The sequence below is a fragment of the Kocuria rhizophila genome (assembly GCF_003667225.1).
In the GTDB taxonomy this organism is placed as follows: domain Bacteria; phylum Actinomycetota; class Actinomycetes; order Actinomycetales; family Micrococcaceae; genus Kocuria; species Kocuria rhizophila.
Map to the genome: position 1 here is coordinate 1 of NZ_RCOM01000001.1, position 57671 is coordinate 57671.

The following is a 57671-nucleotide window of genomic DNA, read 5'->3' on the forward strand; positions in this document are numbered from 1 at the left end:
GGTCCCGGGGGTGCGTCAAGCCGTTGCGCGTCACGTGGTGCGGCGGACTAGAAGGAGACGGCGTTCTGCACGGCCTTCTCGGCCTCCGTCAGCTTCTTCTTGGTGTCCTTGCTGACCTTGACGGCGTTCTTGCGGACGTCGTCCGCGAGGTGGCTCGCGCGCCACGCCAGGGACGGGTTGCCGGAGGTGTCCACGGCGGCGATCATCACGCCGCCCAGCAGGGACACGTTCTTCAGCAGGCCCGAGCGGCGGGCCTCCTTGCCCTCGGTGGTGCTCGCGTCCGCGGAGCGGTACTGGGCGTAGCCGTTGAGGGCGGTGGTGCCCAGCAGCACGGTGGAGGACAGTCGGGGCAGCTTGCTCACGGCCAGCAGGGACGCGGCGGCCACCTGGGCGGCGGCGAGACCCTGCGCCACCACGGCGCGGTTGGCGGTCACGGGGCGCAGCTGCGGTGCGGCGCTCTCCACGGCCTTCAGCACGGGGTCCAGCTGCCGGGCCGTGGTGGACGAGTTGCGGAACGCGTCCACACCTCCGGCGATGAAGCCGGTGGCGAGCAGCGGGCGGGCGAGACGACGAACAATGCTCATGGTTCTCCTCCTTAGGGTCCCGGCATCTCCGGGAAGGCACGAACGTCATCCTATCGGCCCGCGGCCGGGGCTCCCCCGGGAATACCCGCGCGAGCAGCGTGTGTTGTGCCGGATGAACGGAAGCACCACACGTGTGGTGAGGCAGAAGGCGTGCGGGAAGGCAGGTGACGGTCCAGAGATGACGGCCCCCGCCTTAGACTTGGGCGTGATGAACGATCAGCGAACTCACGAATCCCACGCCGTGGAGCACCCCGAAGAGGTGCCGGCCGGTGAGGAGTCCACCCAGCAGCGGCGCGAACGCTTCGAGCGCGACGCCATGCAGTACGTGGACCAGCTCTACGCGGCCGCGCTGCGGATGGCCCGCAACCCCTCCGACGCCGAGGACCTCGTGCAGGAGGCCTACACCAAGGCGTTCTCCGCGTTCCACCAGTACAAGCCCGGGACCAACCTCAAGGCCTGGCTGTACCGGATCCTCACCAACACGTACATCAACCTCTACCGCAAGCGGCAGCGTGAACCCCGCCAGGCGAACACGGACACCGTGGAGGACTGGCAGCTGCACCGGGCCGAGTCCCACACCTCCACGGGGCTGCGCTCCGCGGAGGTCGAGGCACTGGACCACCTCCCGGACTCGGACGTGAAGCGGGCGCTGCAGGAGCTGCCCGAGGAGTTCCGCCTGGCGGTCTACTTCTCGGACGTGGAGGGATTCGCGTACAAGGAGATCTCCGAGATCATGGACACGCCCATCGGCACCGTGATGTCCCGGCTGCACCGCGGCCGCAAGCTCCTGCGCGAGAAGCTGGGCGACTACGCCCAGGAACGAGGATTCGACACGTCCAAGGCCGGCAGGCCGGCCAAGGGCGGGGCACCGGCGAAGGATCGAGGCTGACACATGACGCAGAACCCCTGCAGCGGCGGCTGCACCGACGAACGCATCCAGCGCATCTACGAGTACCTGGACGGCGCGCTGACCACCGAGGACCTTGAGGAGATCCACGCCCACCTCACCGGGTGCTCCGAGTGCGAGCGCGAGTACAACCTGGAGTGCGTCATCCGCTCCGTGATGAAGCGCTCGTGCTGCGAGAGCGCCCCCGAGCAGCTCAAGCGCTCGATCCTGGAGCGCATCGACGCGCAGTGCGGCGAGCACCCCGCGGCCTGAGGACTCCGGACATGCAGAACGCCCGCAACCATGATGGTTGCGGGCGTTCCGTGGTTCGTGCGCAGAACTTCAGGAGTTGGGCCGCTTGCCGCGGTTTGCCGAGTTCTTGCGACGATCCTTGCGCTTACGTCCACGCTTGCTCATGATGTACCTCCTGTGGTGATTGGCTGGAACATCGTCCGTCAGTATCTCACATCTGCGGTGGTCCCAGAGCCACCAAGGTTCCCGGACCGTCCCTGCGGGGGAGCAGGGTGCCTGCCGGAACGGGAGGCCGGGACGAGTGCCGTTCTCGGAACCGGCGTCAGCGGGGCTCGGGCAACTGCAACCAGTTGTACCAGCCGCGGTGCAGCACGAGCCACGCGATGAGGCCGTAGCCCGCCTGGCCGGGGTTGCCGTGGTTGGCGGCCAGGTCCTTGCGCCACTGCTCGTGGTGCTGCAGCGGGTTGAAGGTGTCCACGTACACGTGGTTGCGGCGCGTGGTGACATCCCCGTACGCCGCGGAGAGGTCCGCGATCTTGCGGTTGCGCTGCGGGTCCAGCGTGGGCGGCGGGCCCACCACCAGCACCTTGACGTTGTTCTGGGTGGCCTGGTCCACGATGTTCGCCATGTTCAGCCGGGAACGCGCGGAGGTGATGCCCAGGTCGATGTCGAGGGCGGACGGCGCGATGACCAGACGGTTGTCGCACGCGGGATCGAAGCGGCGGACCGCCTCGTCGAACCAGCGCTCGTTGAGGGTCTCGCTGCCCTCTCCCGGCGCGGCGAGGTTGTAGGCGTCCACGGGGACCACGTCACGGGGGGTGCGGGCCAGGACGCGACCGAACCAGCCCAGGGCGCGGGGGTCGTCCACTCCGGCCAGCAGTTCGTCGCCCACGGCCACAATGCGGATCCTGCGTTGGTCCACTCTTCTCGACATCCTTCGGGTTGTTGCGTGGCCCGGGGGCCGTCAGGTGACGGCCCCCGGGCAGGTCGGGTCCGGCGTGCGGGGCCGGCGGGTGCGCTCACCGTGGGGGACGGTGGGACGCACCCGGTGCGGGATCACTCCCCGCGGTCGAACGCCTGCTGCACCAGGGTCTCCAACTCCGCGGCGTGGCGCTTGGCCGAGCCGTTGGCGGGGGAGGCGGAGGCCGGGCGCGACGCCAGGGTCACCGCTCGGTCCAGCTGCGGCACCAGGTTGACGGCCATGAACGGCCACGCACCCTGGTTGGCGGGCTCGTCCTGGGCCCAGATCACACGGGCCTGCGGGTAGCGCGCCAGCTGCTCCTTGATCTCGTCCGCGGGCAGCGGGTATAGCTGCTCCACGCGCACGATCGCGGTGGAGTGGTCGTCGGACTTCTTCCGCTGCGCCTCGAGGTCGTAGTACAGCCGACCGGACACCAGGATCACGTCCGTGACCTTGGAGTCGTCCAGGTTCGCGACGTCCGGGATCACCGGCTGGAACGTGCCCTGCGTGAAGTCCTCCACGGGGGAGGCCGCGGCCTTCAGGCGCAGCAGCTGCTTGGGCGTGGCAACGATCAGGGGCCGGCGCGGACGCGAGTACGCCTGGCGGCGCAGCATGTGGAAGTGGTTGGCCGGGGTGGAGGGCTGGGCCACGATCATGTTCTTCTCCGCGCACAGCGTCAGGAAACGCTCGATGCGTGCGGAGGAGTGGTCCGGGCCCTGGCCCTCGAAGCCGTGGGGGAGCAGCAGCACCAGGTTGGAGCGCTGACCCCACTTCTGCTCCGCGGAGGAGATGAACTCGTCCACGATGGTCTGTGCGCCGTTGGTGAAGTCACCGAACTGCGCCTCCCACACGGTCAGCGCCTCGGGACGCTCCACGGAGTAGCCGTACTCGAAGCCCAGCACGCCGTACTCGGAGAGCAGGGAGTTGTAGATCGAGAAGTGGGCCTGGTCCGCGGACAGGCTGTTCAGCGGCGTCCACTCCGCACCGTTCTCGGCGTCGAAGAACACCGCCTGGCGCTGGGTGAACGTGCCGCGGCGCACGTCCTGCCCGGACATCCGCACGGGCACACCGTCCATGAGGAGGGAGCCGAAGGCCATGAGCTCGCCCATGCCCCAGTCGATCCCGCCCTCGCGGGTCATGTCCCGGCGCTTCTCCGCGAGCTTCTTGAGCTTGCGGTGCATGGTGAAGCCCTCGGGCATCTCCACGTAGGAGTCGCCGATGCGCTGCGCGGTCTCCGGGGAGATCGCGGTGGTCTTTGGCACGGAGACGCCCGAGTCCGCCTGCTGCGCGGACGGGCGCTCGATGTTGGCGATGGCAGCGGCGTCCCCGGTGACCAGCGGGACCGTGGAGTTCTGGGCCTCGTGGGTCTCCGCGAACACGCGCTCCAGGCGCTCCTGGTAGTCCTTTAGTGCCCGGTCCGCCTCTTCCTGGGTGATGTCCCCGCGGCCCACGAGGTTCTCGGTGTAGACCTTGCGCGTGGAGCGCTTGCCGTCGATCAGGGAGTACATCAGCGGCTGGGTCATCGAGGGGTCGTCGCCCTCGTTGTGGCCGCGGCGGCGGTAGCAGACCAGGTCCACCACGACGTCGCGGTGGAAGCGCTGGCGGTACTCGAACGCGAGCTGCGCCACGCGGACCACGGCCTCGGGGTCGTCCGCGTTCACGTGGAAGATCGGGGCCTGCACCGTGCGGGCCACGTCCGTGGAGTACGTGGAGGTGCGTCCGGCGGAGGGAGCGGTGGTGAAGCCCACCTGGTTGTTGACCACCACGTGGATGGTCCCGCCCACGTTGTAGCCCTCCAGCCCGGACATCTGCATGACCTCGTACACGATGCCCTGACCGGCCATGGCGGCGTCGCCGTGGACCTGGATGGGCAGCACGGGGAACTCGCCGTTGCCCTCGGGGCCTGCGCCGAGCACGTCCGTCTTGGCGCGGGCGATGCCCTCGATGACGGGGTCCGCGGCCTCCAAGTGGGAGGGGTTTGCGGCCAGGTACACCTGGGTCTCGTTGCCGTTGTCGGAGGTGAACACGCCCTCGGTGCCCAGGTGGTACTTCACGTCGCCGGAGCCCTCGGAGGCGCGCGGGTCCTGGCTGCCCTCGAACTCGCGGAACACCTGGGCGTAGGACTTGCCCGCAATGTTGGTGAGCACGTTGAGACGGCCACGGTGGGCCATGGCGATGCCCACGCCGGCCAGCGAGGCGTCCGCGGCCTCGGACATGATCGCGTCCAGCAGCGGGATCAGGGACTCGCCGCCCTCCAGGGAGAAGCGCTTCTGTCCCACGTACTTGGTCTGCAGGAAGGTCTCGAAGGCCTCCGCCGCGTTCAGCCGCTCCAGGATGTGGAACTGCTCCTCGCGGGACGGCTTCTGGTAGTCGCGCTCCAGCTTGGACTGGAACCACTCGCGCTGCTCCGGATCCTGGATGTGCATGTACTCCACGCCCACGGTGCGGCAGTACGCGTCCCGCAGCCGTCCGAGGATCACGCGCAGGGTGAGCAGGCTCTGGCCACCGAAGCCGCCGGTGGGCCACTCCCGCTCGAGGTCCCACAGGGTCAGCCCGTAGGTGCGGATGTCCAGGTCCGGGTGCTTGCGCATCACGTACTCGAGCGGGTTGGTGTCCGCCATGAGGTGTCCGCGCACGCGGTAGGAGTGGATCAGCTGCTGGATCCGGGCGACCTTGTTGATCTGGATCTCGGGGTTGACCTGGTTGTCCACGGCCCAGCGCACGGGCTCGTAGGGGATCCGCAGCGCCTCGAAGATGTGGTCGTAGAAGTCGTCCCCGCCCAGCAGGTAGTGCTCCACGAGCTTCAGGAACTCGCCGGAGCCCGCACCCTGGATCACGCGGTGGTCGTAGGTGGACGTCAGGGTGATGACCTTGGAGACCGCGTTGTGAGCGATCGTGCGGGGAGAGGCGCCCTTGTACTCGGCGGGGTAGTCCAGGGCACCGACGCCGATGATGCAGGCCTGGCCCTTGGACAGCCGCGGCACGGAGTGCACGGTGCCGATCCCGCCCGGGTTGGTCAGGGAGACCGTAGTGCCGGAGTAGTCCTCCATGGTCAGGGCGCCGTTGCGGCCGCGCTTGACGATGTCCTCGTAGGAGGTCCAGAACTCCTGGAAGGACATGGTCTCGGCGGCCTTGATGCTGGGCACCACCAGGTTGCGCGAGCCGTCCTTGTTGGGGATGTCGATCGCGATGCCGAAGTTCACGTGGGCGGGGTGGATGGCCGCGGGCTTGCCGTCCGACTCGTCGTAGATGACGTTCATGGACGGGAAGTTGGCCAGCGCCCGGATGACGGCGTAGCCCACCAGGTGGGTGAAGGAGACCTTGCCACCCCGGTTGCGGGAGAGGTGGGAGTTGATGACCAGGCGGTTGTCGATCAGCAGCTTGGCCGGCACGGCGCGCACCGTGGTGGCCGTGGGGACGCTCAACGAGGCATCCATGTTGGCGGCCACGGCCTTGGCGGGACCGCGCAGCTTGACCACGGTGTCCTCCGCGGGCTTCTCCTTGGCCGGGCCGTCCTCCTTGCGGTCCTCAGGCTGCGCCCGGATGGGTCGCTTGGAGGCTGCTCCCTCGCTGCTGTCCGCTTCGGTGTCCACGCCCTCGGGCCGTCCTTTCGCCTTGGCGCCGGTCGCGGCGGGTGCCGGGGACTGCGCACGTTCTGTGGTCTGGGGAGTCTGCTTCCGGGCGGCCGGCTCCGAGGCGCGGGCCGGGGAGGCCTCGGGCTTCTTCGCGGCGGGAGCCGACGCGGCGGTGGTCGCGGAGGCCTTGCCGGCGGGAGCGGAGTTCGTGCCACCGGGGGCGGAGGCCTTGTCCTCGTCCGCCATCTGCTCGAAGATGGGCCACCACTTCTTGTCCACGGAGTTCTTGTCCGCCTGGTACTTCTCGAAGAGCTCGTCCACAAGCCATTCGTTGCCGGCAAATTCTTCGGGGATAAGGTGGTGCGGCTGGTCTGGCACGAGTGATACGCCTCTTCCATCTGTGCTGGGTGTCCCGGGTGGCGAGCTGGTCCTCGCGGCCCCTGTGCGGCTCCCACGGAGTTTACCGGCCGTGGGCGCCCTCGACGGGCTTCGCGCATGCAAAGCCGGATCCGGTTTTTCAGTCTAGTGAGGCGGCAGGACGCGTGCCACCCGTCGCACGGGCCCCTCGCCGTGCTCCGCGCACCGTGTTCCGGAGCCGACGCCGCCCGCGTGCGGGGCCACGACGACGCCGGCTGCGGGGAACGTCACCCAGGCGGACGCGGCCCAGGGCGACCGGGCGGCGTCGGGCCCGGAGCGTGACGGTGGACAGTAGACTGTGCGTCTGTGCGCTTCCTCACGAATCCCACCACGGACCTGACCTACAACGACGTCTTCCTGGTGCCCTCCATGTCCAGGGTCACGTCCCGCTTCGACGCGGACCTGTCCCCGCAGGACGGCACGGGCTCCACGATCCCGGTCGTGGCCGCGAACATGACGGCGGTGACCGGACGCCGGATGACTGAGACCATGGCCCGTCGGGGCGGGCTCGGCATCCTGCCGCAGGACATCCCGCTGGACGTGATCGCGGAGGTCACGTCCTGGGTCAAGGACCGTTCCCCGCGCTGGGACACCCCTGTGGTGCTGCGGCGCACGGACACGGTCCACGACGCGCTCGGGATCATCCACAAGCGCCCGCACGGACTGGTGGTCGTGGTGGACGAGCAGCGCCGGTACCTGGGCCTCGTGCTGGAATCCGACTGCCAGGACGTGGACCGCTTCACCCAGCTGGGCGATCTGGCCCGCAGCGACGGCCCGCAGTTCCAGGAGACCGAGTTCCCAGAGGACGCCGATCCCGCGGCGCTGCGTGCGCTCTACGAGAGCCTCGCCGACGCGCGGGTGAGCGCGGCTCCGGTGCTGCGGGGCACGGAGGTCGCCGGGATCATCACACGCCAGGGTCTCGTGCGCTCCACCATCTACACCCCCTCCGTGGACGCCCGGGGGCGGTTGCGCGTGGGTGCCGCCGTGGGCATCAACGGTGACGTGGGCGCCAAGGCCGCCCGGTTGCTCGAGGCCGGGGTGGACGTCCTCGTGGTGGACACCGCCCACGGCCACCAGCTCAAGGCCATGGAGGCCGTGGCCGCCGTGCGCGCCCTGGATCCCCAGGTGCCGGTGGTGGCCGGCAACGTGGTCACCGCCGACGGCGTGCGCGACCTCGTCTCGGCCGGCGCGGACATCGTCAAGGTCGGCGTGGGCCCGGGGGCCATGTGCACCACCCGCATGATGACGGCGGTGGGGCGTCCCCAGTTCTCAGCGGTTGTGGAGTGCGCGGAAGCCGCGCAGGACCTCGGTGCGCACATTTGGGCGGACGGCGGGGTCAAGCACCCGCGCGACGTCGCCCTCGCCCTGGCCGCGGGGGCGAGCCAGGTCATGGTGGGCTCGTGGTTCGCGGGCACCCACGAGGGGCCGGGGGAGATCACCGTGGACGCGGACGGCCGTGCCTACAAGGAGTCCTTCGGGATGGCCTCGGCCCGTGCCGTGAAGCACCGCACCCTGGGAGAGGACCGGTTCTCCCGGGCCCGCAAGGCGCTGTTCGAGGAGGGGATCTCCAACTCCACCATGTACCTGGACCCCCAGCGACCCGGGGTGGAGGACCTGCTGGACCACATCACCTCCGGGGTGCGCAGCTCCATGACCTACGCCGGGGCCACCACGCTGCGGCAGTTCGCGTCCCGCGCCGTGGTGGGCATCCAGTCCCAGTCGGGCTACGACGAGGGCAGGCCACGCTCCGAGTCCTGGTCCTGATCCGCCCGTTCTCATCACGCCGCTACATGAGAATGGTTCATGATATGCTCGCGCTCTGATTTGATGACATCCGTTCTCATCGGCACCCCAGGTGGTGCGGGGGGACGCCGAGCAGGGAGACGATGCGCGTGAGTGACCGCACCAACCGCCACGGAGCCAGGGCCGCAGCAGTCCTGGGGCTGCTGGGAGCGCTGGCCCTCACGGGCTGCTCGGGCGGATCGGCGCAGGAGGGCGGATCCGGATCGGAGGACTCCGGGAAGATCCGGGTGACCACCTCCACCAACGTCTACTCGGACCTCGCGGCCCAGGTGGGTGGCGACAAGGTGGAGGCCACGCCGGTGATCCACTCCTCAGCCCAGGACCCCCACTCCTACGAGGCCACGCCGCAGGACCGGCTGGCCGTGGAAAAAGCCGACCTCCTGGTGCGCAACGGCGGCGGGTACGACCAGTTCATGACCGATCTGGCGCCGGAGGGCGCGCGCGTGGTGGACGCCGTGGAGGTCTCGGGTCTGCAGTCCGAGCAGGACCGTGAGGCCGCCGAGGAGCACGACCACGACCACGGCTCGGGGGAGCACCACCACCACCACGGGGGATTCAACGAGCACGTGTGGTACGACCTGGAGACCATGACCGAGGTGGTCACGCAGATCGCCCGCCAGCTGGGGGAGGTGGATCCCTCCAGCGCGAGCTACTACACGGACAACGCCGCACGGGTGGGACAGGAGCTGACCGCCCTGGACGAGCGCCTCGGGGGTCTCGGGGCGAGCGGTGGCTACGTGGCCACGGAACCGGTCCCCGGCTACCTGCTGGAGGACGCGGGTCTGCACGACGACACCCCCGCGGAGTTCGCCGAGGCGATCGACGCCGAGACGGACGCGCCGCCGGCCGCCCTCAACGACACGCTGAAACTGGTCGCGGACGAGCACATTGCGCTGCTCGCGTTCAACCAGCAGACCTCCACGGGGCAGACGGAGCGTCTGCGCACCACCGCCCAGGAGGCGGGCACCCCCGTGGTGGAGTTCACCGAGACCGTGCCGGACGGCAGGACGTACCAGCAGTGGATGGCCGAGAACGTGGACCACGTGGCCGAAGCCGTGAAGAAGTAACCTGTGGCATCCGAGAGAACACGTGACGGCGCGGCAGGGCCCACCACGGCGGCGGGGCCCACCACGGCTGCGGGGCACAGCGTTCCCGGCTCCGCGGGCTCCACGGCGGGTGCTCCTGGCAACCAGTCGGAAAAACGGCACGACCCGGTGATCCGGCTGTGCGGCGCCGAGCTCTCCTTCGGGGAGCGCACCCTGTGGTCCGGTCTGGACCTGGACGTGCGCCCCGGGGAGTACCTGGCCGTGCTGGGTTCCAACGGCACGGGCAAGACGAGCCTGCTCAAGGTGCTCCTGGGGCTGCTGCCGCTCACGGCCGGGACGGTGAGCGTCAACGGTGTGCGTCCGCGGACGGCAGCCTCCCGCGTGGGATACGTCCCCCAGCAGCGCGGCTTCCCGGAGCGCACCCCGCTGCGGGCCCGCGACCTCGTGGCCCAGGGCGTGGACGGACACCGGTGGGGGATGCGTCTGCGTTCGCGGCGGGTGCACCGCAGGGTGGACGAGCTGCTCGAGCGGGTGGGCGCCACGGACTATGCGCAAGCCCCCGTGGGGCTGCTCTCCGGGGGCGAGCAGCAGCGGTTGCGGATCGCACAGGCGCTCGCGGCGGAGCCCACGGTCATGCTGTGCGACGAGGCGCTGCTCTCCCTGGACCTGCGCCACCAGCACGTGGTCAGCGAGCTGGTGCACGAGCAGCGTGAGCGCACCGGCTGCGCCGTGGTGTTCGTGACCCACGACGTGAACCCGATCATCGAGCACGTGGACCGGATCCTGTACCTGGCCAACGGCTCCTTCCGGATCGGCACGCCGGACGAGGTGCTGCGCTCGGACGTGCTCACCGAGCTCTACGGCAGCCCCATCGAGGTGCTGCGCGCCAACGGCCGGATCCTGGTGGCCGGCAGCCCGGACAGTGCCCACCACACCGACTCCCCGGAGGAGATCGTCCCGTGATCACGGAAGCCATCGACTGGAACTCCTTCCTGAGCTCCGTGTTCGTCTTCGAGGACTACGCCGAGCTGCTCTCTCTGCTGCGCAACTCGGTGTGGGCCGGGGCGGTGCTGGGGCTCGTGGGCGGGCTCGTGGGCACGTTCGTGATGATGCGGGACCTCGCGTTCGCCGTGCACGGCATCGCGGAGCTGTCCTTCGCCGGGGCCGCCGCCGCGCTGCTGATCGGAGCGGACGTGATCACGGGTTCGCTCGTGGGCTCGATCCTCGCCGCCCTGATCATGGGGTTCGCGGGGCTGCGCGCGCGGGAGGGCAACTCCTTCGTGGGGGTCCTGATGCCCTTCGGGCTGGGGCTGGGCATCCTGTTCCTGTCCCTCTACGAGGGCCGCTCGTCCAACAAGTTCTCGCTGCTGACCGGTCAGATCGTGTCGGTCTCCTCGGTGCAGCTGACCTCCATGGTGCTGCTCTCGGCGCTGGTGGTGATCACGCTCGTGGGTGTCTGGCGGCCCCTCACGTTCGCGAGCACGGACCCCCTGGTGGCCCAGGCCAAGGGCCTGCCGGTGCGGGGGCTCTCCATCGCGTTCATGGTGCTGCTGGGGATCACCGTGGCGCTGTCCGTGCAGATCGTGGGTTCGCTGCTGGTGCTCGCCCTGCTCATTACCCCGGCGGCCGCGGCCATGAACCTCACCGTGAGTCCCGTGCGCACGGTGGTGCTCTCGGTGCTCTTCGCGGAACTGGCCATGGTGGGCGGGATCCTGCTCGCGCTGGGCGGGAACATCCCCATCAGCCCGTACGTCACCACCATCTCGTTCGCCCTGTGGCTGGTCTCCCGCCTGGTGCGCGCCGTGCGCGAACGCTCGTCCTCCCACCGCCGGACGACGACGCCGCGCGGCCCGGTGGGCGCGGGGGCGCCGGTTTCCACGGCCACACCGGTCGCCGCGGACACGGCAGGCGCACTCGGGCAGGGCTCACCCGGAGCGGGCGCCGGCGCAGGGACGGGCCCGGCTCAGAACAGGATCTGAACGGCCGCGGGGAGTACCCGCAGGGTCACGGGCAGGGGGCCGAGCCGCTCGCCGTCGCCGAAAGCCATGTCCCCGCCCGGGGAATGCCCGGTGGCGTGCGCGCTCACGGCCACGCTCGCCGAGACCGCCGGTTCCACCGCCACCTCGGGCAGGGTCACGTGGCTGCCGAGCCACAACCGGGGCAGGGACACCACGAACTTCAGGGGCCCCACGTCCGAGACCATGAACAGCTCCGCGGTGCCGTCCCCGGCGTCTGCGGCGGGCACGATCGTGAGGCCCCCGCCGATCGAGGACGTGTTCGCGAGCGTGAGCAGCGTGAGGTCCCGGGCGGCGTTGTGCTCGCTGCCGTCCGGGGAGGTCCAGCTCAAGTGGTAGGGGCGGGCCCGCATGCTCACGAGGTCCACGGCAAGGGCGACGACGTACTTGGCAGATGCCCGCACGCGCGACCAGCGGTTGGCACGCGCGTTGACGCGGGCATCCAGGCCCAGGCACACGGCCGTGGCGCACACGTGACGGGTTCCGTCCGCACACTCCACCCGGAGCAGGTCCGTGCGGCGCGGCGCGGATTCCAGACCACGGAGCACGCGACCCGCGGCACGCTCCACGTCCTGGGAGGGCACACCGTGGTGGCGTGCGAGGTCGTTGCCGGAGCCCGCCGGCACCAGTCCGAAGGGCAGGTCCACGCCCTGCCGGTTCAGCGTGTCCAGGCACTGCAGCACCAGGTGGACCATCCCGTCCCCACCCACGGCCACGACGGCGGCAACAGCCTGGCTCTCCCGGCGCAGGGTGTCCGTGAGCAGCTCGGAGAGCCCTCTGGGCGTAGCCGATGCCAGAGGACGGGCTCGGTATCCGCCCGCCCGGAGGATGCCTGCGGCGCGCTCGCAGGCATCGCGGGACGCGCGGGAGGAGCCGTTGTGGACCAGCAGGATGTCGCGTGGGCCCGTGGTCACCGCGTGGGCCCCGAGGATCCTCGACCGGGGCGGGAGGTGCTCGGGGAGCTCGACGGGCGCTGCGCGGCCTCCGGGGAACCGCCACCGGGCAGCGTTGCGCCGCGGTCCTCGCTAACGGGGGTGTCCTCGGCCTCGAGCCGGGCGGTGCACTGCTCGCAGATTCCGGAGATCTCCACGGTGTGGTCCACGTCCGTGTAGCCGTGGCGCCGCGCCGTGTTCTCGGCCCAGGCCTCGATGTCCGGCGCCTCCAGCTCCACCGTGGCCCCGCACGAGCGGCACACCAGGTGGTGGTGGTGGTGCTGGGCCTCGCAGCGGCGGTAGATGGCCTCACCCTCCGCGGTGCGCAGCACGTCCACCTGGCCGAGCTCCGCCATGGACTGCAGGATCCGGTAGGTGGTGGCCAGGGACACGGACTCGCCCTGGTCCTGGAGCCGCCGGTGCAGATCCTGCGTGGAGATGAAGTCCTCCAGCCGGTGCAGTTCGGCGGTCACTGCCCGGCGCTGCTTGGTGTTGCGAACCTCCGCGGGTTCGGTGGTCTTGGTGCTCAACCCTGGCGTCCTTTCCGCGAGCGGTCGTCCGGGTCATCTTAACGCGCGGCACGGACATGCGCGGCGAGGCGGACCTCGGGCGGGTGGTCCCCGGTCCTCGACCACGGGCCCGGCTCGGGGAGCGGCCACCTGCACGGGTCAGGTGCGCCGGGGCCACCGTGGGCCGCGGAGACCCCCACGGAGCCGCGGCGGGCCGCTAGGCTGGCACCATGCTGCTGACCAAGTTCTCCCACTCGTGCGTGCGGCTCGAGAAGGACGGCGCGGTGCTGGTGATCGACCCCGGAACGTTCTCGGAGGTCGAGGAGGCGCTCGACGGCGCGGACACCGTGCTCGTCACGCACGTGCACCCGGACCACTGCGACGTCCCCCGTGTCTCGGCCGTGCTGGAGTCGGCACCCGAACTCTCGCTCCACGCCCCGGCCGCCGTGGTCGAGGAGCTCTCCCAGCACGTCACGGACACCTCGCGCCTGCACGCCGTCACCGCGGACACGGCGTTCGAGGCCGGCCCGTTCTCGGTGACCACCCACGGCGGCCAGCACGCGCTGATCCACCCCCTGATCCCCACCGTGGCCAACGTGGGGTACGTGGTCGACGACGCCGTGTTCCACCCCGGCGACTCGTTCACGGTTCCACGCGGGGTCACGGTTCCCACCGTCCTGGTGCCCCTGCACGCGCCGTGGTCGAAGATGTCCGAGGTCATCGACTTCATGATCGCCACCCGGGCCACCACCGCGTTCCAGATCCACGACGCCCTCCTCTCGGAGAACGGCTTCGGCGTGGTCGAGACGCAGGTCGCCCACTTCGCCGGACTCTACGGAACCAGCTACCGCCACCTGTCCCCGCGCGAGAGCGTGGAGATCACCACCAGCTGACCCGGCCGGCGGACCGTCGGCCACCCACCGAGGAGAGGACTCCACCGTGAGCTCAGTGTTCACCAAGATCATCGAGGGCGAGCTGCCCGGTCGTTTCGTCTGGGCCGACGAGCAGTGCGTCGCGTTCCTGTCCATCCAGCCGCTCGCCCAGGGCCACGTGCTCGTGGTCCCGCGCCGGGAGGTGGACGCGTGGATCGACCTCCCCGAGGAGCTGGCCACCCATCTCATGACGGTGTCCCGTGCCATCGGCCGGGCCGTGGACGCCGCCTTCTCCCCGAAGCGCGTGGGCCTCATGATCCAGGGCTTCGAGGTGCCTCACACGCACCTGCACGTGTGGCCCACCAACTCGATCGAGGAGTTCGACTTCGCGAACGTGGACCAGGACCCGGACGCCGCCGTCATGGACGAGTCCGCCCGGCGGATCCGCGAGGCACTCGTCTCCCAGGGGCACCAGGACACGGTGCCGTCGCAGGGCTGAGCGCACTCACGCTCCCGGTCTCGGAAGCGTGGTCCTCACCCAAGGAGGGGGTGCCCTCCTCGCTCGGTGCGGGGCGTGCCGCACTCGCGCACTGAGGGGCGCGCCTCCTGGGCCCCCGCCACGGCTGTCACTCGTGTTCCTGGGCCATGCCCCCGTGAACTGGGTGATGGTCCGTCGCGCGCTGGGTCTCAGCCCAGCTCGCGCAGCTTCTTGCGCAGCCGCTTCTCCGACACCGTGTGCGCGGTGCCCAGTTCCTGCGCGAAGAACGAGACCCGCAGCTCCTCCAGGTCCCACCGGATTGCCCTGAGCGCCGCGGGCGTGGGCACCGTGGGCGGCACTGCGTCCAGGGCCGCACGGTACTCGGCCTCGAGGTCGTGGACGGTCTGCATGGCCACGGCGTCGCGCTGCAGGTGCCCGGAGAGCTTGTCCAGCCGGGCGTTGACCCCGGCCAGGTAGCGGGGCAGGTGCTGCAGGGCCTGCCACCCGGTGCGTCCCACGAAGCCGGGGTGGATGAGCCCGTCCACCTGCTCCGCCATGTCCGTGAACGCGGGCACCGCGCCCAGTGAGCCGGGCTTCTTCAGCCGCTTGCGCACCGTGGTGGCCTCGCTCAGCGCGGTGGTCACGAGCGCCGTGACCGCGAAGACCGTGTCGATGAGCTCCGCCCGCACGTGCTCGGCCAGCCGGTCGAACTCGGCCCGTGTGAACGGGGGGTCGTGGGGCACGAGCCGGTCGATCGCCGCGCCCGTGCAGTCGTGGATCAGGGCCTCCACGGAACCGTGGGGGTTCTGGGTGAACACCAGCCGCTCGCGCTGGCTGAGGTGCTCCACCACGTAGCGGTGCACGGACGGCAGCACACGCTGCAGCAGCGCGATCACGCCGTCGCGCTGGGCCGCGCGCTGCTCCTCGGGGTCGCTCAGGATCCGCAGGTCCACGCGCGGGGGCTCCGTGCCCCCCGGCTTTTCCGGCGCCACGGCCACGAGCGTGGGGTAGCCGGTGACCGTCTGCCCCGCCACGGTGGTCTCCACGCTGCGGGGCGGATCCGGCTCGGGCCACGCGCGCAGGTCCGTGCGTTCCAGGGACGCGCTCGACGCCGCCCGCTCGCCCGGATGCGCACCGCCCCGGCCCTTGCGGTCGCCGCCACCGGAGCGACGGCCGCGCCGCGAACCGGACGCGGCGGCGTCGTCGTCCCCGCCGGAGGCCGAGCCTGCGGAGGCACCCGCGGCGTCGTAGAGCTGGGCCGCGGCCTGCCCCAGCGACTGGGCGAGCGCCTCGCGCACGCGCGGACGCAATCGCTGCTTGAGCTCGGTGAGGTCGTCCCCGCGGCCGAGCACCGCGTTGCGGGCGTCCCGGACCTCGAAGCGCATCCGCAGGTGCGGGGGCAGCGTCTCCGGGTGGAAGTCGGAGGCCTGCACGGGGTGTCCGCGCATCCGGCGCAGCACCGTGGCGAGGGCCTCGAGCAGCGAGCCCGAGAGCGGGTCGAACTCCTCGTCCAGCCGGCGCACGGCCGCGGCCGCGGTGTCCGGGGCCGGCACAAAGTTGCGGCGCACTGCCTTGGGCAGGGACTTGATCAGCGCGGTGACCAGTTCCACGCGCAGGCCGGGGATGTGCCACTCGAACTGCTCGGGCGCCAACCGGTCCAGGAACAGCACGGGGATCCGCACCGTGACGCCGTCCGCGGTGTCCGTGCCCGGCGCGAACTCGTAGTCCAGGTCCAGGCTGAGGTCCCCCTCGGGGGAGTGCACGTGCCACGAGCGCGGGAACGAGTCCGTGTCCAGAGCCGGAGCCTCCGGGGCGATGAGGTCCTGGGGGGTGAGGTCCAGCAGGTGCTCGTCCTCGTGGCGGGTCTTCTTCCACCACGCGTCGAAGTGTCGCTGCGAGACCACGTGCGCGGGGACCCGGGCGTCGTAGAAGTCGAACAGCACCTGGTCGTCCACGCGCAGGTCCTTGCGGCGCATGCGGTTCTCGAGCTCCTCGACCTCCGCGAGCGCCTTACGGTTGCGCTTGACGAAGGTGTGCCGCGTCTGCCAGTCGCCCTCCACCAGGGCGTGGCGGATGAACAGCTCCCGGGACAGCTCGGGGTCGATCGAGGAGAACAGCACGGGGCGCTCGCTGACCAGCGGCAGCCCGTAGAGGGTGACCTTCTCGGAGGCCATCACGGCGCCGCGCGAGCGGGACCAGTGGGGCTCGGAGTAGGAGCGCTTCACCAGGGACGGTGCAATCTCCTCGGCCCACTCGGGCTGGATCGCGGCGTTCGTGCGGGCCCACAGCCGGGAGGTCTCCACGAGCTCCGCGGAGACGATCCAGTCCGGGGACTTCTTGAACAGTGCCGAGCCCGGGAAGATCGCGAACCGCGTGCCGCGGGCGCCCCGGTACTCACGGGTGCGCTCGTCCCGCACGCCGATGTTGCTGAGCAGCCCGGAGAGCAGGGACTTGTGGACGTCGTCCTGGTGGGCGGCCACGTCGATCTCCCGCGAGCCGCCCACGTCGATGCCGGACTGGCGGGCGATCTGGCGCAGCTGCGCGTAGAGGTCCTGCCACTCGCGGATCCGCAGGAAGTTCAGGTACTCGCGCTTGCACAGCTTGCGGAACTGCGAGGAGGACAGCTCGGCCTGCTGCTCCTGCAGGTACTGCCACAGCAGCCCGTAGGAGAGGAAGTCACTGGTCCTGTCCTTGAACCGGGCGTGGAACTCGTCAGCGGCCTGGCGCTTCTCCAGGGGGCGCTCCCGCGGGTCCTGGACGGTCAGGGCCGCGGTGAGCACGAGCACCTCGCGCGCGCAGCCGCGGCGGTCCGCCTCCACGATCATCCGGCCCAGACGCGGGTCCACGGGCAGGGCCGCGAGGATCTCACCGGTGCGGGTCAGCGGGCCACGGTGTCCGCCCCGCCGGCCACGGTTCCGGCGGCCGCCACGGGACCTGCGTGCGGGGCGCGACGCCGCGTCGTCGCCGTCCGCCGCACCACCCGGTCCGCGCAGGGCGCCGAGCTCGCGCAGCAGCACCACGCCGTCCTTGACCGCGCGCGGGTCCGGCTTCTGCACGAACGGGAAGTCCAGGATGTCGCCGGGCTCCCGGACCACGCCCACGGAGATCATCTGCAGGATCACCGCGGCCAGGTTGGTGCGCAGGATCTCGGGATCCGTGAACTCGGGGCGGGACTCGAAGTCCTCCTCCGAGTACAGCCGGATGCACACGCCGTCCGAGGTGCGCCCGGAGCGGCCCGAGCGCTGCTTGGCCGAGGCCTGGGAGATCCGTTCGATGGGCAGGCGCTGGACCTTGGTGCGCGCCGAGTACCGCGAGATGCGAGCCGTGCCGGGATCGACCACGTACTTGATGCCGGGGACCGTGAGGGAGGTTTCCGCCACGTTGGTGGCCAGCACGATGCGGCGGTGGGAGGACGGCGAGAACACGCGGTTCTGCTCCGCCATGGACAGCCGCCCGAACAGGGGCAGGATCTGGGTCCCGGCCAGGGAACGGTGGGAGTCGATGACCTTCTGCAGCGCGTCCTGCGCGTCGCGGATCTCGCGCTCGCCCGCGAAGAACACGAGGATGTCCCCGCGCGGCTCGCGGGAGAGCTCCACCACGGCGTCGCACACCGCGTCGATCGGGTCCCGGTCCTCGTCCGCGAGGCCGTCCCCGGTGTCCTCCTCGTCCGGACCGCCGTCCCCGCTGCGCTCCTGCGTGAGCGGGCGGTAGCGGATCTCCACGGGGTAGGTGCGCCCGGAGACCTCGATGATCGGCGCGGGGGAGGGGTCCGCATCCGGGTGCTCGGGGTGCGGCTGCGCGAAGTGCTCGGCGAAGCGCTGCGGGTCGATGGTCGCGGAGGTGATGATGACCTTCAGGTCCGGCCGCTGTGGCAGCAGCCGGCGGAGGTAGCCCAGCAGGAAGTCGATGTTGAGCGAGCGCTCGTGGGCCTCGTCGATGATGATCGCGTTGTACCGCGAGAGCGTGGGGTCGTGGCTGATCTCGGCCAGCATGATGCCGTCCGTCATGAGCTTGATCCTGGAGTCCCTGCCCACCTCGGACGTGAAGCGCACCTGGTAGCCCACGGTGGCGCCCACGCGCTCGCCGAGCTCGTGGGCGATCCGCTCGGCGACCGAGCGGGCGGCGATCCTGCGCGGCTGGGTGTGCCCGATCAGTCCGCGCTCACCCAGGCCCAGCTCGAGGCACATCTTGGGCAGCTGGGTGGTCTTGCCGGAGCCGGTCTCACCCGCGACCACCACCACCTGGTTCTCCCGGATGGCGGACATGATGTCCTCCCGGCGCGCGGAGACGGGGAGGTTGTCCGGGTACACGATGCGGGGCGTGGTGATGGGCTCAGTCATGACAACCGTGCAGTCTACGGGCCGCCCCCGACACGCGCAGGGCCGCGCGTTCCCGCCCAGGTGACACGCGAAATTGTCCCTATATGTGAGCTGCGTCTCATTTTCGACCGATCGGCAGGTAGCATCCACTCATCATTGATCCGTGATGGAAGGAACCACCCCATGAAGCGTCTACTCCCGGTCGCCGCGGCGGCCACGACGGCCGCCCTGCTGCTCACCGGCTGTGGCTCCGGCGGCGAGCAGTCGGGCGACGGCAAGGAGACCAAGAAGGTCACCGTGGGCATCTCCCAGTTCGTGGAGCACCCCTCGCTCGACGCCGCGCGGGAGGGCTTCGTGGAGGCTCTCAAGGACGGCGGCTACACCGAGGGCGAGAACCTCACCCTGGACGTGCAGAACGCCTCGGGGGACCAGGCCACCGCCACGAACATCGCCTCCAACTTCGCGTCCTCAGGGGACGACCTCATCCTCGGCATCGCCACGCCGTCCGCACAGTCGCTGGCCCAGGCCGTCACGGACAAGCCCGTGCTCTTCACCGCCGTGACGGACCCGGTGGACGCCGGCCTCGTGGACTCCGCGGAGGCCCCGGGCGGCAACGTCACGGGCACCACCGACATGAACCCCGTGGCGGACCAGATCAAGCTGGTCAAGCAGCTCGAGCCGGGCGCCAAGTCCGTGGGCATCATCTACAGCTCGGGTGAGACCAACTCGCAGATCCAGGTGGACGAGGCCAAGAAGGCCGCCGAGGCCGAGGGTCTCAAGGTCGTGGAGAAGACCGTCACCACCACGGCTGAGGTGGCCCAGGCCGCGGAGTCCTTCGACACCGACGCCATCTACGTGCCCACCGACAACAAGGTCGTGGCCGGGCTGGAGGCCGTGATCTCCGCGGCCGAGGCCAAGAAGATCCCGCTCATCGCGGGCGAGGGAGACTCCGTGGAGCGCGGTGCGCTGGCCACCCAGGGGCTGAGCTACAAGGACCTCGGCAAGCAGACCGGTGAGATGGCGGTGAAGATCCTCAAGGACGGCGCCAAGCCCGGTGAGATGGCCGTGGAGTCCCAGAAGGAGACCAAGCTCATCGTCAACGCCAAGGCCGCCAAGGCCATGGGCGTGGAGATCCCGCAGAGCCTGCGGGACAAGGCCGACCAGGTCATCGAGTAGAACCGGTGATTGCTGGAATCGAACTCGGGCTGATCTACGCGGTCATGGCCCTGGGGGTCTACCTCACGTTCCGCGTGCTGGACTTCCCGGACCTCACCGTGGACCAGTCGTTCACCACCGGAGCCGCCACCTCGGCCATGGTGATCCTCAACGGCGGCAGCCCGTGGATCGCCACCGTGGTGGGTTTCGTGGCGGGCGGCCTCGCGGGGCTCATCACCGCCCTGCTGCACACCAAGGCCAAGATCAACGGGCTGCTCGCGGGCATTCTGACCATGACCGCGCTGTACTCCATCAACCTGCGGCTCATGGGAGGGAAGGCGAACCTCGCGCTGCTGCGTGAGGACACCGTCTTCACCCCGCTGCGCGAGGCCGGGCTGCAGGGCACGGTCACCGGCGTCCTGCTGCTGCTCGTGGGAGTGCTGGTGGTCAAGGTGGTGCTGGACTGGTTCCTCTACACGGATGCCGGTCTGGCCATGCAGGCCACGGGTGACAACCCGGACATGATCCGCTCGTTCGGGGTCAACACGGACGCGCAGAAGATCCTCGGGCTGTGCCTCTCCAACGCCCTGGTGGGCCTCGCGGGCGCACTGATCGCGCAGTACCAGGGCTTCGCGGACATCGGCATGGGCATCGGCATGATCGTGGTGGGCCTGGCCTCCGTGATCCTCGGCCAGGGCATCTTCGGCCACCGCACCGTGGTGATCGCCACCTTCGCGGTGATCCTGGGATCCGTGCTGTACCGCCTGGTCATCACGGTGGCGCTGCAGGCCGGGCTGAACCCCTCGGACATGAAGCTGATCTCTGCGGTGCTCGTGGTGGTGGCGCTCGTGCTGCCCCAGATGGCCGTGTTCAAGCGCTGGAAGCGGCGCCGCACGCTCAAGGCCGCCCAGGAGGTGCAGGCGGACGTGGGGAGCAGCACCGAGCACCCCGTGACCGCCAGCATCGCCACAACCTCAGCCGGAAAGGGAGCGTGACCGCATGCTGACAGTCGACGACGTCCGCAAGACGTTCTTCGCGGGGACGGTCAACGAGCGCGTGGCCCTGAACGGGGTGAGTCTCACGGTGAACGAGGGCGACTTCGTCACGGTCATCGGCTCGAACGGCGCGGGAAAGTCTACGCTGCTCAACACGGTCTCCGGGACGATCATCCCGGACAGCGGGGAGATCCGGGTGGGGGAGCGGGTGGTCACCCGGCTGCCCGAGCACCGCAAGGCCAAGTGGATCTCCCGTGTGTTCCAGGACCCCATGAAGGGCTCTTCGCCCACCCTGACCATCGAGCAGAACATGGCGATCGCCCAGCGGCGGGGCCGTTCCCGCGGGCTGTCCCGCGGGGTCACCCGCGCCCGGCGGGAGGAGTTCAGGAAGGAGCTGGCCACCCTCGAGCTGGGTCTGGAGAACCGGCTGGGCGCCAAGGTGGGTCTGCTGTCCGGTGGTCAGCGCCAGGCGCTGTCGCTGCTGATGGCCACGTTCTCCGCCCCGGAGATCCTGCTGCTGGACGAGCACACGGCCGCACTGGATCCCCAGCGGGCGCAGCACGTCACGGAGATCACCGAGCGGATCGTGAACGAGCGCCACCTCACCACGCTCATGGTCACGCACAACATGGAGCAGGCCCTGCGCCTGGGCAACCGGCTGATCATGATGCACGAGGGCCGGATCCTCTTCGAGCTGGACGCCCAGCAGAAGGCGGAGGCCACCGTGGCGGACCTGCTGGCCGAGTTCCGCAAGCTGCAGGCGGCCACGGGCGAGCCGGCACTGGATGACGCTACGCTTCTGGAAACAGCTCGCAGCGCCGCACCGTCGGCCGCCCCCTCCCGGGGCGTCCCCGCCGGTGGCGCTCCCACGGGTGGCTCCTCCGCCGCGGAGGTGGCACCGGAAGGTCAGTGATCACCATGAGTCAGCCCCGCCGCAGACAGCGCATGACGTCCGTCATCACTGCGGTGGGGCTGATTCTGCTCTTCGTGTGCTGCTTCTCCCTGCCGGAGGGTCTCGCGGCGCTCAGCCAGGCGGCCGCGGACCACGGGGGCCAGCCGCTCACCGAGCGCGGCTGGGTGATGACCATCGTGGGATTCGGCACCCTGTTCGTGGGAGGGATCCTCACGATCGTGGGGGTCGTCCTGCGGCGCACCGCGCCGCCCGAGCCGGTGGCGGAGGACGCGCTGCTCGAGGAGCAGTACGGCTCCGAGTCCGTCATGAACGAGTACGACCCGCTCGAGCTGAACCCGAACTACAGGATCCGCGAGCAGCGGCGCGGTCGGCGCTGAGAGGTGCTGCGGGCCCGGACAGGACGACAGGCCCGGACATGACAACGGCCCCGGGGTCACCGGGGCCGTCGTCAACGGGTGGAGCTTTCAGGGTGCCCGCGACAGGATTCGAACCTACGACCTTCTGCTCCGGAGGCAGACGCTCTATCCACTGAGCTACGCGGGCATGCCGTGCCGTTCACCAACTGCTCGGCTCGCGACGACAACTCGACGATACTACCAGGTTGCGCGGGTGCACCAATCAGCGGGAGTCGGTGCGGCAGAACCCGCCCGGCTACACTGGCACGGTGACTCCTGAAGAACTTTCCTCCGCTGTGTCCGCATGTCTGCAGGACGCCGTGACCGCCGGTGAGCTCACCGTGGCGGACGGCGTCGACCTCCCGCAGGCGCGGGTGGAGCGACCCAAGAACCGCGAGCACGGGGACTGGGCCACCACGGTGGCCATGCAGGTGGCCAAGAAGGTCGGGCGCCCCCCGCGGGACGTCGCCCAGATCCTCTCGCAGCACCTGTGCGGGGTACCCGGTGTGAAGGCCGTGGACATCGCCGGGCCGGGCTTCCTCAACATCACGCTCGACGCCGCCGCCGCGGGTGAGCTGGCGCAGTCGGTCGTGGAGCAGGGCCGCGCGTTCGGCACCGGGCAGACGCTGGCCGGAACCACCATCAACCTGGAGTTCGTCTCCGCCAACCCCACGGGCCCCATCCACCTGGGCGGCACCCGCTGGGCCGCCGTGGGGGACTCGCTGGCGCGCGTGCTGCAGGCCCAGGGCGCGGACGTGGTGCGCGAGTACTACTTCAACGACCACGGCAACCAGATCGACCGCTTCGCCCGGTCCCTGCTGGCCCGTGCCCGGGGCGAGGCCGCCCCGGAGGACGGCTACGGCGGGCAGTACATCTCGGACATCGCCCAGGAGGTCCTGGCGCTGCACCCGGACGCGCTGGAGGCGGAGGATCCGCAGGAGGTCTTCCGCGCGGCGGGCGTGGAGCTGATGTTCTCCCAGATCAAGTCCTCGCTGCACGAGTTCGGCGTGGACTTCGACGTCTTCTTCCACGAGGACTCCCTGTTCCAGGGCGGTCAGGTGGAGACCCTGCTGGAGCAGCTGCGCTCCTCGGACTCGCTGTACTTCGAGGACGGCGCGTGGTGGCTGCGCTCCACGGAGCACGGGGACGACAAGGACCGCGTGGTCATCAAGTCGGACGGCAACGCCGCCTACATCGCCGGCGACATCGCGTACTTCAAGAACAAGCGGGACCGCGGCGCGGACCTGTGCATCTACATGCTGGGTGCGGACCACCACGGCTACGTGGCCCGGCTCAAGGCCGCGGCCGCCGCCCTCGGGGACTCCCCGGAGGGCGTGGAGGTGCTGATCGGCCAGATGGTCAACCTTGTCAAGGACGGCACTGCCGTGCGGATGTCCAAGCGTGCGGGCACCGTGGTGACCATGGAGGACCTCGTGGAGGTCGTGGGCGTGGACGCCGCCCGCTACTCCCTCACGCGGTACTCGGTGGACTCCAACATCGACATCGACCTGGACGTGCTCACCAAGCGGTCCAACGAGAACCCCGTGTTCTACGTGCAGTACGCGCACGCCCGCACGTGCGCGGTCGCGCGCAACGCGGAGGCCGCCGGCGTCCGTCGTCTGGACGAGGCGGGGGCCCCGCAGTTCGACGCCGCCCTGCTGGAGCACCCCCGCGAGGCGGACCTGCTCGCGGCCCTGGGGCAGTACCCGTCGGTCGTCGCGCAGGCCGCCGAGTTCCGTGAACCGCACCGCGTGGCCCGGCACCTCGAGGCGCTGGCCGGTGCGTACCATCGCTGGTACGACGCGTGCCGCGTGACCCCGCAGGGCGACGGCGAGGTGGAACTCGTGCACCACACCCGGCTGTGGCTCAACGACGCCGTGCGCCAGGTCCTGGCCAACGGGCTGGACCTGCTGGGCGTCTCCGCTCCCGAGCGGATGTGATCCGGTGCCCGAGCAGAGCGTGAGCGGCCACCCGCTCGCCCCCGCATGGCTGCCCGTCCCGCCGGACGCCGCCACTCTGGATCCCGTGGTCTTCACGTCCCAGTACGCCCGGGACGCTTCCGGGTGCGTCACGGTGGACGGGGTCCCGGTCACGGAGCTCGCGCGGCGGCACGGGTCCCCGGCGTACGTGGTCTCGGAGCGCACGTTCCGGTCCCGTGCCCGTGGCTTCCGGGAGGCGTTCGAACGCGCCCTGTCACCGCTCGGGGTGGACGTGGCCGTGTACTACGCGTCCAAGGCCCTGCTCACCTCGGCGGTGGCCCGCTGGGCACTGGCCGAGGGACTCAGCATCGACACCGCCTCCGGTGGGGAGCTGGCCGTTGCACTCGCAGCCGGGGTTCCCGGTGAGCGCATCGCCCTGCACGGCAACAACAAGTCCGCCGCGGAGATCACCACCGCGCTGCGCGCCGGTGTGGGGCGCATCGTGGTGGACTCCCTCGCGGAGATCGAGCTGGTGGCCGCGCTCGCGCGGGAGCTCGGCACCCGGGCCCCCGTGATGGTCCGCGTGACCCCGGGGGTGCACGCCTCCACGCACGAGTTCATCGCCACGGCGCACGAGGACCAGAAGTTCGGTCTCTCGCTCGCCGCCGGCGCAGAGGGCGAGGACTCCCCGGCCCTGCAGGCGGTGGTCTCGTGCCTCGACGCCGCCGACGCCCTGGACCTGCGCGGTCTGCACTGCCACATCGGCTCCCAGATCTTCGCGGCCGAGGGATTCGCCCAGGCGGCCCAGCGCGTCCTGGCGCTGCGGGAGGCCGTGGCCTCCCGCTGGGACGTGGTGCTGCCCGAGGTGGACCTCGGCGGAGGACACGGGGTCGCCTACACCGCCGCGGACTCCCCGCGCGGTGTCGAGGAGATCGCGGCGGACCTCGCCGCCCTGCTCCCGGCCGTCCTGGAGTCCTCCTCGCTGCCGGCACCGCACCTGTCCTTCGAGCCCGGTCGATACATCGCGGGGCCCGCGGGCTGCACGGTGTACACCGTGGGCACCGTCAAGACCGTGACGGTCGAGCAGGGTGTGCAGCGCCGCTACGTCTCCGTGGACGGCGGGATGAGCGACAATGCCCGTCCCGTGCTCTACGGGGCGGACTACACCGCGGTGCTCGCCAACAGGGTCTCCCACGAGGCCCCCGTGCTGTCCCGCGTGGTGGGCAAGCACTGCGAGTCCGGTGACGTGGTGGTCAAGGACGTCTACCTCCCCGGGGACGTCCAGCGGGGCGACCTCCTGGTGGTGCCCGTGACCGGCGCCTACTGCTGGTCCCTGTCGAGCAACTACAACTGGCTCCCGCGCCCGGGCATCGTGGCCGTGGGCGAGGGCGGCGCCTCCCGGGAGATCGTGCGCCGCGAGTCCGTGGCGGATCTGCTGGCCCGGGACTGCGAAATCTGACCGCTCGGCGAGATCGACGACGACGGCGTGCGCACCAACCGCGGGCAGCCGTCACGAACCTGCGCGGCGTCGTCGTCCTTGCCATGATGGGGCGGGCATCCCGCGACCACCCGCCCTGCCCAGCTGGACCACCGCCCGGCCGGAGCACGGCGCGGGCAGCCCGCCCGGGGCCGCAGCGCACCACGGCGGCGGCCCACCCCATGTCACCGACACCCGTGAGACCACGGAGGAGCACAGGAGCCATGACCACCACTGCGACGACCACCCACGAGACTCCCGTCCTGAAGGTCGGCCTGCTCGGCGCGGGCACCGTGGGCTCCCAGGTGGCCCACGTCCTGCTCACGCGTGGGGACGAGCTGGCCCTGCGCAGCGGGGTGCGCCTGGAACTGAGCGGGATCGCGGTGCGGGACACGGCCGCCCCGCGGGACGTCGAGCTGCCCGCCGAGCTGCTGACCACGGACGCGGATGCCGTGATCGACGCCGCGGACGTCGTCGTGGAGCTCACGGGCGGGATCGAGCCCACCCGCACGCGCGTGCTGCGCGCTCTGGACGCGGGCAAGTCCGTGATCACGGGCAACAAGGCGCTGCTCGCGGAGTCCGGACGGCAGCTGCAGGACGCCGCGGGTGCCTCGGGCGCCCAGCTGTCCTACGAGGCCGCGGTGGCCGGGGCCATCCCGATCGTGCGCCCCATGCGGGACTCGCTCGCGGGCGACCGCGTGGACCGGTTCCTGGGCATCATGAACGGCACCACCAACTTCGTCCTGGACCAGATGGACACCACGGGTGCCGCGTTCGACGACGCCCTGGCCGAGGCCCAGCGCCTGGGCTACGCGGAGGCGGACCCCACCGCGGACGTGGAGGGCCACGACGCCGCCGCCAAGACCGCCGTGCTGGCGTCCCTGGCGTTCCACTCCAGCTACACGATCGACGACGTCCACTGCGAGGGCATCCGGGGTGTCACGGCGGAGGACGTCGCGGCCGCACGGGAAGCCGGGTACGTGATCAAGCTGCTGTCGGTGGGGGAGCGCTGCGGGGAGGGCGTGAACCTGCGCGTGAGCCCCGTGATGGTCCCGCGCGAGCACGTGCTCGGCGGGGTGCGCGGGGCCTACAACGCGGTGTTCGTGGAGGCGGCCTCGGCCGGGTCCCTGATGTTCTACGGACAGGGTGCCGGCGGCGAGCCCACGGCGTCCGCGGTGCTGGGGGACCTGGTCTCCGCGGCACGCGCGATCGCCCTGGGGGCCCAGGGGATCCCGCTCGCGGACCACGCGGGACTGCCCGCGGTGAGCATGGCCGACGTCCGCACCCGGCTGGCCGTGACCCTGGCCGTGTCCGACCGGCTGGGTGTGCTCGCGCGGCTCGCCCAGGTCTTCGCGGACCACGGGGTCTCCATCTCCACCATGCAGCAGAGCGAGGACCCCCGGGTGACCGGAACCTCGATGCTGCGCCTGGTCACGCACGAGGGCCGCCACGAGGACCTCATGGCCACGGTCGAGACGCTGCGCGGCCTCGACGCGGTCCGGGACGTGGTGTCCGTGACCCCGGTGGAGACGGGAGAATAGAGCGCGAACCGGGCGGCGGCGTCGTCGCCCGGCAACCGGTGACCGCCCGGAGGCGGTCGGAGCACGAGCTGAACTGCAAGCACTTGACCCGAGGAGCAACACGGCATGGCACACGTCTGGCGGGGCGTCATCAACGAGTACAGGGACCGGCTGCCGGTGACGGAGCAGACCGAGGTCGTGACCATGGGGGAGGGCGGCACCCCGCTGATCCGTGCGCGGGCGCTGTCCGAGCTCACGGGCTCCACCGTGTGGCTCAAGTTCGAGGGCATGAACCCCACGGGCTCCTTCAAGGACCGCGGCATGACCATGGCCATCACCAAGGCCAAAGAGGCCGGGGCGCAGGCCGTGGTGTGCGCGTCCACCGGCAACACGTCCGCGTCCGCGGCCGCCTACGCCAAGCAGGCCGGGATGCGCAGCGCGGTGCTGGTGCCCGAGGGCAAGATCTCCATGGGCAAGATGTCCCAGGCCGTGGCCCACGGAGCGGACATCATCCAGGTGGACGGCAACTTCGACAACTGCCTGGAGGTCGCCCGCAAGCTCTCCGAGTCCTACCCGGTGTTCCTGGTGAACTCCGTGAACCCGTACCGCATCGAGGGCCAGAAGACCGCGGCGTTCGAGGTGGTGGACACCCTGGGCGACGCCCCGGACATCCACGTGCTGCCCGTGGGCAACGCCGGGAACATCACCGCGTACTGGAAGGGCTACCGCGAGTACGCGCAGGACACCCCGGCCACGTCCGGTGAGGTGCTGCCCGCCGTGGCCACGCGCACCCCGGCCATGTGGGGCTTCCAGGCGGAGGGCGCAGCGCCCCTCGTGCTGGGCCACCCCGTGACGGAGCCGGAGACCATCGCCACGGCCATCCGGATCGGCAACCCGGCCTCGTGGGACACGGCGGTCGCGGCCCGGGACGAGTCCGGCGGACTCATCGACGCCGTCACGGACGAGCAGATCCTGGAGGCGCACCGCTGGCTGTCCTCGCGCGAGGGCGTGTTCGTGGAGCCGGGCTCCGCCGCGAGCGTCGCGGGACTGCTCAAGAAGGCGCGCGCGGGGGAGGTGCCCTCCGGTGCGACGATCGTCGCGACCGTCACGGGCCACGGGCTCAAGGACCCGCAGTGGGCCGTCAAGGGTGCCGAGGCGGAGGATCCGCAGGCGGCGGAGCCCACGCGGGTTCCCTTCGACGTGGTGTCCGTCGCGGCGGCCCTCGGTCTCGCGTGAGCGCCCGGGAATCGGCGCGCCCGGCGGCCCACGGGGCAGGGCGCGTGGACGGCGGCGTGGCACCGGTGGGCGCCACCGTGCGCGTCACGGTGCCGGCGTCCACGGGCAACGTGGGTCCCGGCTTCGACTCCCTGGGCCTCGCACTGGAGCACCGTGACACCGTGAGCCTCACCCGCATCCGCGAGGGCCTGGAGTTCGAGTTGCACGGCGAGGGTTCCCAGGACGTCCCGCGCACGGGCGAGCACCTGGTGCTGCGTGCCGCGCAGGCCGCGTTCGACGCCGCCGGGGCCGGCGTCCTGCCCCCGGTGCGGCTCACGGCCCACAACGTGATCCCGCACGGGCGCGGGATGGGATCGTCCGCCTCCGCGGTGGTGGCGGGTGTGCTCGCGGGCAACGCCCTGCTGCCGGCATCCGCGCGGCTCTCCGACGACGCCCTGCTGCAGGTGTGCTCGCGGCTCGAGGGACACCCGGACAACGTGGCCCCCACCCTCCTGGGCGGTCTGACGATCTCCTGGGAGACGGAAGGGCATTTCCACAGTGTTCCGATGGCCGTGCACCCGGACGTGGTGCCGGTGGTGGCTGTTCCGGACTTCGAGGTGGCCACTGCGGTGGCACGCGGGCTGCTTCCCGAGACCGTGGCCCACCGCAGCGCGGCGGTCACCGCGGGCCGGGCCGCGCTGCTCGTGGCGGCCCTCGGGCAGCACCCCGAGCTGCTGCTGGACGCCACGCACGACCTGCTCCACCAGCCCTACCGCGCGCAGGCCATGGCGCCCAGCTGGGAGCTCGTGACCGGGCTGCGCGAGCGCGGTCACGCCGCTCTGATCTCCGGTGCGGGCCCCACGGTGCTGACGCTCGCGAACGGTGGGCAGCGGGCGCGAGCGGCGCAGGAGGCGATCGGGGAGATCACCGCGGACCCGGCGTCGTCGACCCGCCGCCACGGGGGCGAGCCCGTGTCGTGGCGGGTGCTTGCCCTGCGGGTGCCCGGCGAGGGTGCTAAAGTGGAGGCATCCACGCAATAGGCCCCGGGTGAGCGTCCGCCTGTCGGATGACGCAGCCCCGCAGTTGAGCCCCGTGCGCAGTGACCCACCGCAGGTGTTCGAAGGCGTCGCCTCTCTGCGATCCTCTCCCGTGAAGCCCCGCCACCTCTGTGATGTGGCAGTTCGCTCGAGCGGGGGATTCGGGGGACTTCATTGCTGATCACGCGTGCTCACCGCGCGTGCCTCTCGTGGCCCGCCGCGCGCGGCCCACACCCACAACGCCGGGCTGCCGGCGATCTGAATGCCGCAGCCCCCACCGAGTCAGAAGGAACCTTCGTGACAGAATCCACCGCCCCCGAACAGGGAACGGAATCCTCCACCGCGCAGAGCACCGGACTGTCCGGTCTCAAGCTCGCCCAGCTGCAGGCGCTCGCCGCGCAGCTCGGCATCACGGGCGCGCGCCGCATGCGCAAGTCCCTCCTCGTGGAGGCCATCGAGGCCCACCAGCGCGGCGGCGCCGTCGCCGAGCGCGACAAGGCCGTCGAGGAGAAGATCCAGCAGACCGCCCGCAAGGCCTCCCAGCGCCACACCGGCTCCGACGACGCCGCTGAGCCCGCCGAGGGCTCGCAGCAGAAGTCCACCGAGTCCGCCGAGGACGAGTCCGGGGACCAGGGCGGCAAGCGCCAGTCCGGTTCGCGGCGCTCCCGCCGCGCCACGGCCTCCGGGGACCGCCACGGCGCCCCCTCCGGCCAGGACAAGAACGATGCGGAGCAGTCGGCCGAGCAGAGCTCCGCCCAGGACGGCTCCGAGCAGCAGTCCGACGAGTCCAAGGACGGCCGCGGCAACCGCAACCAGCGCGGCCGCGGCAACCGCAACGAGAAGTCCTCGCCGCAGGACCGCGACGCCTCCTCGCAGGACGAGAAGTCCCGCGAGGGCAAGCAGGACCAGAAGTCCGGCCAGGACAACCGCTCCGAGGACGGCCGTCAGCGCCAGCAGGGCGATGCCAAGGACAACGGCCAGGACCAGGGGAACCGCCGCGGCGGCAAGGACAACGGGTCCAAGGACAACGGGTCCGGGGACGGCGGCAACGGCCAGGACGGCCAGAACCGCAACGACCGCAACCGCAACCGCAACGACCGCGGCAACAACGGCGGGGACGGCGAGGGCGGCTCGCGCCGCAACCGGCGCAACCGCAACCGCAACGACCGCAATGACCGCGGCGAGCGCGGGGACCGCAACGACCGCAACGAGCGTCGCAACCGCCGCAACCGGAACAACGGCCCGGACGTGGACGACGTGGAGATCACCGAGGACGACGTCCTGCTGCCCGTGGCGGGCATCCTGGACGTGCTGGACAACTACGCCTTCGTGCGCACCTCCGGCTACCTCCCGGGTCCCTCGGACGTCTACGTGAGCCTCTCGCAGGTCAAGAAGAACAACCTGCGCAAGGGCGACGCCGTGGTGGGCGCCATCCGTGCCCCGCGCGAGGGGGAGCAGCACAACAGCTCCCGCCAGAAGTTCTCCGCGCTCGTGCAGCTGACCTCGGTCAACGGTCGCACGCCCGAGGAGAACAAGGAGCGGGTGGAGTTCAACAAGCTCGTCCCGCTCTACCCGCAGGAGCGGCTGCGCCTGGAGACCGACCCCAAGAAGATCGGTCCCCGCGTGGTGGACCTCGTGGCACCGATCGGCAAGGGCCAGCGCGGCCTGATCGTCTCCCCGCCCAAGGCGGGCAAGACCCTCATGCTGCAGTCGATCGCCAACGCGATCACCACCAACAACCCCGAGGTGCACCTCATGATGGTGCTCGTGGACGAGCGCCCCGAGGAGGTCACCGACATGCAGCGCACGGTGAAGGGCGAGGTCATCGCCTCGACCTTCGACCGTCCCGCGGACGACCACACCACGGTCGCGGAGCTCGCGATCGAGCGCGCCAAGCGCCTCGTGGAGATGGGCATGGACGTGGTGGTCCTGCTGGACTCCATGACGCGTCTGGGCCGTGCGTACAACCTGTCGGCCCCCGCCTCCGGGCGCATCCTGTCCGGTGGTGTCGACTCCGCGGCGCTGTACCCGCCCAAGAAGTTCTTCGGCGCCGCCCGCAACATCGAGAACGGCGGCTCGCTCACCATCCTGGCCACCGCGCTCGTGGAGACCGGGTCCAAGATGGACGAGGTCATCTTCGAGGAGTTCAAGGGCACGGGCAACATGGAGCTGCGGCTCTCCCGCCAGCTCGCGGACCGTCGCATCTTCCCGGCCGTGGACGTCAACTCCTCCGGCACCCGCCGCGAGGAGAACCTGCTGTCCTCCGAGGAGATCAAGATCATGTGGCGCCTGCGCCGCGTGCTCTCCGGTCTGGAGCAGCAGCAGGCGCTCGAGCTGCTCACCAGCAAGCTGCGGGACACCCAGTCCAACGCCGAGTTCCTGATGCAGGTCCAGAAGACCACGCTGGCCGGCCACTAGGAACCGCACCCGCGGTCCGCTCGTTCCACCCGTCGATCAAGGAGTGCCCCACATGTCCGACCCCGTTCAGCCGCTGCTGGATGAGCACGCTCAGCTGCAGCGCGAACTGGCGGATCCCGCCGTGCACGCGGACGCGGGCCGGGCCCGGAAGCTCGGGCGGCGCTACTCCGAGCTCAACGGGATCGTGGAGGCACACCGTCGGGTGGAACGGCTGTCCGAGGACCTCGAGGCCGCGCGCGAGCTCGGGAGCATGGATCCCGAGCTCGCGGCGGAGGTCAAGCCCCTCGAGGACGAGCTCGTGGAGGCCCGTGAGGCGCTGCGCCGCAAGCTCGTCCCGCGCGACCCGGACGACGGCCGCAACGTGATCCTCGAGGTCAAGGCGGGGGAGGGCGGGGACGAGTCCGCGCTCTTCGCCGGGGACCTGCTGCGCATGTACGTGCGCTTCGCGGAGCAGTCCGGTCTCAAGACCGAGATCCTCTCCTCGACCCCCACCGAGCTGGGCGGCTACAAGGACGTCCAGCTCGCCGTCAAGGGCAGCTCCTCGGACCCGTCCGAGGGAGCATGGGCCCGGTTCAAGTACGAGGGCGGGGTCCACCGTGTGCAGCGAGTTCCCGTGACCGAGTCCCAGGGCCGGGTGCACACGTCCGCCGCGGGTGTCCTCGTGTTCCCCGAGGTGGACGAGCCGGACGAGATCGACATCAGCCAGAACGACCTCAAGATCGACGTCTACCGCTCCTCCGGTCCCGGCGGTCAGTCCGTGAACACCACGGACTCGGCCGTGCGCATCACCCACGTCCCCACGGGGATCGTGGTCTCCATGCAGAACGAGAAGTCCCAGCTGCAGAACCGCGAGGCGGCCATGCGCGTGCTGCGCGCCCGGCTGCTCGCGCACCAGCAGGAGCAGATCGACGCGGAGAACGCCGCGGCCCGCAAGTCCCAGGTCCGCACCGTGGACCGCTCGGAGCGGATCCGCACCTACAACTTCCCGGAGAACCGGATCGCGGACCACCGCACCGGCTACAAGGCCTACAACCTGGACCACGTTCTGGACGGCGCGCTGGAACCGGTGATCGCCTCGGCGGTCGAGCTCGACGAGAGGGCCCGCCTGGAGCAGCTGGGCCAGGACTCGGCGGAGCAGGGGTCCGCGGGCCGGAAGAGCTGAGCCCGGTGAGCAGCACTCTGGCGCAGGCCATCGCGTGGGGTCGGGCGGAGCTTGCCGCCGCGGGTGTCGCGTCCCCGGACGCCGACGCCGCTCTGCTCGCCGCCCACGCGCTGGGACTCTCGCGCGGTGAGACCGAGGCCCGCGCCATCCTGGGGGCCGCCGAGCCCGCGGGCTACCACGACCTCGTACGGCGCAGGGCCGCCCGGGAACCGCTGCAGCACATCACGGGCACCGCGCCCTTCCGCGATCTGGAGCTCGCCGTGGGCCCCGGGGTCTTCGTGCCCCGTCCCGAGACGGAGCTGCTCGTGCAGCTCGCGCTCGACGACGCGCGGCTCTGGCGCGAGGCGGGCGAGACGCACCCTGCCGTGATCGACTTGGGTACAGGCACCGGGGCGATCGCCCTGGCCGTGGCGAGCGAGGACCCCGCGTGCCGGGTCACCGCCGTGGAGCGGGAACCCGGTGCCCTGGAGTGGGCCCGCCGCAACCTGTCCGGTTCGCGCGTGCGACTGCTGGAGTGCGACTACCGGGACGTCACCCCGGACACTGCCGGGCACTTCTGCGTGGTTGTGAGCAACCCGCCCTACGTTCCGGACGGCGAGATTCCCCGGGACCCGGAGGTGCGCGACTACGACCCGCCCACCGCGCTCTACGGTGGTGACCGGGCGGGGATGCGCCACCCGATCGCCGTGATGGAGACGGCTCTGCGGGTGCTGCGACCCGGGGGATCCTTCATCATGGAGCACGCGGAGTCCCAGGTGGAGCCCGTGGCGCTGGCTCTGACCGAGCGCGGGTTCCAGGACGTCCGCCTCCACCACGACCTGACCGACCGGCCCCGGGCCACCACGGCCCGCGTGCCGGACGCACACCCGGACGATGAGCTGAGGAGCTGCTCGTGAGCGAGATCTTGCCCTGCGGGACCGAGGAGGAGCGGGAGACCGCCGTGGCGCGGGCCGCGGAGGTGGTGGCCGACGGCGAGTGCGTCGTGCTTCCCACGGACACGGTGTACGGCATCGGCTGCGACGCATTTTCCGCGCCGGGCGTGCAGGGCCTGCTGGGCGCCAAGGGCCGCACCCGCGAGATGCCGCCGCCGGTGCTGATCGCCCGCCCCGATGTCATGGAGGCGCTCGCGGACGAGGTCGGCGAGGACGCCCGCGCCCTCGCCGAGGCCTTCTGGCCCGGGGCCTTGACCCTGGTGTGCTGGGCCCAGCCGTCCCTCGGCTGGGACCTCGGCGAGACGCACGGCACGGTGGCGCTGCGCGTGCCGGACGACGCCGCCGCGCGGGCCGTGCTCGAGCGGGTGGGTCCCATGGCGGTCTCCTCGGCGAACCGCACCGGGATGCCCGCCGCCCGCACCGCGCAGGCGGCACAGGACATGCTCCAGGACCGGGTGCCGCTCTACCTCGACGACGGTCCCCGGCCGGTCGAGGAGCCGGCGGAGGACGCCAGGGACACCGCCTCCACCATCGTCGACTGCACGGGGGAGACACCGGTGGTGCTGCGCCACGGCGCCATCCCCCTGCAGCGGCTGCGCGAGGTCGTCCCCGCGGTCCACGGCGGCGGGCTCGACGACGCCGCGGCCCAGGCCACGTCGCAGCGCCCCTCCGCGTCGGCCGGGGACGGCCGTGCCCACGAGGACGGCGCAACGGGCGGTGCTGGCACGGCAGCGGCGGCGTCGTCCGCGCGGGACTGTGAAGAACGTGCCAAGCAGAACGGCGTGGAGCCCACTGGCGCGGTGGCCGCCGGCCTGGCGGGCAGCGCCGTGCGGACCGGCCGGCCCGCTCCCGTGAACGGAGACGCCGAGGAGGGTGACGAGACGTCCGACGAGGAGCTCATCACCGCCATGGTGTGGGACGGCCCGTCACAGGATGCACGCCCGGTGGACCAGGTGCGGGACCGCAACCACCGGCACGAGCCCCGCTGGGGTGGCACGAGTGCGCTGAGCACGGCGGACGCCGAACGGCTCGTGGCCGACGGCACCCAGGACCCGCAGGCCTGACCCTGCCCCGGCACCCCCGCAAGCGCGCGGCGCAGGCGCAGTTCGCCCGGAGGCCGTCCCTGGCGCCGACGGTTTCGGCGCGGCGGTGCGGGCCGGGCGGTGTCGTCGCGGGGGAGTGCGCGGGAGCGCGTCTCAGCGGCCGAGGGCCAGGTGGGCCTGGCGCAGCACTTCCTGCACGTGCGGCTCCGGCAGCACACCGTTCTCGTGCGCCCAGCCCGGAACCTGCTGCTGGCCGAACCACGTGACCTCGAGCCGCCGGATGGCGCCGGCGTAGCGGTGCCCCGATGCCTGCGAGAGGAAACGCGCGGAAGCGATCGCGGCGCGGCACAGCCAGGGCGGGATGGACAGCGGCTCCCGGCGTCCGGCGTCGCGCAGGACGGAGCCGGTGGTGGCGCCCTCCCAGGGCTGCAGGATCACGGGCGGCAGGGTTCGGGGGAATTCGCCCACGGCCACGGTGAACTGCGCGAGCGCGGTCACCGAGGTGACGGGCGTGGGTGCGGAGCCGTCCCCGGCCACCGAGCTCAGCGGCGAGGAGGCGAAGCGCGCGAGCCTGCGCGTGGTCCGCCGCTCGCTGCCCATCACGGACGTGGCGCGGATCACGGTGAGCTGGGGTGCGCCCTTCTCGGAGCGCCACTCGGAGTGCAGCCGGTACAGCGCGGATTCTCCGAGCGCCTTGGAGAACGAGTACGGGGAGAACGGCGCGGTGCGGATGGACTCGTCCAGCACGGGGGCGTCCGCCTGCACGGACGCGGAACTCATGTGGATGACCCGCCGGACACCGGTGCGGTGCGCCGCGAGCGCCACCAGCACCGGCAGCAGGGCGTTGGCACCCGTCAGGGACTGCTGGTGGGTCTGGTCCGGTGCGGCCAGGCCGGCCGCGTTGACCACGGTGTCCGCGCCGGCGAAGGAGTCGGCCAGGTAGTCGATCACGGACTCGAGCCGCTGGGCGTGCTCCACGAGGTGGTGGACGGTGGTGGCCGGGGAGGCCAGGCGGGGTGAGGCCACGGGCGTGACCGGGATGCTCCGGGCCTGCAGGGCCGTGGTGATCGCGGAGCCGATGAAACCCGTCGCCCCGAGAACGCGCCAGCTGTGAACCGTCACTGTGTGTCTCCTCCCATGGTGGTTCGACCATCGTACGGTAGCGCCCGGCCGGGCAGGGTGGATGCCGTGACCGAGCCGCGGGCGTCCAGCGGACACCGAGGCATCGTCCGGGTGGGCGTTGATAGACTCCGGGAGTTCATCCGCGCCCGGGTGCCGCTGCCGCGACGCTCTCCGGCACGGGGTGAGCGAACACCGCCAGAATCACGAGTCGTCTCGGGGGCGTCAATGACGGAGAACAGTGCCAGGGCCACCGACCACGAGGGCGCGCGCGTGGGTGTGGCGTGCGTCACGCAGGACCGGCCCGGCGACGTCGACACCCTGATCGACGCGCTGCGCGTCCAGACCGAGCCCGTGGCGAGCCTGTGCCTCGTGGACGCGGGGCGCGCCGCTCTGGACGAGGACCGGCTGCGCCAGCGGATCGGGGGAGCGTTCGCGTTGCACTACCGCCGCTCGGAGGCGAACCTGGGTGGCGCGGGCGGCTTCGCGCTCGCGATCCTCACGGCGCTCGCGGCCGGCTCGGAGCAGGTCTGGCTCATGGACGACGACGCCCACCCCGAGGACCCCGAGTGCCTCGCCGTGCTGCGCACCGCCGCGCGGGAGCGCGACCTCGCGGTGGTCTCACCCCTGATCGTGGCACCGCAGGATCACTCGCTGCTCTCCTTCCCGTACCGGCTGGAGGGCGGCATCACGCACCGGCGGGCGGACCTCGAACCCCTGGGCTTCCTCGACTCCTACGCCAACTTCTTCAACGGCGCCCTGGTGGACGAGTCCGTGTTCTTCCGCGTGGGGCTGCCGGACCTCAAGCTGTTCCTGCGCGGGGACGAGGTGGACTTCCTGGTGCGGCTTCGCCGCAGCGGTCTGCCGTTCGGCACCGTGACCACCACGGCGGTCTCCCACCCCCCGGGGTGGGACGAGGAGCACGTGGTGGTTCCCGGCAAGCTGCAGGTGCTGATCCCGCCGGGGGAGTTCAAGCAGCGCCACTTCTTCCGCAACCGCGGGTACGTCTCGTGGCACTACAAGCGCGTGGTGCAGCTGGGGGCGGACGCGATCGGCTACCCGGCCCACTACATCAAGACCAGGGATCTCAAGGGCCTGCGCACGTGGGCGCGGCTCTACACCGACGGCATGCGCGGGCGGGGTTTCGGTGGCCCTCGCTGAGCCGCTGGACGCTGCGGGGATCCCCGTCCCGTTCTCGGTCCTGCTCCCCGTCTACCACGGGGACACGCCCGAGCGGCTGCGGCGCGCGGTGGAGTCCAACACCGTGGACCAGACCCGGCCGCCGGCCGAGGTGGTCCTCGTCCAGGACGGCCCCGTGTCGCCCCCGCTGGAGACCGAGCTGCGCCGTCTCGAGGCGGACTCGCAGATTCCGGTCCGTGTGCTGCGGCTCGCCCAGCACGGCGGTCTGGCTCGCGCCCTGCACACCGCCCTGCCGCAGTGCGCGCACGACGTCGTGGCGCGGGCGGACGCGGACGACGTCGCCTACCCCCGGCGCTTCGAGCAGCAGCTTCCCCTGATCGAGGACGGCGCGGACGTCGTGGGCGCGTCCATGCACGAGATCGGGGACGACGAGCAGAACCCCGTGGCACTGCGCGCGGCACCCGTGGGCGCGGAACGCATCGCGGCCGTGAGCCGTCGCCGCAACCCGCTGTCCCACCCCACGGTGGTGCTGCGCCGCAGCGCCGTGGAGGCCGTGGGAGGCTACGAGGACGTGCCCATGGCGGAGGACTACTGGCTGTGGGCGCGCATGCTCCACGCGGGGGCGGACGTGCGCAACGTGGGTGAGCCGCTGGTCGGGTACCGCGTCTCCTCCGGGTCCTACGAACGCCGCGGCGGGTACCGGGTCCTGAAGGCGGAGCTCGCGCTGCAGGCCAGGTTGCGGGCCCTGGGGCACGTGGGGTTCCTACAATGGGCCGTGAACGTCATGGTGCGCGGCGGCTACCGGTTCGTGCCCCTGCGGGTGCGCGAGACGGCCTACCGGCTCATGGTGGGCCACCGCAACGGCTGACCCGCGCGCACCCGAAAGGACAACGGCCCCATGGTCAACCCCCTCAGTCCCACCCCCCGAGCCGAGAAACCGGTCGCATGGCTGTGGATCCAGATGATCCTGGACTCGGCCGCGTGGATCCTGGCGCTGTGGGTGGCCGTGCTGCTGCGCTTCGAGCTCAACGTGGAGCTCGTGTCGGTGGGCGGGCTGGTGATCACGTGCGCCGTGGCCGTGGTGCTGCAGCTGCTCGTGGGGTTCTCCTTTGCGCTCTACAAGGGCCGCTACTCCTTCGGCAGCTTCGACGAGGCCAAGCTGCTGGTGGTCGTGACCGTGATCGTGACCGCGCTGCTGGAGGGCCTGCTGCTGGTCTTCGGCGTCTCGCTGAGCATCCCGCGCTCCGTGGGGTTCATCGCCTTCCCGTTCGCGTGCCTGCTCATGGCCGCGTTCCGCTACCTCAAGCGCATGTACCAGGAGTCCACGGCCAAGCCCGGTGACCAGGCCCAGAACGTGGTCGTCTTCGGCGCCGGCGCGCTGGGCACGTTCCTGGTGCACCGCATGATGCAGGACCCGGCCTCCGGCTTCCTGCCCGTTGCCCTGCTGGACGACGACCCCGCCAAGAAGCACCTGCGGATCTCCTCCGTGCCCGTCATGGGCACGCTGCACGACGCCGCCTCCGTCCTCGAGCACACGCGCTCGGGTGTGCTGATCGTGGCGGTGGCGGACGTGGACCCCCGCACCATGCGCCGCGTCTCCGACGCCGTGGAGGGAACGGGCACCCGCGTGATGACCGTCCCGCCGCTGAGCGAGATGCTCACGGGCGCGAACCAGGGCGTGGACCTGAGGGACATCTCCATGGAGGACCTCATCGGACGCCGCCCCGTGGACATCCACGTGGACTCGATCGCGGGCTACATCACCGGCAAGCGGGTGCTGGTGACCGGTGCGGGCGGATCCATCGGCTCCGAGCTGTGCCGTCAGCTCGTGGGCTTCGAGCCCGCGGAGCTGATCATGGTGGACCGGGACGAGTCCGGGCTGCAGGCCACGCAGATCTCCATCACCGGGCGCGGGCTGCTGGACGGCAACGACACCGTGCTGTGCGACATCCGTGACGAGGAGTCGGTGAACAGGGTGTTCGAGCAGCGCCGGCCCCAGGTGGTGTTCCACGCGGCGGCGCTGAAGCACGTCTCGCTGCTGGAGCAGTACCCGGACGAGGCGTGGAAGACCAACGTGATGGGTTCGCTGCACGTGCTCAGCGCCGCCGCCGCGGTGGACGTGGACGTGTTCGTGAACATCTCCACGGACAAGGCCGCGAACCCCACCACCGCGCTCGGGCACTCCAAGCGCGTGGCGGAGAAGCTCACCGCGTGGACGGGAGACCGCACGGGCAAGCGCTACGCCTCCGTGCGCTTCGGCAACGTCTTCGGCTCGCGCGGGTCCATGCTCCCGCTGTTCGCCGAGCAGATCCGCCAGGGCGGGCCCATCACGGTCACGCACCCGGACGCGACCCGCTACTTCATGACCATTCCCGAGGCGTGCCAGCTGGTCATCCAGGCCGGCGCGATCGCCCGCGGGGGAGAGGTGCTCATCCTGGACATGGGCCAGCCCGTGCGGATCATGGACATCGCGCAGCGCCTGCGGTCCATGTCCGGGCGCGAGGACATCCGGATCGAGATCACCGGGCTGCGCCACGGGGAGAAGCTGCACGAGGACCTGATCGGCACGGGGGAGACGGACGAACGTCCCTTCCACCCCAAGATCTCGCACGCGAGGGCCGAGCGTCTGGACCCCGCCAACCTGGACCGCCACGTGTGGAAGGTCCGCGGCGGCATGCTGTTCACCGGGTCCATCCCGCAGGTTCCTGCCAGCACCCAGCCCCGCATCACGGACTTCTCCGTGCCGCGCGCAGCCGAGTGCGCGGCGTCGTCGGGACGCGGCGGCCGGAGCGCCGCCCCCGACCGCGACGGCGCGGCACCCCGCGACGGCAGTCCCCACCGGGGGAATGCGGTCCCGCGGGACGGCAGCTCTGCGCGAGGCGGCCACGTCGCACCCGTCGAGGGGTCGCGGGCCGCCCGCGACGGGGACGACCGGGGGAGCGGATCGTGAGCGCCGCGATGAGCCCCGCCGCGGTCCTGGCCACACCGCTGCCCGGACTGGTGACCGGTCCCGCAACCCTCAGCGAGGGCGAGGCCCTTGAGCTGCTGCTGACGCTGGCGCCCTGGACCCTGGGGGTGGCGTTCGTGCTGTCCGTCCTGCTCCCGTTCGCCGTGCGGCCCCTGCTCACGCGGTGGGGAGTGATCGACGTCCCCACCGAACGCTCGTCCCACACCCGACCGGTCCTGCGCGGCATGGGCCTCGCCGTGGCGCTCGCCCTGGTGGTCACGTACGCGGGGGCGTTGGTCTTCGGCCTGATCCCCGTGGACCGCTCCATCGCCCTCGTGGTGCTGGCCATGATGGTTGCCAGTGCCGCGCTCGGCTGGGCGGAGGACTACCGGGGAGTGCCGATCACCGTGCGCCTGGGCGTTCAGGCCGTGATCGGAGCGCTGGGCACGGCGGCGCTGATCGTGGCCCTCGGGGTTCCCGCGTGGTGGTGGCCCGTGGGGGTCGTGGCCACCGTGGCGTACATCAACATCGCGAACTTCATGGACGGGATCAACGGCATCTCCGGCATGCACGGCGCAGCGGTGGGCCTGCTCTACGCGTGGGCCGGCGGCGTGAACGGCATGCCGTGGATGGTCTGCGCCGGTCTGGCCGTGGCCGGGGCCTTCCTCGGCTTCCTGCCCTGGAACCTGGGGCGCGGCACGGTGTTCCTGGGGGACGTCGGATCGTACGTCCTGGGGGGAGCGGTCGTGGCCACCGCGATCGGCGCGTTCCTCTCCGGCGTGTACGTGGAGTACCTGCTGCCCCCGCTGCTGATCTACCTCGCGGACACCGCGGTGACCCTCGTGCTGAGGATCCGCCGCGGCGGGGTCGGGTACAAGCCGCACCGCCAGCACGCGTACCAGCGGCTCACGGACGCGGGGCTCTCCCACGTCCAGGCGTCCCTGCTGGTCACGGGTGCCACGGTGCTCGTGAGCGTCATCTCCCTCTACGGCCTGCGCGCCAACGGCACGGGCTCCGCCGTCGCCGGTGTGGCGGTGGTCGCCGTGGTCGTCGCGTACCTGCTGGCGCCCACGCTGCTCGGACGCCTCCGCACCGCTCGGCGGGGCGTGGACACGTGACCGGGCCCGACCACACCCCCGCTCCCGCAGGTGACAGCTCCTACGGCCACGGTGCGAGAACCTGGTCCGCGGTCGCCCTCGTGGCGGCGGCGCTCGCGGTGGCGGCGGCCTTCGTGCTGGAGCTTCCGGACGGCGTCCGCTCGGCCGCGTTCGGGGCCGGTCTGGTCACGGCGAGCTCCGCGACCACCGTGCTGGTGGCCGCGCACATGTTCCGCGTCGCGCCCGCGGCCACCGCGCCTGCCCTCGCGGGCCTGTACCTGCTCAAGGTGCTCGTGGCCGGTGGACTGCTCCTGACGCTCGCGCCCCCCGCCTGGCTGGTCCCCGGCGTGTTCCTGGGCGCCGCGCTGGTCGGCCTCGTGCTCGCGCTCGTGCGCTTCGCCCGGCTCACGGGGCGCGTGTCCGGGCAGCAGACGCGCGCGCTCCTGGCCTCACGATCCGCCCGGGGAGCGGACTCCGCAGCCGCGCACGACGACGCCGCTGCCGCACCGTCCCCGCGCGACGCACCCGGTCCCCGGTCCGGTGCGGCCACCACGCTCCTCGGCCGGGAAGCACCCGGCCGCCACCACGACGCGCTCCACGGGTCCGGTCAACCGCCCGTGGGCACCCCTGAAAGGCACACCCCATGAACTCCTCGCCGGGCCCCCAGGACCCCCGGAAACCCCGCTCCGCGCGGGGCGCCTCGCAGCGACACGTCGACTCCGCGCGACAGGACTCCCTCTACACTGCGGGAGAGCTCGTGGAGCGCGGCGGCCTGAGCGGAGGACTCGCCGTGCTGCTGTATGTCGTGGTCGGTGCGGCGTTTTGGAGTTTGATAGGCTGGCTCCTGGATCACCTGCTGGGAACACGGTGGATTGTGATCGCGGGAGCCGTCTTCGGCGCGTCCGCCGGGGTGTACCTCGGCTACCTCCACATGAGGGACGCGCTGAATCGGAGCCACGCCCCGCAGAAGACCACGTCGGAGACAACGAAGTCATCTGATCCGGGCCACCGGCCCGGAGTGTGACCGGTCTGGATACCGCAGAAAGGACCCGTATTGAACCCCGCCCTGAGGATTCCGGCCGAATTCGTGGCCCCTTCCACGGAAGACATGCATCTTCCCCCGTTGTTCGAAGTGGGGTCCCTCGCCTTCGGTAAGCAGTCGCTGCTGATCCTCTTCTCCGTGGTGCTGATCGGTGCGGGCTTCATGTACATGATCCGCCGTCGCGCCATGGTTCCCTCCAAGGGCCAGTACCTGGGCGAGATGGGCTACGGCTTCGTCCGCAACCACCTGGGCCGGGACATCATCGGCGAGAAGGACTTCCGCCCTTTCATCCCGCTGCTGTTCTCCTTCTTCTTCTTCATCCTGGTGAACAACCTGTTCGGGTCCATCCCCCTCGTGCAGCTGCCCACCTTCTCCCACCCGGGCTCGGCATACGTCATGGCCGCCATCGCCTACGTCGTGTGGGTCTTCGTGGGCATCCGCCGGCACGGCTTCGGGCAGTTCATGGTCAAGATGACCATGCCCCCGAACGTCCCGAAGATCCTCTACGTGATCCTCATCCCCCTCGAGTTCCTCTCGAACCTCATCATCCGTCCCGTGACTCACGCGCTGCGTGTGTTCGCCACCATGTTCGCGGGCCACATGGCCATGATGGTGGCCGCGGGCCTCACCGCGTACCTGGCCACCGAGGTGGGCGGCATCGTGGGGATCGGCGGATCGGTCTTCGGCATCGTCCTCGGACTGTTCATCTACTTCCTGGAGCTGCTCATCCAGGTCCTCCAGGCCTACATCTTCACCCTGCTGTTCGCCGTGTACGTACAGGGCGCACTGCAGGAGGGGCACTAGCCCCACGAAGGAGCGCGACCCCCGGGCCGCTCACCCCTGACCATCGCCTGCTTACGATTCCCGTAACGGCACCACGGCCCGCACCCGCGGGCACCCAGAAAGGAAATATCCACAATGGAAGGTTCGCTTAGCGTCATTGGCTACGGTCTCGCTGCCATCGGCGGTGGCATCGGCGTGGGTCTCATCTTCGCTGCCTACATGCAGTCCGTGGCCCGCCAGCCCGAGTCCCAGCGCGTCCTGCAGCCCATGCTCTTCATGGGCTTCGCCGTGGTCGAGGCCCTGGCCATCCTGGGCCTGGTCCTCGCCTTCATCATGTAGGGCAATGCCCATCGGACAAGCCCTAACTAGAGAACAGGAATCGCGCTCATGAACGCAATGGTGATGGCAGCGGAAGAGGCTCAGAACCCTCTCATCCCGGACACCTGGGAAATGCTGATTACCTTCATCGGGTTCGTGATTCTGCTCTTCATCGCGATCAAGTACATCGTCCCGGCGTTCGAGAAGGTCTACAAGGACCGCTCGGAGGCCATCGAGGGTGGACTTGCCAAGGCCAAGGCCGCTCAGGCCGAGGCGAAGGCTGCTCGCGACGAGTACAACCAGCAGCTCGAGAGCGCTCGCCTCGAGGCCCAGAAGATCCGTGAGGAAGCTCGCTCCGAGGGCGAGAAGATCCTCGCGGACTTCAAGGACCGCGCCAACATGGAGTCCGCCCGGATCACCGAGAACGCTCACAAGGCCATCGAGGCCGAGCGTGCGGCGGCCGTGGTCTCCCTGCGCGACGAGGTCGGCACTTTGGCAACACAGCTCGCGTCCAAGATCGTCGGGGAGTCCTTGAACGACGACGACCGCGCCAACCGCGTGGTCGACCGCTTCCTGGCGGACCTGGACGCCGAGCAGAGCCGCACGGGAGCTGCACGGTAATGGCAGAAGCATCGAACGAACCGAATCGTCCGCTCACCGTGGACGTGGACCGCTGGGCACCGTCCGCGAGTCCGGAGATCGCACACCAGCTGTTCGAGATCCTGGACATCGTGGACCAGAACGGCGCTCTGCGCCGGGCCCTGACGGATCCCTCCCGCCCCGCTGAGGACCGTGCTCGTCTCGTGCACTCCCTCCTCGACGGCCGGGCCCACGAGGTGGCGGTGGACATCGCCGCGGAGCTCGCCTCCCAGCGCAGCACCACCGAGCGTCAGCTGGGTGATGCCCTCGAGCGCACCGCAGTGCTCGTGGCGGCAGCCGCCACCGAGAACCGCGGCGGCGGGGACGCCCTCGAGTCGCTCGTGGACGAACTCATCCGGTTCAAGTCCATGCTGGACCGGTCCGCCGAGGTGCAGAGCGCCTTCTCGGACTCCCGGGCGTCCGCGGAGGCCAAGGTCACCCTCGCCCGTCGGCTGAGCACGCCGGGTTCCGAGGAGGCCGCGTTGCTGATCGAACGCGCAGCCAGCGAGCCCCGGGGGGCCCTCCCCGGTCGTCTGCTGGAACAGTTCGCCCAGTGGGTGGCAGACCGTCAGCAGCGGTGGATCGCCCGTGTGGAGTCGGCCCGGCCGTTGCGCCAGGACCAGCTGGACGCCCTGCGCGACCGGCTGAACCGGCTGTACGGACGGGACCTCAAGCTGACCACCGAGACCAACCCGGCTCTGGTGGGTGGCCTGCGCGTGCAGGTCGGTGAGGAGATCATCGACGGTTCGCTCACGCACCGGTTGAACCAGCTGGAGCAGCGGATCGGAGCCTGATCCTCTCGTGGAGCGAGGATCGCGGGGAGCCGGTGCGAGCCGGAGTCCCGTCGCGTTGCCTCCACGGGCCGCACACGCGGTCGCACGGCGATGGGGCAACGCATCGCGACAAGAACAAGCTTGGTCATCGTCGAGTCGATGATCACACGACGTAGAGAGCAGGGACAGCAGATGGCCGATGTGACCATCAATGCCGATGAAGTCCGTAGCGCGCTGAACGATTTCGCGGCGTCCTACGATCCCGGCAACGTGGAACGAGTAGAAGTAGGACGCGTGTCGTCCGCAGCGGACGGCATTGCCCGTGTGGAGGGTCTGCCCTCCGTCATGGCCAACGAGTTGCTCAAGTTCGAGAACGGGGTACTGGGCCTGGCCCTGAACCTCGACACCCGCGACATCGGCGTCGTGGTGCTGGGCGACTTCCAGGGCATCGAGGAGGGCCAGGAGGTCCACCGCACCGGTGAGGTGCTCTCGGTGCCCGTGGGCGAGGGCTACCTCGGCCGCGTGGTGGACCCGCTGGGCGAGCCCCTCGACGACCTCGGCCCCATTGCCACGGACGGCCGCCGCGAGCTGGAGCTGCAGGCTCCGGGCGTGACCATGCGAAAGTCCGTGCACGAGCCGCTGCAGACCGGCATCAAGGCGATCGACGCCATGATTCCGATCGGGCGTGGCCAGCGTCAGCTGATCATCGGCGACCGTCAGACCGGCAAGACCGCCATCGCGGTGGACGCCATCCTGAACCAGCGCTCCAACTGGGAGTCCGGTGACGTCGACAAGCAGGTGCGCTGCATCTACGTGGCGGTCGGTCAGAAGGCCTCCACCATTGCGGCCGTGCGTCAGACGCTCGAGGACAACGGCGCCCTGGACTACACCACGATCGTGGCCGCCCCGGCCTCCGAGTCGGCCGGTCTGAAGTACCTCGCCCCCTACGCCGGCTCGGCCATCGGCCAGCACTGGATGTACGGCGGCAAGCACGTCCTGATCGTGTTCGACGACCTCTCCAAGCAGGCCGAGGCCTACCGGGCCGTGTCCCTTCTGCTGCGCCGCCCGCCGGGACGCGAGGCGTACCCCGGCGACGTCTTCTACCTGCACTCCCGTCTGCTCGAGCGTTGCGCCAAGCTCTCCGACGAGCTGGGCGCGGGCTCCATGACCGGGCTGCCGATCATCGAGACCAAGGCCAACGACGTCTCGGCGTTCATCCCGACCAACGTCATCTCCATCACCGACGGTCAGATCTTCCTGCAGTCGGACCTCTTCAACGCCAACCAGCGCCCCGCCGTGGACGTGGGCATCTCGGTGTCCCGCGTGGGTGGTGCCGCGCAGGTCAAGGCCATGAAGAAGGTCTCCGGCACGCTGAAGCTGAGCCTGGCCTCGTACCGCTCCATGCAGGCGTTCGCCATGTTCGCCTCCGACCTGGATGCGGCCTCGCGCCAGCAGCTGACCCGCGGTGAGCGTCTGATGGAGCTGCTCAAGCAGCCCCAGTACACGCCGTACCCCGTGGCGGACCAGGTCGTCTCCATCTGGGCGGGCACCACCGGCCAGCTCGACGACGTGGACGTGGCCAACGTGGGCGACTTCGAGCGCGCCCTGCTGGACCAGGTGCGCCGGACCACCAACGTCATGGACTCGATCAACTCCACGGGCAAGCTCGAGGACGACGCGATCGAGGCGCTGAAGACGGCCGTGGCCGAGGTCAAGCGGGACTTCCACGGTTCCAAGCACGGGATCGAGGCCGGTGTCGAGGAGCACGAGTCCCTGGGCTCGAGCTCCGTGAACCAGGAAACGATCGTCAAGAAGTAACCGTTGAGGTGGTGCGCCGTCCGTCGGCGCACCACCGCGGTGCCGAAAGGAAAAGCCCATGGGAGCGCAGATTCGGGTCTACCGACAGAAGATCGCGTCCACCTCGTCCATGAAGAAGATCTTCAAGGCGATGGAGATGATCGCGACCTCGCGCATCAGCAAGTCCCGTCAGAGTCTCGAAGGTGCGTACCCGTACGCCAACGCGCTGACCCGCGCGGCCTCCCAGATCGCCACGCAGCACAACATCTCCCACCCGTTGACCACGGTCCCGGACCAGGTGCGGCGCTCCGCCGTCATGGTCTTCACCTCGGACCGCGGCCTCGCAGGGTCCTACTCCTCCAACGTGCTCAAGCGCACGGAGGAGCTGCTGGAGCTGCTGCGCTCGCAGGGCAAGGAAGCCCACATCTACCTGGTGGGGCGCAAGGCCAAGGCGTACTTCGACTTCCGGCACCGTGACTACGACGATTTCTGGACCGGCAACACGGACAGCGCGAGCACGGAGCGCGCCGAGGAGCTCACGGAGCGCCTCATGCACGACATCAGTGCCGCGTACGAGGAGAACGGCGTGGACGAGGTCCTCCTCGTCTACACGCAGTTCAACTCCATGGTGAGCCAGGAACCCCGTGTCCTGCGGCTGCTGCCCCTGGAGATCTCGGACGCCAACGACCTCGGGGACGACGTCTCGGTGCGGTTCGACGATCTGCGCGAGCACGCCAACCAGTTCGAGTTCGAGCCGAACCCGGAGGAAGTCTTCAACGAGATCCTGCCGAGGTACGTCCGGGCCCGGGTCTACTCCGCGCTGTGCCACGCGGCGTCGAGCGAGCTGGCGTCCCGTCAGCGCGCCATGAAGGCCGCCGGTGACAACGCCACCGAGCTCATCAAGAAGTACACACGCCTGATGAACAACGCCCGTCAGGCGGAGATCACCACCGAGTTGACAGAGATCGTCAGTGGCGCCGAGGCCCTCTAGGCCCGCGCTCTCCCCATTGCCAGCCGAAACGAAGTGAGAGAAATGACTGCCACTATCAACGACCAGGCGGCCCAGCCGGTTTCGCGCGGCGGCGTCGGCCGCATCGCCCGAGTCATCGGACCCGTGGTCGACGTCGAGTTCCCCGAGAACCAGGTTCCGGACCTCTACAACGCCCTGACCGCGGACTACGACTTCAACGGCAAGCCCCGCCGGATCACGTTCGAGACCGCTCAGCACCTGGGCACCAATGTGGTGCGTGCCATCTCCCTGCAGCAGACCGACGGTCTGGTGCGCGGCACGCCCGTGCAGGACACCGGCTCGCCCATCTCCGTGCCCGTGGGCGACGTGGTCAAGGGCCACATCTTCAACGTCCTGGGTGACGCCCTGGACATGCCCACCGACGAGCTGGACATCCAGGAGCGCTGGCCCATCCACCGCAAGGCACCGTCCTTCGCGGAGCTCGAGGGCAGCACCGAGATGATGGAGACGGGCATCAAGTCCATCGACCTCCTGACCCCCTACATCAAGGGCGGCAAGATCGGTCTGTTCGGCGGCGCCGGCGTGGGCAAGACCGTGCTCATCCAGGAGATGATCACCCGTGTGGCCCGCAACTTCGGTGGCACCTCGGTGTTCGCCGGTGTGGGCGAGCGCACCCGTGAGGGCAACGACCTGTGGGTCGAGATGGAGGAGGCGGGCGTTCTCAAGGACACCGCTCTCGTGTTCGGCCAGATGGACGAGCCGCCCGGAACGCGTCTGCGCGTGGCACTGACCGGTCTGACCATGGCGGAGTACTTCCGCGACGTGCAGAACCAGGACGTGCTGCTGTTCATCGACAACATCTTCCGCTTCACGCAGGCCGGTTCGGAGGTCTCGACCCTGCTGGGTCGCATCCCCTCCGCCGTGGGCTACCAGCCGACCCTCGCGGACGAGATGGGCGTGCTGCAGGAGCGCATCACCTCCACCCGGGGCCACTCCATCACGTCCATGCAGGCGATCTACGTGCCCGCCGACGACTACACGGACCCGGCTCCCGCGACCACGTTCGCCCACCTGGACGCGACCACCGAGCTCTCCCGTGACATCGCGTCCCGTGGTCTGTACCCGGCGATCGACCCGCTGTCCTCGACCTCCCGCATCCTGGATCCGCAGTACGTGGGCCAGACCCACTACGACGTGGCCACCCGCGTGAAGTCGATCCTGCAGGAGAACAAGGAGCTGCAGGACATCATCGCGATTCTCGGTGTGGAGGAGCTCTCCGAGGAGCAGAAGGTCGTGGTGTCCCGCGCACGCCGCATCGAGCAGTTCCTGTCCCAGAACACCTACACCGCGAAGCAGTTCACCGGTGTGGAGGGCTCCACGGTTCCCCTCGCGGAGACCATCGAGGCCTTCGGCAAGATCTGCGACGGCGAGCTGGACAACGTTCCGGAGCAGGCCTTCTACAACGTGGGCGGCCTGGACGACGTCATGCGTCAGTGGGACGAGATCAAGGCCGAGACGGGCGAGAAGTAAGCCATGGCTGAACTCATCGTGGAAATCGTCGCCCTGGATCGCAAGATCTGGGCAGGTGCCGCGCGGCTCGTCCGCGTGCGCACCACCGAGGGTGACATCGGCGTCATGCCGGGCCACCAGTCCATGGCGGGGTTGCTCAAGCCGGGGGAGTTCGCCATCGACCGGGTGGAGGGTGACCGGCTGACCGGCCGCATCGACTCCGGTCTGGTGTCCGTGGACCAGAACCGGGTCACCATCGTGGCTGACACGGTCTCCCTGGACTCGGAGAAGCAGTCCGCCTGATTCATCAGCGCACCGGTCAGCGTCGACCCTCGTGCCCCGTGCGGGGTACGGGGGTCGACGTCGTTCGGGCACCGCCTGCGCACAGGTTCCGCGGCCCGTGCCGTCGTGGTTCCTTGCCGTGCAGGCCCCAGCCCCGCTCGCGGGGATGGGGAGCTTGACCCACCGTTGCCGCACAACGAGTGCACCGCGAGTGAGGGTCGTGGACGAGGAGGAAAACGTGGAAGAAACCATCGAGGTTCACGGGCCCACCGTGGTCAACGGCGAGCTGCCGGTCTTCGGGGCAAAGAACAGCGTGCTCAAGCTCATGGCGGCGGCGCTGCTGGCCCCGGGGCGTTCCACCATCACCAACGTTCCCGAGATCCAGGACGTCACGGTGATGGCGGAGCTGCTGCGCCGTCTGGGCTGCGAGGTCGACTACTCGCCCGCTGAGCACGAGGTGGTCATCGAGGTCCCGGAGGAGCTGGGCCACCAGGCGGACTACGACCTCGTGCGGGCCATGCGCGCCTCCATCTCGGTGCTGGGTCCGCTGATGGCGAGGTGCCGCCGTGCAGAGGTCGCGCTGCCCGGGGGCGATGCCATCGGAACCCGGGGTCTCGACATGCACCGCGCGGGTCTGGAGGCGATGGGCGCGGAGCTCGGCATCGAGCGTGGTTTCCTGCGCGCGTCCGCCCCGGAAGGACTTGCCGGAGCTTCTTTCCGGCTCGGGTACCCCTCGGTGGGCGCCACGGAGAATCTCATGACGGCCGCGACCACCGCCCGGGGTACCACGGTGCTGGAGAACGTGGCGCGGGAACCCGAGATCGTGGACATCGGTCGCATGCTGCAGGCCATGGGTGCACAGATCGAGGGACTGGGCACCACCACACTGACGATCACGGGTGTGCCACGGCTGAGCCCGGTCACGCACCGCACCGTGCCTGACCGGATCGTGGCCGGCACGTGGGCCTTCGCCGCGGCCGTGACGGGCGGACGCGTGCAGATCAGGGGAGCGGAGCCGTCCCACCTGGGGGTGGTCCTCGACAAGCTGCGTGCCGCAGGGTGCGACGTGGACGTTGCGGAGGGCCGGTTCACGGTCCAGGGCCCCAGCCGGCCGCGTGCCATCAACGTCTCCACCCTCCCGTACCCCGGCTTCCCCACGGATCTTCAGCCGTTCGTGGTGGCGCTGAACGCCGTGGCGGAGGGGTCGGGAATCATCACGGAGAACGTCTTCGAGGCCCGCTGGGGCTTCACCGCCGAGCTCGAGCGGCTCGGCGCGCGGGTGCACCTGGACGGGCACCACGCGCGGGTGGACGGCGTGGCGGCCTCGCAGCTCTCCGGGGCACCCGTGGAGGCCATGGACATCCGCGCGGGAGCTGCTCTCGTGATCGCCGGCATGGCGGCGGGGGGAGTCACCGAGGTGTCGGGCATCGAGCACATCGACCGCGGCTACGAGCACTTCGTGGAGCATCTGGCCCGCGCCGGAGCGGACGTGCAGCGGCGCATCCACCCTTCTCGGGGCTGAGTGGTGTCGACCGCGCTCCCACGGGGTGACGCTGCACGGGCACGACGCCGCTCGGGTCACGGTGATTCCTGACGGCCCCGTGCACCCGCCCAGCGAGCTCACCCCCTTGTGCGCTCAGCTCGCTGGGAACCTGGGAAGGCCTCTGCGGGGACCCGAGCGCGGCGCCCGTCGCGGGCAGGCTGAGGGTGGCTCCACAGGCACGGCGGGATCGGCAACGGACGTCCTCCCCGTGACATGAGAAAATCCCCGGTGCCGTGTGGCACCGGGGATTTTCCGTGTCCGAGGGGGACTGTCAGATGACGGTCACGCCGGTGGCCTGGGGGCCCTTCTGGCCCTGACCGATCTCGAACTCGACGCGCTGGTTCTCTTCGAGGGTGCGGAAGCCGCCCGACTGGATTTCGCTGTAGTGCACGAAGACGTCGCCATCAGCGTCGTCCGGCGTGATGAAGCCGAAGCCCTTTTCTGCGTTGAACCACTTAACGGTGCCCTGAGCCATAATGGGGCATCTCCTTCTGGAGTAATAGTGCGTGCACATGGATGTGCACCTGAACTGGTACCGCGAGAAGGCTGTGGATGCGGCTCACGTAAGTGTTGTGCCACAGCGCCAGTCAGAACTTCACGCTCGCTACCATTCCTGCGAGCATGTCAAACATGATGCGAGAACGCTACAAGCATCACACACTGTTGCGCGGTGGTCAACAGTCATCAGACGGCTTAGCACGTGTGGCCGCGCCGACCCGCCCGGCCGTTCGGTCGACGTCGCGCAACAGGGCCCCGGCCCCCAGTGCCGTCGGGTCAGAAGAGCCGGGACTGGGTGTCCACGTTGCCGCGCATCTCGTCGTAGTCGAGACTCAGGCACTCGATGCCGCGGTCGAGCGCGAGAGTGCGCGCCTGGGGCTTGATCTGCTGCGCCGCGAAGACCCCGCGCACGGGGCGCAGCAGCGGATCTCTGTTGAGGAGTTCCAGGTAGCGGGTGAGCTGCTCGACGCCGTCGATGTCGCCCCGACGCTTGAGCTCCACGGCCACGGTGGCCCCGTTCGCGTCCCGGGCGAGGATGTCCACCGGCCCGATGGCGGTGGGGTACTCGCGCCGGACCAGCGAGACGCCCTCGCCGAGGAGTGTGATCTGCTCGGCCAGCAGCCGTTGCAGGTCTGCTTCCACGCCGTCCTTGACCAGGCCCGGATCCGCCCCGAGGTCGTGGTGCAGCTGGCTGTGCACCGTCATGACGTGGATGACCAGCCGGTCGTCGGACTTGCCCGCCTGGACCTCCCACACCTCGCTCACGCCCTCCGCCGCGAGGTCCTCGGAGGGCTCCCGGACGCGGAGGGTGGCCGGCGGGCTCATCCAGTTCAGCGGCTTGTAGGAACCGCCGTCCGAGTGGATGAGAACGGAGCCGTCGGCCTTGAGCATGATGAGCCGCCGGGCCAGGGGCAGATGGGCATTGAGCCGCCCCTCGTAGCGGACGGAGCAGTCGGCAATCACTAGGCGCACCCGGACAGCTTAACGGTCAGCGCACTCGTGGCGGACCCACTGGTCGCGCGGACCGTGCGTGGCCGTGGGTGGCGCTGGGCCCCGCCCCCTGGGGGCGGGGGCGGGGCGGCCACGCAGGATGCACGGAGGCGGCGCGGCGTCGTCGTGGGGGAAGGCTTCAGCGGGCGTCCTGGCGCGGCACGAAGACCTCGCGCACCAGGAGCAGACCGGCGGCGGCCGTGGGGATGGCGATGAGCGCGCCCAGCACGCCCCACAGGGCGCCGCCGGCGGCCACGGCCACGATGGCCACTGCGCCGGGCACCGCGACCGCGCGGGACACGATCCGCGGTGAGACCAGGTAGGCCTCCACCTGCAGGTAGCCGAAGTAGCACAGGGCGTAGGGCACCACCGTGTTCCAGCCGCCGAGCGTGGCCACCAGGCTCACGACCACCCCGGCGATCACCCCGCCGACCAGCGGGATGAAGGCGAGCAGGCCCACGAGCAGGACCAGGAGGGACGCGTAGGGGACCCCGGTGATGGTCATCAGGACGAACGCCACGGTGGCGTTGATGAGCGCCACACAGGCCTGACCCATCACGTAGTTGCCCACGCCGTTGACCATCCGGTCCCCGAGGTGGGTGACCCGGGCGCGCTTGCTGGCGGGCGCCAGACGGTAGCACCACGCCTTGATCGTGGGCCACGAGAAGAGGAAGTACAGCGTGAGGGCCATGACGATCAGGGTCCCCGTGATGCCGTTGAGCACCACCCCTCCCGCGCTCACCACGGACCCGAACATCCCGCCCAGGAAGTTCCCGTCCGAGGCCAGGCGCTCCTGCAGGCCAGCGGCACCGTTCTGCACGGAGGCCTCGATGTCGAACCGCTCGTTCAGGGCGTGGTAGAGGTCCGAGTGCGTGAAGCTGTCCACGAACTCGGGCACGCGCGCCGCCAGCTGCTGGGCCTGGTCCACCATCCGCGGCACCGCCAGCAGGATGAAGGCGGTCACCACGAGCGCCAGCGCGATGATGGCGGCGCTTGCCGCCAGGGAGCGGGGCATTCCCTTGGACTCCAGCCAGCGCACGAGCGGGTCCATGCCGAGACTGATGAACGCCGCCGTGACGATCCAGCCCACCAGTCCGCCCACGTTGGTCAGCACGTAGTACCCCAGCAGGGCGAACCCGACCCCCACCGTGAGCAGGAAGCCGTTCTGCACGGGATGGAAGCGGTCCGCCACGGGGCGGTCCCACGGCGCGCGCCGTTCCCGTTCCTCCGCGGGAACGGGTGCGGGTTCGGGCGGCACCTCGAACCTGTGGCGCGAGGGGCGCAAGCGGCTGGGCGGCTCGTGGGGACCGGAGGATGTGCTCACGCGGGAAGCGTACAACGCGTGCTGGGTGGGCTCGCTCCGTGCCGCCGTGCCCATAATGGGACCAGCAGGGCACGCGTGCGCTCACGCGAGCCGGATGGACCACGACCCCCGCCCCCGCAGTGGGCGGGACACCAGGAGGTACTCATGAGCGAATTCCCCGGTTCCCCGCGTCCCCAGGGTGCGCCGAGCTCGGCGGGACCGGTCGGCGGCCCGCAGCCCGGTGGAGCCGCGTCCGCAGCCTCCGGGGCGCAGAGCGCCGTGCCGGCCTCCGTGCGCGGCGCGGTGGACCTGGGCGCCCAGGGTGCCGGGCGAGGAGAACGCGGGGCAGCGGCGTCGTCCACGGGGGCGGGCACCAGCTACCGGGTGGTGCTGACCACCGGCAACTTCCAGCAGTACGCGGAGGCCTCCACCTCCTATCCCGTGGTGGTGGTGCTGCACGCCCCGCAGAGCCCGGAGTCGGAGTCGTTCGTGGACGTGGTGAGCACGGTCGTGGACGAGTTCCAGGGTCGTCTGCTCCTGGGCACGGTGGACGCGTCTGCGGAGCCGCAGGTCGCGCAGGCCTTCCAGGCGCAGACGGTTCCCACGGTGGTGGCCCTGCTGGGCGGCCGGGTGGTCCCGCTCGTGAACTCCACCGTTCCCGAGCAGCAGGTGCGTGAGCTTCTCACGGAGCTCGTGAGCCTGGCCCAGCAGAACGGCGTGACCGGCACGGCCGAGCCCACCGCCACGGAGGAGCCCGCGCCCCTGCCCCCGCTGCACGCCGAGGCGGTGGAGAAGCTCGAGGCCGGAGACCTGGACGGCGCTCAGGCGTGCTACGAGAAGGCGCTCGCCGAGAACCCGGGGGACCACGAGGCCAAGCTGGCCCTCGCGCAGGTCCACCTGCTGCAGCGCGTCAGCGCCATGGACGCGGCGGCCGTGCGCGAGGCCGCGGCCTCGGACCCCTCGAACGTGCAGGCCGCCCTGGACGTCGCGGACCTCGACCTCTCAGGAGGGCACGTGGAGGACGCGTTCCGACGACTGCTCACCATCGTGCGCACCACGGCGGGTGACGACAAGGACGCCGCGCGCGCCCGGCTGGTGGAACTCTTCGACGTGGTGGGTGCGGACGATCCCCGTGTGGTGGCCGCGCGGGCCCAGCTGATGCGCGCCCTGTTCTAGGGGCCCGCCCGCCGTCTGCCCGGGCGGCCGTTCCAGGCTCGCTGGTCTGCCCGGCCCAGTCACCCGGGGCGGGCCCTGGCTGGTCATCCGGGCGGGCCAGCGATGCTCACTCGGGCGGGCCCGCGATGGCCACCCGCGGGGGTCCGCGCCGCCCGTCCGGGCGGGCCTGCGAGGTGGCCGGGCGCGCCGTCGTCGGTTCGTCCTGGGTGGGAGCGGCAGGCCGTTCTGCGGTGCGCGATCCGCGCGGGCCGGGACACGCCCGGGACCGGCCCGCCTCCCCTCCGTGCCGAGGGCGCCCGTCGCGTGCCCAGACGTTTTCTGGGACGTGCCTGGCGCCGCGCAACATGCCGCCCTCGCACCGGGCGTTGAGTACTTTGGGCCCATGAGCATCCCACCGAACGGACCCACGCCGCCGCGCCGCGAGCCCGCCGCGGACGCCACACTCCCGGCTGAGCGCGGAACCCCACGAGATCTTTCGGTGTCCGCGCCGTGGGCCCCGCACGACGACTCGGGGCCGGGTGCGCGAACCAGCGTGGCCCCGGGACAGGGGACGGCATCTCCCGAGGGCTCCCGGACCCGCACGCCCGAGCACGGCTCGGCCCTGGCACACGAACCGGTGTCGTCCCAGACGGCGGCACCGCATGAAGCCCCGGCGCCGACTCAGAGCCCGACCTGGCCGCAGGCCCAGGAGTCCGACGCCCCACGACCCGCGGTGCGGCAACCAGCCGCCGTCGCGCTCGTGGTGCGTCAGCTCACCAAGGTCTACGACCACGGGTCGCGGCCCGCTGCGGACCGGGTGGACCTCACGGTGCCGCGCGGCTCGTTCTACGGTCTGGTGGGCCGCAACGGTGCGGGCAAGACCACCACGCTGTCCATGGCCACCGGCCTGCTGCGCCCCACCTCCGGGCAGGTGCTCGTGGGAGGCGGCCGCCGGGACGAGCTCGCGGACGTGTGGCGCGACCCACTGACGGCCAAGCGCCGCATGGGCGTGCTCCCGGACGGCGCCCACCTCTTCGACCGGCTCACGGGCCGTCAGCTCGTGGCCTACTCGGGTCTGCTGCGCGGCATGGACCGGCAGCTGGTCAAGGAGCGCACCGAGGACCTCATCACCGCCATGGACCTGCAGGACGCCGCGGGGCGCCAGGTGCAGGACTATTCGGCGGGCATGACCAAGAAGATCGCGCTCGCCGCGGCCATGATCCACGCGCCCAGCCTGCTCGTGCTGGACGAGCCGTTCGAGTCCGTGGACCCGGTCTCCGCCGCCAACATCCGCTCGCTGCTGCACCAGTACACGCAGTCCGGCGGCACCGTAGTGGTCTCCAGCCACGTGATGGACCTGGTGCAGCGCATGTGCGACCACGTGGCCGTGATGGACCAGGGGCGCGTGCTGGCCCAGGGCACCATGGAGCAGGTCTGCGACGGCATGTCCCTGGAAGACCGCTTCGTGTCCTTCGTGGGCGGTCGCACCGAGGCGGGGGAGGGACTGCAGTGGCTTCGTCCGGAGTGAAACACACCCCCAGCGGCGGGCTGCCGGAGCCGGCGGCGGAGGGCCACGAGGGCGCGGCCGCCGTGCCGGGCGGCGTCGACCCCGGGACCCGTGCCTCCGCCAGGACCCATGGCACGGCGGGGCCCGGCGGGGCGATCGACCGTCCTGTCGCGCCCGACGGGCAGGAACCCGTGCCCGACGCCGCCGTCCCCGAGTCCGTGCGCCCGGCGTCGTCCGGGCAGGAGCGTGGAACCCACCGCATGGGTGTGCTGGAGGAGGCCCGGCGGCTGGCGGGACTGAAGTGGCGCATCCTCGTCAACACCCTCACCCGCTCCACGTGGGTGCTGGTGGGCACCATCCTGGGCGGGCTGTACGCCCTGTCCGTTCTGGCGATGCTGCTGAGCGCGATGTTCTTCCTGGGCTCCGAACCCCTCGAGGTGGTGACCGCGGCATCCACCCTGGTGGGCGCCACGGTGCTGCTGGGATGGTGGCTCGTCCCCGTGCTCACCTCCAAAGCAGACGCCACGCTGGACCCCGCCCGGCTGGGCCTGTTCCCGCTGAGCACCACGGGTGTGCTGGCTGGTCAGACGGTCGGAGCCGTCATCGGGATTCCCGGCGTCCTCACGGTGATTGCGCTGGTCGGATGGCTGCTCTGCTGGCGCTCCTCCGCCCCCGCCGTGGCCGCCGCCGCGCTGTGCGCTGTGCTGGCCGCGCTGCTGGCGTTCACGGGGTCCCGTTGCGCCGCCGCGCTGGCTGCCCGGATCGCCAAGAGCCGGCGCTCCACGGAGATCCTCTCCATTCTCAGTCTGCTCCTCATCGTCCTGCTGGCCCCGATCTTCACCTCCGTGGCCACCGGGGTGGAACGCGTGTGGGACCGGCTGCCCGGGTGGGCCGCCGTGCTGTCCTGGACGCCCCTGGGTGCGGTCTGGGCCATTCCCGGTGACGTGGCGGCGGGTCGTTGGGGCGCCGCCCTGCTCCGGCTGCTCATCGTGCTGGCCACCCTCGCGGTGCTCGTGGGGCTCGCCCGGTTCGCACTGGACCGGGCACTGGCCGACGCCGCCGGGGGAGCCGCCCGTGCCACGGGCAGGTCCGTGGCGGGCATCGGCGCGCTCGACCGCTTCCCCGCCACGCCGTGGGGAGCGGTGGCCGCGCGCTGCCTGATCTACTGGCTCAGGGACCCGCGGTACTCGGCGTCACTGCTGATGATCCCGGCCATCAGTGCGGCACTGTGGTTCCTGGGCAGCGACGGGGGCTTCGCCATGTGGCTGCTGCCCATGATGATCGCCCTGCTCATGTCCTACGCCATCTCGGCGGACATCTCCTACGACAACAGCGCGTTCAGCCTGCACCTGCTGGCCTCCGTGCCCGGGCGGGCTGACCGGCTGGGCCGGGTGGTGGCCATGCTGATCGTGGCCACGCCGCTCGTGGG

General features: G+C 70.6%; 49 protein-coding genes, 1 tRNA gene and 1 pseudogene (1 of these 51 running past the window's edge). 39 read left to right on the forward strand and 12 right to left on the reverse strand.

Features of this window, described 5'->3' with window-relative positions:
- Positions 1-47 precede the first annotated feature (47 nt).
- Positions 48-584, reverse strand: a complete 537-nt coding sequence (locus tag D9R02_RS00005; protein WP_019309387.1) for a hypothetical protein — start codon at positions 582-584, stop codon at positions 48-50.
- A 208-nt stretch (positions 585-792) separates the two neighbouring features.
- Between D9R02_RS00005 and D9R02_RS00010 the strand changes: the two genes are divergently transcribed.
- Together D9R02_RS00010 and rsrA are read left to right on the forward strand one after the other, a co-directional pair.
- Positions 793-1473 (forward strand): sigma-70 family RNA polymerase sigma factor, encoded by a 681-nt coding sequence (locus D9R02_RS00010; RefSeq protein WP_019309386.1) that lies wholly within the window; start codon positions 793-795, stop codon positions 1471-1473.
- Between the two features lie 3 nt (positions 1474-1476).
- Positions 1477-1743 carry a mycothiol system anti-sigma-R factor gene (gene rsrA, locus D9R02_RS00015; RefSeq protein WP_019309385.1) on the forward strand — a complete coding sequence of 89 codons (267 nt, stop codon included), beginning with the start codon at positions 1477-1479 and terminating at the stop codon, positions 1741-1743.
- Between the two features lie 69 nt (positions 1744-1812).
- On the opposite strand, the gene D9R02_RS12425 is transcribed toward rsrA, so the two are convergent.
- The 3 genes from D9R02_RS12425 to D9R02_RS00025 form a co-directional block, all read right to left on the reverse strand.
- Complete coding sequence (locus D9R02_RS12425; protein WP_098054049.1) at positions 1813-1887, reverse strand: 50S ribosomal protein bL37; 75 nt, start codon at positions 1885-1887, stop codon at positions 1813-1815.
- Positions 1888-2044: 157 nt separating this feature from the next.
- A complete protein-coding gene (locus D9R02_RS00020) occupies positions 2045-2644 on the reverse strand; it encodes a GDSL-type esterase/lipase family protein (RefSeq protein ID WP_019309384.1) in 600 nt (199 codons plus the stop codon).
- A gap of 134 nt (positions 2645-2778) precedes the next feature.
- The gene (locus D9R02_RS00025; protein WP_039101964.1) at positions 2779-6636 is read right to left on the reverse strand and encodes a multifunctional oxoglutarate decarboxylase/oxoglutarate dehydrogenase thiamine pyrophosphate-binding subunit/dihydrolipoyllysine-residue succinyltransferase subunit; all 3858 of its coding nucleotides are present in this window, start codon (positions 6634-6636) and stop codon (positions 2779-2781) included.
- A gap of 345 nt (positions 6637-6981) precedes the next feature.
- On the opposite strand from D9R02_RS00025, the gene D9R02_RS00030 reads away from it, so the two are divergent.
- From D9R02_RS00030 to D9R02_RS00045, 4 genes are all read left to right on the forward strand, one after another.
- Positions 6982-8439, forward strand: coding sequence for a GuaB1 family IMP dehydrogenase-related protein (locus D9R02_RS00030; RefSeq protein WP_039101963.1), 1458 nt, complete (start codon positions 6982-6984; stop codon positions 8437-8439).
- A 122-nt stretch (positions 8440-8561) separates the two neighbouring features.
- Positions 8562-9545 (forward strand): metal ABC transporter solute-binding protein, Zn/Mn family, encoded by a 984-nt coding sequence (locus D9R02_RS00035; protein WP_121566078.1) that lies wholly within the window; start codon positions 8562-8564, stop codon positions 9543-9545.
- A gap of 3 nt (positions 9546-9548) precedes the next feature.
- Positions 9549-10487, forward strand: coding sequence for a metal ABC transporter ATP-binding protein (locus D9R02_RS00040; protein WP_121566079.1), 939 nt, complete (start codon positions 9549-9551; stop codon positions 10485-10487).
- An 11-nt stretch (positions 10488-10498) separates the two neighbouring features.
- Positions 10499-11503 (forward strand): metal ABC transporter permease, encoded by a 1005-nt coding sequence (locus D9R02_RS00045; RefSeq protein ID WP_246829151.1) that lies wholly within the window; start codon positions 10499-10501, stop codon positions 11501-11503.
- Here D9R02_RS00045 and D9R02_RS00050 read toward each other — a convergent pair.
- Together D9R02_RS00050 and D9R02_RS00055 are read right to left on the reverse strand one after the other, a co-directional pair.
- Complete coding sequence (locus tag D9R02_RS00050) at positions 11488-12453, reverse strand: diacylglycerol/lipid kinase family protein (RefSeq protein WP_039101962.1); 966 nt, start codon at positions 12451-12453, stop codon at positions 11488-11490. The two genes, D9R02_RS00045 and D9R02_RS00050, sit on opposite strands and share 16 nt — an antisense overlap.
- A gap of 140 nt (positions 12454-12593) precedes the next feature.
- Positions 12594-13001: pseudogene (locus D9R02_RS00055) on the reverse strand (Fur family transcriptional regulator); the annotation flags it as partial.
- A 209-nt stretch (positions 13002-13210) separates the two neighbouring features.
- Between D9R02_RS00055 and D9R02_RS00060 the strand changes: the two are divergent.
- Positions 13211-13873, forward strand: a complete 663-nt coding sequence (locus tag D9R02_RS00060) for an MBL fold metallo-hydrolase (RefSeq protein WP_019309376.1) — start codon at positions 13211-13213, stop codon at positions 13871-13873.
- Between the two features lie 46 nt (positions 13874-13919).
- Entirely contained in the window at positions 13920-14351 is a 432-nt protein-coding gene (locus tag D9R02_RS00065; RefSeq protein ID WP_019309375.1) for an HIT family protein, read from the forward strand.
- A gap of 188 nt (positions 14352-14539) precedes the next feature.
- Here the strand turns inward: D9R02_RS00065 and hrpA are convergent, their stop codons facing one another.
- Entirely contained in the window at positions 14540-18670 is a 4131-nt protein-coding gene (hrpA, locus tag D9R02_RS00070; RefSeq protein ID WP_235005043.1) for an ATP-dependent RNA helicase HrpA, read from the reverse strand.
- Positions 18671-18832: 162 nt separating this feature from the next.
- Here hrpA and D9R02_RS00075 point away from each other — a divergent pair, with 162 nt between their 5' ends.
- The 4 genes from D9R02_RS00075 to D9R02_RS00090 are packed head-to-tail and all read left to right on the forward strand — an operon-like array spanning position 18833 to position 22089.
- Positions 18833-19825: an ABC transporter substrate-binding protein gene (locus D9R02_RS00075; RefSeq protein WP_059281184.1), complete on the forward strand. Its 993-nt coding sequence runs from the start codon at positions 18833-18835 to the stop codon at positions 19823-19825.
- A gap of 5 nt (positions 19826-19830) precedes the next feature.
- Positions 19831-20799, forward strand: coding sequence for an ABC transporter permease (locus D9R02_RS00080; protein WP_039101958.1), 969 nt, complete (start codon positions 19831-19833; stop codon positions 20797-20799).
- Positions 20800-20803: 4 nt separating this feature from the next.
- Complete coding sequence (locus D9R02_RS00085; RefSeq protein WP_019309371.1) at positions 20804-21712, forward strand: ABC transporter ATP-binding protein; 909 nt, start codon at positions 20804-20806, stop codon at positions 21710-21712.
- Between the two features lie 5 nt (positions 21713-21717).
- On the forward strand, positions 21718-22089 hold the full coding sequence (locus tag D9R02_RS00090) for a hypothetical protein (RefSeq protein WP_223110293.1): 372 nt from the start codon (positions 21718-21720) through the stop codon (positions 22087-22089).
- Positions 22090-22182: 93 nt separating this feature from the next.
- On the opposite strand, the gene D9R02_RS00095 is transcribed toward D9R02_RS00090, so the two are convergent.
- Positions 22183-22255 (reverse strand) — tRNA-Arg (locus D9R02_RS00095).
- Positions 22256-22376: 121 nt separating this feature from the next.
- Here D9R02_RS00095 and argS point away from each other — a divergent pair.
- The 9 genes from argS (at position 22377) to D9R02_RS00140 (ending at position 34851) form a co-directional block, all read left to right on the forward strand.
- On the forward strand, positions 22377-24047 hold the full coding sequence (gene argS / locus D9R02_RS00100) for an arginine--tRNA ligase (RefSeq protein WP_039101982.1): 1671 nt from the start codon (positions 22377-22379) through the stop codon (positions 24045-24047).
- A gap of 4 nt (positions 24048-24051) precedes the next feature.
- Entirely contained in the window at positions 24052-25485 is a 1434-nt protein-coding gene (gene lysA, locus D9R02_RS00105; RefSeq protein WP_102613429.1) for a diaminopimelate decarboxylase, read from the forward strand.
- Positions 25486-25727: 242 nt separating this feature from the next.
- Complete coding sequence (locus D9R02_RS00110) at positions 25728-27044, forward strand: homoserine dehydrogenase (RefSeq protein ID WP_102613430.1); 1317 nt, start codon at positions 25728-25730, stop codon at positions 27042-27044.
- A gap of 105 nt (positions 27045-27149) precedes the next feature.
- The gene (thrC, locus tag D9R02_RS00115; RefSeq protein WP_039101955.1) at positions 27150-28259 is read left to right on the forward strand and encodes a threonine synthase; all 1110 of its coding nucleotides are present in this window, start codon (positions 27150-27152) and stop codon (positions 28257-28259) included.
- A gap of 56 nt (positions 28260-28315) precedes the next feature.
- Positions 28316-29278 carry a homoserine kinase gene (thrB, locus tag D9R02_RS00120; RefSeq protein WP_082142012.1) on the forward strand — a complete coding sequence of 321 codons (963 nt, stop codon included), beginning with the start codon at positions 28316-28318 and terminating at the stop codon, positions 29276-29278.
- Between the two features lie 294 nt (positions 29279-29572).
- Positions 29573-31693: a transcription termination factor Rho gene (rho, locus tag D9R02_RS00125; protein WP_102613431.1), complete on the forward strand. Its 2121-nt coding sequence runs from the start codon at positions 29573-29575 to the stop codon at positions 31691-31693.
- Positions 31694-31745: 52 nt separating this feature from the next.
- Positions 31746-32855: a peptide chain release factor 1 gene (prfA, locus tag D9R02_RS00130; RefSeq protein ID WP_019309363.1), complete on the forward strand. Its 1110-nt coding sequence runs from the start codon at positions 31746-31748 to the stop codon at positions 32853-32855.
- A gap of 5 nt (positions 32856-32860) precedes the next feature.
- Positions 32861-33751, forward strand: coding sequence for a peptide chain release factor N(5)-glutamine methyltransferase (gene prmC / locus D9R02_RS00135; protein WP_102613432.1), 891 nt, complete (start codon positions 32861-32863; stop codon positions 33749-33751).
- Positions 33748-34851, forward strand: coding sequence for an L-threonylcarbamoyladenylate synthase (locus D9R02_RS00140; protein WP_102613433.1), 1104 nt, complete (start codon positions 33748-33750; stop codon positions 34849-34851). The genes prmC and D9R02_RS00140 overlap by 4 nt, the downstream gene beginning before the upstream one ends.
- Before the next feature lie 132 nt (positions 34852-34983).
- Here D9R02_RS00140 and D9R02_RS00145 read toward each other — a convergent pair whose 3' ends face one another.
- The gene (locus D9R02_RS00145; protein ID WP_102613434.1) at positions 34984-35952 is read right to left on the reverse strand and encodes an NAD-dependent epimerase/dehydratase family protein; all 969 of its coding nucleotides are present in this window, start codon (positions 35950-35952) and stop codon (positions 34984-34986) included.
- Between the two features lie 225 nt (positions 35953-36177).
- Here D9R02_RS00145 and D9R02_RS00150 point away from each other — a divergent pair, with 225 nt between their 5' ends.
- From D9R02_RS00150 to murA, 15 genes are all read left to right on the forward strand, one after another.
- A complete protein-coding gene (locus D9R02_RS00150; RefSeq protein WP_019309359.1) occupies positions 36178-37110 on the forward strand; it encodes a glycosyltransferase family protein in 933 nt (310 codons plus the stop codon).
- Complete coding sequence (locus tag D9R02_RS00155; protein WP_102613435.1) at positions 37097-37957, forward strand: glycosyltransferase; 861 nt, start codon at positions 37097-37099, stop codon at positions 37955-37957. The genes D9R02_RS00150 and D9R02_RS00155 overlap by 14 nt, the downstream gene beginning before the upstream one ends.
- Positions 37958-37987: 30 nt before the next feature.
- A complete protein-coding gene (locus D9R02_RS00160) occupies positions 37988-40039 on the forward strand; it encodes a polysaccharide biosynthesis protein (protein ID WP_121566080.1) in 2052 nt (683 codons plus the stop codon).
- A complete protein-coding gene (locus D9R02_RS00165) occupies positions 40036-41154 on the forward strand; it encodes an MraY family glycosyltransferase (protein ID WP_121566081.1) in 1119 nt (372 codons plus the stop codon). Before D9R02_RS00160 ends, D9R02_RS00165 begins: the two co-directional genes overlap by 4 nt.
- Positions 41151-41780: a hypothetical protein gene (locus tag D9R02_RS00170; protein ID WP_121566082.1), complete on the forward strand. Its 630-nt coding sequence runs from the start codon at positions 41151-41153 to the stop codon at positions 41778-41780. Before D9R02_RS00165 ends, D9R02_RS00170 begins: the two co-directional genes overlap by 4 nt.
- Positions 41777-42157, forward strand: a complete 381-nt coding sequence (locus D9R02_RS00175; protein ID WP_019309354.1) for an AtpZ/AtpI family protein — start codon at positions 41777-41779, stop codon at positions 42155-42157. The genes D9R02_RS00170 and D9R02_RS00175 overlap by 4 nt, the downstream gene beginning before the upstream one ends.
- Positions 42158-42187: 30 nt before the next feature.
- Positions 42188-42979: a F0F1 ATP synthase subunit A gene (atpB, locus tag D9R02_RS00180; RefSeq protein WP_019309353.1), complete on the forward strand. Its 792-nt coding sequence runs from the start codon at positions 42188-42190 to the stop codon at positions 42977-42979.
- 114 nt (positions 42980-43093) lie between these two features.
- The gene (atpE, locus tag D9R02_RS00185) at positions 43094-43297 is read left to right on the forward strand and encodes an ATP synthase F0 subunit C (RefSeq protein WP_019309352.1); all 204 of its coding nucleotides are present in this window, start codon (positions 43094-43096) and stop codon (positions 43295-43297) included.
- Positions 43298-43345: 48 nt separating this feature from the next.
- Complete coding sequence (locus tag D9R02_RS00190; RefSeq protein WP_019309351.1) at positions 43346-43897, forward strand: F0F1 ATP synthase subunit B; 552 nt, start codon at positions 43346-43348, stop codon at positions 43895-43897.
- On the forward strand, positions 43897-44709 hold the full coding sequence (locus tag D9R02_RS00195) for a F0F1 ATP synthase subunit delta (RefSeq protein ID WP_047978492.1): 813 nt from the start codon (positions 43897-43899) through the stop codon (positions 44707-44709). The genes D9R02_RS00190 and D9R02_RS00195 overlap by 1 nt, the downstream gene beginning before the upstream one ends.
- 138 nt (positions 44710-44847) lie before the next feature.
- On the forward strand, positions 44848-46506 hold the full coding sequence (gene atpA / locus D9R02_RS00200; RefSeq protein ID WP_223246092.1) for a F0F1 ATP synthase subunit alpha: 1659 nt from the start codon (positions 44848-44850) through the stop codon (positions 46504-46506).
- Positions 46507-46564: 58 nt separating this feature from the next.
- Positions 46565-47476: a F0F1 ATP synthase subunit gamma gene (locus D9R02_RS00205; protein WP_121566083.1), complete on the forward strand. Its 912-nt coding sequence runs from the start codon at positions 46565-46567 to the stop codon at positions 47474-47476.
- A 42-nt stretch (positions 47477-47518) separates the two neighbouring features.
- Positions 47519-48985 carry a F0F1 ATP synthase subunit beta gene (gene atpD / locus D9R02_RS00210; protein ID WP_019309347.1) on the forward strand — a complete coding sequence of 489 codons (1467 nt, stop codon included), beginning with the start codon at positions 47519-47521 and terminating at the stop codon, positions 48983-48985.
- A gap of 3 nt (positions 48986-48988) precedes the next feature.
- A complete protein-coding gene (locus D9R02_RS00215) occupies positions 48989-49267 on the forward strand; it encodes a F0F1 ATP synthase subunit epsilon (RefSeq protein WP_019309346.1) in 279 nt (92 codons plus the stop codon).
- 217 nt (positions 49268-49484) lie between these two features.
- On the forward strand, positions 49485-50768 hold the full coding sequence (gene murA / locus D9R02_RS00220; RefSeq protein WP_047978498.1) for a UDP-N-acetylglucosamine 1-carboxyvinyltransferase: 1284 nt from the start codon (positions 49485-49487) through the stop codon (positions 50766-50768).
- Between the two features lie 292 nt (positions 50769-51060).
- On the opposite strand, the gene D9R02_RS00225 is transcribed toward murA, so the two are convergent.
- From D9R02_RS00225 to D9R02_RS00235, 3 genes are all read right to left on the reverse strand, one after another.
- Positions 51061-51264 carry a cold-shock protein gene (locus D9R02_RS00225; protein WP_012398055.1) on the reverse strand — a complete coding sequence of 68 codons (204 nt, stop codon included), beginning with the start codon at positions 51262-51264 and terminating at the stop codon, positions 51061-51063.
- A gap of 299 nt (positions 51265-51563) precedes the next feature.
- Complete coding sequence (gene nucS, locus D9R02_RS00230) at positions 51564-52259, reverse strand: endonuclease NucS (RefSeq protein ID WP_019309344.1); 696 nt, start codon at positions 52257-52259, stop codon at positions 51564-51566.
- Between the two features lie 157 nt (positions 52260-52416).
- Positions 52417-53601: an AI-2E family transporter gene (locus tag D9R02_RS00235; protein WP_259463877.1), complete on the reverse strand. Its 1185-nt coding sequence runs from the start codon at positions 53599-53601 to the stop codon at positions 52417-52419.
- 144 nt (positions 53602-53745) lie between these two features.
- On the opposite strand from D9R02_RS00235, the gene D9R02_RS00240 reads away from it, so the two are divergent.
- From D9R02_RS00240 to D9R02_RS00250, 3 genes are all read left to right on the forward strand, one after another.
- Entirely contained in the window at positions 53746-54756 is a 1011-nt protein-coding gene (locus tag D9R02_RS00240) for a tetratricopeptide repeat protein (protein WP_121566086.1), read from the forward strand.
- 712 nt (positions 54757-55468) lie between these two features.
- Complete coding sequence (locus tag D9R02_RS00245) at positions 55469-56263, forward strand: ABC transporter ATP-binding protein (protein WP_224764821.1); 795 nt, start codon at positions 55469-55471, stop codon at positions 56261-56263.
- A 170-nt stretch (positions 56264-56433) separates the two neighbouring features.
- Positions 56434-57671: the 5' portion of a hypothetical protein gene (locus D9R02_RS00250; protein ID WP_259463878.1), read on the forward strand. Its footprint extends 418 nt past the window's final position; only the first 1238 of its 1656 coding nucleotides appear in the window; its start codon is at positions 56434-56436; its stop codon lies beyond the right edge, outside the window.

What these genes read in the sequence shown, in the direction of transcription:
- D9R02_RS00150 (WP_019309359.1), top strand. Translation starts at nt 36,178, where the DNA reads ATGACGGAGAACAGTGCCAGGGCCACCGACCACGAGGGCGCGCGCGTG.
- D9R02_RS00035 (WP_121566078.1), top strand. Translation starts at nt 8,562, where the DNA reads ATGCGCGTGAGTGACCGCACCAACCGCCACGGAGCCAGGGCCGCAGCA.
- thrC (WP_039101955.1), top strand. Translation starts at nt 27,150, where the DNA reads ATGGCACACGTCTGGCGGGGCGTCATCAACGAGTACAGGGACCGGCTG.
- D9R02_RS00060 (WP_019309376.1), top strand. Translation starts at nt 13,211, where the DNA reads ATGCTGCTGACCAAGTTCTCCCACTCGTGCGTGCGGCTCGAGAAGGAC.
- atpA (WP_223246092.1), top strand. Translation starts at nt 44,848, where the DNA reads ATGATCACACGACGTAGAGAGCAGGGACAGCAGATGGCCGATGTGACC.
- hrpA (WP_235005043.1), bottom strand. Translation starts at nt 18,670, where the DNA reads ATGACTGAGCCCATCACCACGCCCCGCATCGTGTACCCGGACAACCTC.
- D9R02_RS00005 (WP_019309387.1), bottom strand. Translation starts at nt 584, where the DNA reads ATGAGCATTGTTCGTCGTCTCGCCCGCCCGCTGCTCGCCACCGGCTTC.
- D9R02_RS00085 (WP_019309371.1), top strand. Translation starts at nt 20,804, where the DNA reads ATGCTGACAGTCGACGACGTCCGCAAGACGTTCTTCGCGGGGACGGTC.
- D9R02_RS00240 (WP_121566086.1), top strand. Translation starts at nt 53,746, where the DNA reads ATGAGCGAATTCCCCGGTTCCCCGCGTCCCCAGGGTGCGCCGAGCTCG.
- rsrA (WP_019309385.1), top strand. Translation starts at nt 1,477, where the DNA reads ATGACGCAGAACCCCTGCAGCGGCGGCTGCACCGACGAACGCATCCAG.
- atpE (WP_019309352.1), top strand. Translation starts at nt 43,094, where the DNA reads ATGGAAGGTTCGCTTAGCGTCATTGGCTACGGTCTCGCTGCCATCGGC.
- D9R02_RS00075 (WP_059281184.1), top strand. Translation starts at nt 18,833, where the DNA reads ATGAAGCGTCTACTCCCGGTCGCCGCGGCGGCCACGACGGCCGCCCTG.
- D9R02_RS00195 (WP_047978492.1), top strand. Translation starts at nt 43,897, where the DNA reads ATGGCAGAAGCATCGAACGAACCGAATCGTCCGCTCACCGTGGACGTG.
- D9R02_RS00010 (WP_019309386.1), top strand. Translation starts at nt 793, where the DNA reads ATGAACGATCAGCGAACTCACGAATCCCACGCCGTGGAGCACCCCGAA.
- atpD (WP_019309347.1), top strand. Translation starts at nt 47,519, where the DNA reads ATGACTGCCACTATCAACGACCAGGCGGCCCAGCCGGTTTCGCGCGGC.
- D9R02_RS00225 (WP_012398055.1), bottom strand. Translation starts at nt 51,264, where the DNA reads ATGGCTCAGGGCACCGTTAAGTGGTTCAACGCAGAAAAGGGCTTCGGC.
- D9R02_RS00175 (WP_019309354.1), top strand. Translation starts at nt 41,777, where the DNA reads ATGAACTCCTCGCCGGGCCCCCAGGACCCCCGGAAACCCCGCTCCGCG.
- D9R02_RS00160 (WP_121566080.1), top strand. Translation starts at nt 37,988, where the DNA reads ATGGTCAACCCCCTCAGTCCCACCCCCCGAGCCGAGAAACCGGTCGCA.
- D9R02_RS00190 (WP_019309351.1), top strand. Translation starts at nt 43,346, where the DNA reads ATGAACGCAATGGTGATGGCAGCGGAAGAGGCTCAGAACCCTCTCATC.
- D9R02_RS00090 (WP_223110293.1), top strand. Translation starts at nt 21,718, where the DNA reads ATGAGTCAGCCCCGCCGCAGACAGCGCATGACGTCCGTCATCACTGCG.
- D9R02_RS00110 (WP_102613430.1), top strand. Translation starts at nt 25,728, where the DNA reads ATGACCACCACTGCGACGACCACCCACGAGACTCCCGTCCTGAAGGTC.
- D9R02_RS00215 (WP_019309346.1), top strand. Translation starts at nt 48,989, where the DNA reads ATGGCTGAACTCATCGTGGAAATCGTCGCCCTGGATCGCAAGATCTGG.
- prfA (WP_019309363.1), top strand. Translation starts at nt 31,746, where the DNA reads ATGTCCGACCCCGTTCAGCCGCTGCTGGATGAGCACGCTCAGCTGCAG.
- D9R02_RS00205 (WP_121566083.1), top strand. Translation starts at nt 46,565, where the DNA reads ATGGGAGCGCAGATTCGGGTCTACCGACAGAAGATCGCGTCCACCTCG.